Source organism: Brevibacillus ruminantium (genome assembly GCF_023746555.1).
Classification (GTDB): domain Bacteria; phylum Bacillota; class Bacilli; order Brevibacillales; family Brevibacillaceae; genus Brevibacillus; species Brevibacillus ruminantium.
Genome location: NZ_CP098755.1, coordinates 3,348,322 through 3,405,992, shown reverse-complemented (window position 1 = coordinate 3,405,992; position 57,671 = coordinate 3,348,322). Strand labels below are relative to the sequence as shown.

Genomic DNA, 57,671 nt, shown 5'->3' with positions numbered 1-57,671 from the left:
GATTGTCCATGCTAAAAAGGCGGATCGCTTTGGCAATCTCGTCTACGATACCAGCGCTCGCAATTTCAATCCATTGGTGGCGATGGCAGGGGATATTACCATCGTGGAAGCCGATGAGATCGTGGAGATCGGAGCAATTGATCCGGAAGAGGTCGTGACGCCGGGCGTTTTTGTCAATTACATCGTGAAAAGTGAGGGGGTGAATTGGCAATGGGCGTGGGAGAAGTAAAGGAGACTGAGGGCTTTCGTGAAAAAATAGCGCGCAGGGCAGCTCAAGAGGTAGAGGATGGCATGATTATCAATCTGGGGATTGGTATTCCCACCCTGGTAGCCGACTTTATCCCTAAAGAGAAAAACGTATTGTTTCACGCAGAAAACGGCATTCTCGGCACGGGTCCAAGCCCGTTAAAAGGGGAAGAAAACCCGATGCTGTGCAACGCGGGAGGTTTCCCGGTCACACTCGCCGCCGGTGCATCGTTCTTTGACAGCGCTACAGCTTTTGCCATTATCCGCAGAGGGTTGCTCGACATGACGATTCTGGGCGTTTTAGAGGTGAGCCAACGCGGCGATATCGCCAACTGGATCCTACCAGGCAAAAGGGTGCCAGGTATGGGCGGGGCGATGGAACTAGCCCAAAAAGCAAAAAAAGTGATGGTATTGACGACGCATCTGGATAAAAACGGGAGATCGAAAATCGTCAAAGAATGCTCGCTTCCGTTGACTGCTGTCGGTGCTGCCCACTTGATCATCACCGATATGGCTGTGCTGGAGGTATGCTCGGATGGTCTGTATCTGCGTGAAGTAATGTATCCATATAGTGTGGCAGAGGTAATAGGGGCGACGGAAGCGGAATTAAAAATAGACAAAGAGGTCAGAGTTTTCCGATAAAGGAGGATTTCCATGACGAATTGGCATGAGCTGATACGGGAAAAGATGGAGATTGAACGTCCGGCAGCTACCGAATTGCTGAAGGAGTGGGTTCGAGAACCAAGTGTTCAGGGGAAGGAGGCTTCCATCCAGGAGAAGATTGCACAGAGACTGCATGCGATGGGGATGCAGGTTGATCTGTGGGTGATGGAGGGAGAAGAACTGATCCAGCACCCCTACTTCGTTTCCCCGCGAACTGAATTTTCCGGAAGTCCCAACGTTGTCGGCGTCTGGAAGGGAACGGGCGGCGGGCGATCACTGATTTTGAACGGACACGTTGATGTGGTGCCCGCAGGAGACCCGGCCCAGTGGTCGCATGATCCATTCAGCGGAGAAATCGTCGGCGGCAAGCTGTACGGTCGCGGCTCTACAGACATGAAGGGAGGAAACCTCTCCTCGCTGCTGGCGATTCAAATTTTGCAAGCACTTGGCATCCGCTTGAAAGGGGATGTGATCTTCCAGAGTGTCGTAGAAGAGGAAAGCGGAGGTGCGGGAACGCTCGCCACCATTTTGCGAGGGTACAAAGCGGACGCCGCTTTGATCCCGGAGCCGACCAACATGAAGATTTTCCCCAAGCAGCAAGGTTCAATGTGGTTTCGCTTGAGCGTCAAAGGCCGCTCTGCGCATGGCGGTACCCGTTATGAGGGGGTAAGCGCGATCGAGAAAAGCATGCAGGTCGTCTATGCGATCGCCAAGCTGGAAAAAGAGCGGAACGAACGCATTACCGATCCGCTGTATGCCAAACTGCCCATTCCGATCCCGATCAACATCGGCGTGATCGAAGGCGGCAAATGGCCCTCTTCGGTTGCCGATCTCGTCAAGCTGGAGGGGCGAATGGGTGTAGCGCCTGGCGAACAGATGGAAGACGCCAAACAGGAAATGGCGGAAGCCCTCTCTGAGTTGGCCAATCACGATCCCTGGTTTGCCGAGCATCCGGTCGAGCTGGAATGGTTCGGAGCCCGCTGGGTCCCGGGTGAAGTCGCTGAAAATCATCCCTTGATGGAAATTTTGCAGCAGCAGTTCGTTCGGGTCACAGGAGAACGCGCTGTTGTTGAGGCTTCCCCCTGGGGGACAGATGGCGGTCTGCTGACTGTGCTGGCTGATACGCCTGCCATCGTCGTGGGTCCGGGTACGACAGCCGTCGCCCATTATCCGAACGAGTCGGTCGAACTGGATGCCGTTTTCCGATGCGCCGAGATTTTTGCCTTGACGATGATGGAGTGGTGTGGGTACGAAGAATTTGAGTCATTCGAAAAATAACCGATGGAAGGGAGCAGATTCAGATGGATTCTACGCAAACCAAATTTATTCAACTGAAAACGGCTATTCCTGGCCCCAAAGCGCAGGAACTGCTGGCTCGAAAGGAAGATCACGTACCACGTGGCCCTTTTAACACGGTACCGACCTTCGTGGAGAAAGCAGAAGGTGCGCTGTTGACGGATGTGGACGGCAATACATTTATCGATTTTGGCGGTGCGATTGGAACGATCAACGCGGGTCACTGTCCGCCATCCGTCGTGGAAGCTTTGAAGGAACAACTGGATCAGTATATCCATACCTGCTTCCACGTGATGATGTACGAGCCGTATGTAAAATTGGCAGAGACGTTGAACAGAATTACCCCTGGCGCACATGCGAAAAAGACTTTCTTTCTGAACAGCGGAGCGGAAGCTGTCGAGAACGCCGTCAAGATTGCCCGGAAATACACCGGACGCAAGGCGATTATTTCCTTTGAGCGAGGCTTTCACGGCCGGACGCTTCTGGCCATGTCCCTGACCAGCAAGGTGCGACCGTACAAATACCAGTTTGGCCCCTTTGCTCCCGATGTTTACAAGATGAGCTATCCGTATTATTACCGCGCAACTCCGGGAACGACTCCCGAGGAGTGCGATGAACAGGTGCTGCGCCGTTTTGAGGACTTTTTCCTCGGAGAAGTGCCTGCTGACGAAGTGGCAGCCATCATCATGGAGCCGGTGCAGGGTGAAGGCGGATTTGTTATTCCGTCCAAACGGTTCGTACAGGGCGTAAAAGCGATCTGCGAAAAATATGGCATTCTGTTTATTGCGGATGAAGTGCAGACCGGATTTGGCCGGACCGGAAAAATGTTTGCGATGGAGCATTTTGGAGTAGAACCTGATCTGATCGTCATGTCCAAATCCCTCGGGGCAGGACTGCCGATTAGTGCCGTTACCGGACGGGCAGAAATCATGGATGCGCCCAACCCGGGAGAGATTGGGGGGACGTATGGGGGCAGTCCGCTTGGCTGTGTCGCTGCGCTGAAGGTAATCGAAATGATGGAGCAGGACGGATTCATGGATCGGGCCAATCAGATCGGAGACCAGATTCTACAGCGGTTTGAAGGATTCAGTGAGCGCTTTGAACAGGTAGGGGATGCCCGCGGAATCGGGGCGATGTGCGCGATTGAGATCGTCAAAGATAAGGCCGGCAAGGAGCCGGACAAAGAATTGACTGCCAAAATCGCACAGGCGTGTTGCCAGAGCGGTTTAGTGGTTCTCTCGGCCGGACTCTACAGCAACGTCATTCGGATTCTCTCACCGCTGGTCATCACCGATGAGCAACTGGAGGAAGGCTTGCGTGTGATGGAAAATGTATTGGAAACATTGTGTACACCTGTGAATTGACAGAGGCTTGAAGCAGGAGGAACGAAGCGGATTTTCATAAAAAGGCGATGAGAGAGGGAGGCTGGATTATGAAGAAGGCATGCTACATTGGAGGGCAATGGGTAGAGGCAGAGCGTTATTCACCGTTATACGCTCCTTACAGCGGCGAGCAAATTGCCGAAATTGCCCAGGCAGACAGTGATTTGGTAGAAAAAGCGATTACTGCTGCGCAGGAAGCAGCCCAGGTCATGCGCCGGATGCCAGCCTATCAACGGGCTGCTATACTGGAGAAAATCGCGCACATCATGGATCAGCGGCTGGAAGAAGCGGCCAAGATCATAGCCCTCGAAGCAGGGAAGCCGATCAAGACTGCACGGGGCGAGGTGATCCGGACGATTCAGACGTACAAGTTTGCGGCGGAAGAAGCCAAACGGATTCACGGTGAAACGCTCCCGCTGGATGCAGCAATCGGCGGGGAGGGACGCCTCGCATATACGGTGAGGGAGCCGCTCGGCGTAATTGGCGCGATTACACCTTTTAACTTTCCCATGAATCTCGTCGCCCATAAAGTGGGGCCCTCACTTGCAGCCGGGAATACGGTCGTTCTGAAGCCCGCTTCCCAAACACCGCTCTCTGCTTTCTTTTTGGCAGAGGTTGCCGAGCAGGCAGGCGTACCGGCAGGGGCACTCAATGTGGTGACCGGAAGCGGGGCCAGCGTGGGAGATTTGCTGGTGAAAGACCCGCGGGTAAAAGCGCTGACCTTTACCGGAAGTCCTGCAGTTGGGATTGACATTCGCAATCGGGCTGGCTTGAAGCGGGTCACGCTGGAGCTTGGTTCCAATTCTGCCGTGATTATTGACCGCGGTGTCAATCTGGATGAGGTGATCCCTCGCTGCATTTTTGGTGCATTCGCTTACTCTGGTCAGGTGTGTATTTCCGTACAGCGAATCTACGTGGTAAAGGAAGTATACGAGACGTTCCTGGAGCGGTTGATAGCCGAGACAAACAAGCTCCGCGGAGGCGACTCTCTGTCCGAAGAAGCCGATTATTCCGCGATGATTTCGCCAAAAGAGACAGATCGTGCCCTGGCCTGGATCGAAGAGGCCAAAGAGAGAGGGGCTCGGGTTGAGTGCGGCGGCAGCGTAGAAGGGCGCATACTGCAGCCGACTATTTTGACCGGGGTACCTGCCGACGCCAAACTGTCCTGCCAAGAGGTATTTGGTCCGATTGTCATCGTCAACGCCGTGGAATCCGTGGAAGAAGCGGTGGAATTGGTCAACGATTCCCGCTTTGGCTTGCAAGCCGGCGTTTATACGCAGAATCTTTCACTGGCGCTAAAATGTGCAGATGAGCTTCACGTCGGCGGTGTGATGATCAATGACATTCCGACCTTCCGCGTGGACCACATGCCGTATGGCGGGGTAAAAGAGAGCGGCATGGGGCGTGAGGGTATCAAATACGCAATCGAAGAGCTTACGGAACTGAAACTCGTCGTCGTAAAACGTTAGAAAAACAGGAAAGAGGGCTCCTCGTTTCGGAGGGGCTCTTTTGATATACCCTCTTGCAAACGGAAACAAAAATATGCTATAGTTAACGATGTAATTAATACGGAGGGATACCGAAGTGGTCATAACGGGGCGGTCTTGAAAACCGTTAGGGTGCAAGCCCACGGGGGTTCGAATCCCTCTCCCTCCGCCATACAAGTGCGATCAAAACGGATGTGAGCATCCGTTTTTTTATTTTTTCGTGTTAGTCAGCAGGGAAGGATGAAGAGCGATTGCGGACAAAAAAAAGAATAGCCCCCTGTTCGGGGGCACATCCATCCGTGTAAATCGGTGTTAAGAGCGCTTCATTGCATTTTCTTCTTTTTTCAACTGTACATCGAGAACAAAATTGCCAAAAGGGATGAGCGATGCGATAAACGCACCGACGGCGCGCAGGAAGGACCAGCGATTGGCGAAAAATACATGGGCGAGCGCAGCCATGAACAGCACAAAGAACACACCATGCAGGGAACCGGCGATGGTTACGGCTTTTGGCATGTCAGCCATATATTTGAGCGGCATGGCGATGCCAAGCAATACCAGATAGGAGATACCTTCGATGAGGCCGATAAAACGGAGTCGGCCGAGCGGCGTTTGTAGCAAATGGAACACCTCCAATGAATCGTACCACTAGTCAATATTCTATCGACTTATGAGAAGAGTCGCAATGGAACAGCAACAATTTAACACTGTTTGCAAGTGAAATATGTCGAAAACCAAAACTTTCTTCTGTAGCCATCCACTTCATATTCCCTAGTATGTAGAACATGATATATTCTTTAAGTAAGCACTCATACGAGCTTCTTGGGGGCTGCGGCGACTTAGTAACGCAGAGCGAGTCGCCGCTTATTTTTTTCGCACTGCTAAACAGACGGCAAGGCTTTCTTTCGCATACTAAATATACCGATTGAGTATATCTAAAGATATATACTATAATATAGATACAACCTCATAACCTTGAGTTCTTCTCCCTGACGCTTTTCTTGTCAGGGATTTTTTATGGCAAGAAAGCTGATTTTATCTGAATATTCATAGTATAATGGAAAAAAGGAAAAGTCTGGGGGGAAGTACATGAGAGAGATTCAAAGAGCCAGAAGAAATACATTGGGGGATATTTTGCGCAGAAGTCGAGGACGATTCCCCCATAAGATCGCGTTGCGCTTCGGTGACGAGGCCCTTACATACGAGCAGCTTGACAAGCTTGTGAACCAGGCTGCGCACGTCATCCTCCAAAGCGGATTGCAAAAAGGAGAGAAAGCAGCTGTATTGTCGCGCAACTCGATGGACTTTGTCATCCTCAACTTTGCTCTGGCCAAAGCAGGAATCGTAATGGTTCCGATCAACTATATGCTCAATGCTGACGACGTGGCCTTTATCCTGGGACATGCCGAGGTACGTGCTGTCTTTTCTTCCCCAGAGTTCCAGACAGTGAGCGAAGAAGCAATAAGCAAAGCGAATTGCCGCCCAGTGATGCGGGCCTCGATCTCTGATTTTCAGCAGCCGGGAGGGGAATGGGCTCATTTTCGCACACTGCTTGGTCACGCCAGTACAGAAGAACCGGAGGTAGAGCTGGACGATGATGATGTCGTACATATCTTGTACACGAGCGGTACGGAATCCAAACCAAAGGGTGTTATGCTGACACATAAAAATGTACTGTCCGAATATGTCAGTACCATTGTCGACGGAGGGATGTCAGAGGATGATGTGGCGATCCATGCCCTGCCGCTTTTCCACAGTGCCCAGTTGCATTGTTTTTTAGGACCCTATGTCTACCTCGGAGCGAGTGGGATCATTCTGGAGCAGGCTCAGCCCGACCTGATCTTGAAAAACGTGGAAACCTATCAAGCGACCCAGCTTTTTTGTCCGCCTACGGTCTGGATTGCCCTGCTCCGCTCTTCCGAATTCTCGACTCGCGATCTTTCTTCCCTGCGCAAATGCTACTACGGAGCAGCCATCATGCCTGTCGAAATCTTGAAAGAACTGGGAACGCGCTTGCCCAATGCCCAATTCTACAATTTTTACGGTCAAACTGAAGTGGCACCGCTGGCAACCGTACTAAAACCTTCCGAACAGATTCGCAAGGCAGGATCAGCAGGCAGACCGGCTTTAAATGTCGAGACGATGATCGTCGACGATCAAGGGATGGAGGTCCCCCGTGGTATTGTCGGTGAAATCGTGCATCGTACGAGTCATGCAATGCTTGGTTATTACCGGGATGAAGAGAAAACAACAGCAGCTTTTCAGCGGGGGTGGTTTCACAGCGGCGATCTCGGCATTATGGATGAGGAAGGGTATATCACGGTGGTCGATCGGAAAAAGGATATGATCAAATCGGGTGGAGAGAATGTTGCCAGCAGGGAAGTTGAGGAAGTGATCTATCAGCATCCCCTGGTATCTGAGGTAGCCGTCATCGGAATTCCTGATCCGTATTGGATCGAAGCTGTCACAGCAGTGGTCGTTCCCAAGGCGGGAGAAGTGCTGCAAGCGGCGGATATACTGGACTTTTGCAAGGCGCGATTGTCATCCTTCAAAGCACCCAAGTACGTGGTCATCTCCGAAAATCTGCCGCGTAATCCAAGCGGCAAAATCTTAAAACGGGAACTGCGCCTTCGCTACGAAGGATTGACTACTTCCGAAAAGTAAAAAATGACCGATGGTTAAAAGGACCGTTATGAATAAGAGGGAAAGCCGCCTGAGAATGGAAGCATCAGGCGGTTTATTTTTTGTTGTTGGCAAACGATGGCTACGTATCAACTTTCAGACCTTCAAGCCAATCGCGATAGCAATGGTCACAAAGCAACTCGTCGCGCTCGTCAGTGCCCTGAAAAAACGTAATCAGGTGAGCGTTCTCTGACTCGTGCTCACAATGGTAACAGGTGTAACTCACTTCATTTCCTCCCCGAATAATAGTGCGTCAGTGATATTGTTGCCAAAATAAAAAAACCAACTCGCGTAAAGAGTTGGTTCAAAACGGGGATTATTTGACAGTAGCGACTGTAGATTTTTCCGGATGAATCGTATCAAATCGATAACCGTGATCTTTCAGGAACTGAATGACTGCCGGAAGTGATTTGGCGGTGGAAGCTTTTGTTGAAGAATCATGCATGAGGACCACGATCTCCTTCTGATTCTTAACCTGCTGCTTGATATTGGCCAAAGCATTATCCGGCGTGTACTTGTTGCTGCGCGCATCCCCGTTGGTGATGTTCCAATCGATAAACGTATAGCCCCGTTTGGTTGCCTCTGTCTTGATCGCACTCATCACGGTCTGCTTACTGTTGTACCTGGCAGGATCTTGATAGGTTTTGCTGATTGTGTTGGTGCTGCCTCCGGGATAGCGGAACACCAAAGGCTTGATTCCAGTCACACTTTCAATGAGTTCATTTCCTTTTTCCAAATCTGCAAAAAAGGCAGTAATGTCTTTGTAAATAGACCGATAGTTATGGGAGTACGTGTGGCCGCCAACCACATGCCCTTCGGCAATGGTACGCTTGAGCAAGTCTTCGTGCCCGTGTATACTCGTTCCCACCACGAAGAAAGTCGCTTTGATGTCATATTGCTTGAGAATGTCCAGAACCTCCTTGGTGATTGGAGAAGGTCCATCATCGAAGGTCAGGTAGGCCACTTTATCTTCTGTCTGTTTGCTCGCATCCGGTTGGTGCGGGTTCTGCCCTTCAGAAGGAAGGGAGGAGCCGGGAGCCGGTTGTTCTGGCAAAGCGGGTGGAGTACTCTGGGCCTGACCAGGAGCATTTGGCTGTTGTGCATTTGACTGAACAGGCGGACTTGTCTGAGCAGGCTGAGTCGTCTGAACTGGCTGTGCGGACGAAGCCGTCTGTGATTGAGATGGCTGCGCCTTTTGATGGATCGGCTCGACCGGCATAAAAGGAATATCGGTGTAGATCAAATACGATTCTCTCAGCTTGCGAAATGCTTCCAAATCATGGGCAAGCTTTTGCTCGATTTGTTGCGGGCTTAACCCTTCTTCCAAATACTGACCGATTTTGTTTGAGCCCATCACCAGATCGAACATGGTTTTGGCTTTGCCGCTCTTTGGCACTTGGAAAGGATGGAGTTGATAAGCGTAGGTGAGAGCGTACAAGCCTGTCTTCGCCGGGTTAAACTGATGCGGATCGGTAATCTGGAGCCGGACACCGCCCATTTTGTCTTTATCTTCCGGTAAAAAGACGACACCGGGAAGCAATGCGCCATTGAGAGAATCAGCGTATTTTCCAGAATCAATGCCGTCGCCTCCGATCCAGCGGAAGTTGTCAGCCTGGGTTATGCCGGTTCCCTCACCAAGACCGGTTGCCATGTAGCCGAAAACCGCTGACAGATCGGGAATTCGCGGGGAGCTGGGAATCCAGTTCAATCCCGTATCCTGAAAGATCATCTGGCGGGTGTAGCCCTTCATGGGGATCACGGTAAGATCAGCACCGATGGAACGGTTGAAGTACTGAGCCAGTTCGCCGATTGTCATGCCATGGGCCATCGGGAGTTCATCGACTCCGACAAAAGAGCGGAATTCTGGTTCCAGGACGGGGCCGTCAACGATGGTTCCTCCAACGGGATTGGGGCGGTCAAGCACCACAATCGGCTTGCCTTGTTCTTTGGCTGCTGTCATGCAGTATTGGAGGGTGGATATGTACGTGTACGTACGGGCCCCGATATCTTGCAGATCAACCAGAAGGACATCAATACCGGCCAGCATCTCCGGGGTGGGTTTTCTCGTGGCGCCATACAAGCTGTTTACGGGGATACCATAGACAGGATGTTTGTATGACTTTACATACTGACCCGCCGGCGTTTTTCCGTCAAGACCGTGCTCCGGTGTGTACAGAGCAGCTAATTGAACATTTTTTTCACGGCGAAGAGCATCGATCGTGCTGGTGCCTTTGCTGTTGATTCCAGTTTGGTTCGTCACCAGGCCCAATTTTTTGCCTTTGATGACTTGGGGAAACTGGCTGAACAGCACGTCACTTCCCAGCAGTACGGCCGATGTGTTGGCGGAGCTACCGCCAGGGGGGAAGAGCGTTAAAATAAGGACAAGAATGAGGAAAGGAATAAATCGTTTCATAGCTTCGGCCTCTTTCGAGAAAAATGTCGTCGTTGTATGTCTATTGTAGCCTGTTTTTGTAGCGAATTGGTTTCATTTTTGTAACAATTGCAAAATAGGTAATAAGTTGGAGGTACGAAGTTGTATTCCTCCGTCGGAGCGGAACGTTCATCTACTTGAATTAGCAAAATGAAACAGGCTCGGGGCTGAGTAAGAACCACCCTGCCTCCTCACACTAGTACTGAGGGGGTGTTTTCTTTGAATCGATGGAAACAGGCCGTTTCTGTACTTGCCCTTTTGGGGATTTGCACCGCGGGGTGTACGCCGAACAAGCAGCAAGGCTCTGAGGACTATCATGGCCCGCCCGCCAAATTCGACGCGTTTGGAATCAATCTGACCAGCGACAATTTCGGCAGGGATAAAGGGCCAGCGGCGATGATTACGCAGAAAAATCGTCATGCGCGAGAACCGCACCTCATTCGGGCGCTGGAAAATCGAGCAGAGAGGATTCCTGGTGTCGTCGACATCAAGGTACTTGCTTATAAGGATAACCTATTGATCGGGGTACTGCCAGATGGGGCTCCGAAGCAGGATACGATCAATCCCAGGCCCTCTGTTGCCTATACACCGGGAAAGCCGGTTCGCATTGATAATGGACACACGGATCGATTGCAGCAACGAGTCGCTGGAGTCATGGGGACACGCTTAGCGACTGAAACCCGCTACAATATCATGTTTGTCTCGACCAACCCGGCCGTTTATCATCGCATTGCCGATATTCACCAGCGAATCGTCCGAGGGGAAAAGGTTCAGGAAGAGGAGTTTCAAACACTGTTAAATGATATTGGCTACACAACAAAGGGCTTCAATCTGATCGACTAAATGCACCTTGTTTCTCCCTGTTGCACTGTGTTGAAAGACCACCTGATCATCGGGTGGCTTTTGTCATGCAGAAAAGCTTTTGTCATTTCGAAATGGAGGAATTTGCGGCCACTCATGGAACTATTATGAGGAATGATGTGATCGTTGAGGAGTGTACGCGAGATGAATGCATCCCGGATTAGCCCCACAAGAATAACCTCTCCACGCCTGAAGCCCTTCGTATTTCACCGAGTATCTCTGGCCAAAAAACTGAGATTAATGCGGCATAAAGCACTGACTATCGTTCATGCGGGTGCCGGGTATGGCAAAACAACGGCGATTGCCGCCTTCCTGGAACATTCAAGCAAAGAAGCATGCTGGTATCGGGTCGGGGAAAAGGATGACACGCTTCCCGTATTTTTGCAGCACCTGCTGGAGAGCATTCGCAGCTTGTATCCCGCACATGGGGGAGCCGTTCAACAGGCTCTTGCATCATGGGAGGAGCAGAGCTTGGAAGCGGAAGGGATCGATTCCTTCGTGGATATGTTTATTCAGGCATGTTTGGAACTGCCAAGTGAGCTGACCATTGTTCTGGATGATTTTCATCACGTACACCCGGATGGACAAATAGACAGGTGGGTGCAGGAATTTCTCACAAACATGCCACAGCATATTCGGGTAGTCATCCTGACCCGCGTCAGACCAGCCTGGCCATTTTTAGAAGTGATGAGTGCGCGCGGAGATTTTATGGAAATCACAGTGGCTGATCTGGTTTTTTCACGAGAAGAGATGGAAACCTTTTTTCTGGATGAGTACGATGTGACGTTGTCAGGAGAAGACTGGGAGCGGATCGAAAATGTGACCCAGGGCTGGGCGACAGCTGTACGGACCATTGGCGAGACATTAGCCCTCGGTGTGCAATCGGTCGGCAGTGCTTCCGAATCATCTCGTTTTCTTCCGTTTCTGGAGACGGAGGTCTGGGATAAGCAGACGCCCGAACTGCAGGCGTTTCTGATGAGATCGGCTGTGTTTGAAAGCTTCGACGCAGAGGATATACGTCAGGTTTTCGGAGAGCAGGAAGGGAAGCGGATGGATGAGGTCCTTCGCAGGCATCTGTTCTTGCTTTCGAAAGAGAATCGCTATGCCTATCATCCGCTTTTTCGTCGTTTGCTGGTGAGCAAGCTGGCAGGACTGCCGGAGGAATACGTCAGCATGCATCGTCTTGCTGCCGAGTGGTACAAGCGAAAAGGGGAGGCTCAACAGGGATTTGAACACTTGCGATTGATCGAAGCGTGGGATGAGCTCGGAGAGTGGCTCACTCAAGCGGCAGGTACCCTCTTGCAAGCGGGAAAGCTCGATTTCCTGTCACACTGGCTGCAACTGCTTCCCGACGAGATCAAAGACCAGATGCATGTCTTGTGGTTTTATCAGGCAGAAGTTGAGCGATACCGCTGTCTGTATCCAAAAGCCCTGCTTTCCTATCGCCGCTACCTTTCGCTCTGCGAAATGAAACAAGACGTAATCGGCCAGTGCCGTGGTTTGGAAGGGCTTGCACGAGTGCATCTGGACAGTGTCCAAGGTGTAAAGGCAGAGGAACTGTTGAAACAGGCGATCCAGTTGCTGCAGCCCGATGATCACGAAATGGCACCGAGGCTGTTTCGTTTGTTGGCCGAAATCTACACGAACCGAGGAGATGCACAGCAAGCGGCTCACTGGTATCAGCGCAGTCAGGAATGGGAACAGCGAACCGAGGTAGAGCTGGAATCCAGATTGCTGTTCCGGACGGGGCGCTTGCAGTCGGCCATTGAGCTTTTAGAGAGCAAGTGGAAGAGCGAGCAATTAAAGCAGCCTGCATTGACCCGCTCATACCGTGAAACTTCGTTATTGCTTGCCTTTGTTTACGGCCTGAACGGAGAGTGGGAGAAGGGCCTGGATGCAGCCGAAACGGCAATTCAGCTGGGAAAAGCTGCTCACTCGCCTTTTGTGGAAGCAAACGGGTATGTTCGGAAAGCGACAGCGGCTCTGGTGAGTCAGCAGATCTCCTTTGACCAGGTTCGGGAGCTGTATCAAATGGGGCTGCGGATTATGGAAGAGCTCCAATCGACCAGAGGCAAATCGGAGACGCTGCTAGGGCTTACGCTGCTTTACGGCAGAGAGGCGAATCTGGATATGGCCCTTTCGTATGGACAGCGAGGGCTCCAGGAGACCGAAGCGATGCGTGATGACTGGCTGAACAGCCTGGTCCGTCTGGCGATTGGTATCGCCTATGCGACCTGTGGTCAGGAGCAGCAGGCGGAAGAGTGGATTCGCGATTGTGAAAAGCGGCTGAGCCGATGCGGAGATAGCTTTGGAGTCGCGATCTGTCATTTGTGGCTCAGCTACTTCGCTTACCGCCAGAAGGAGTGGAATACTTTTATCCCGGCAGTAAGCCAGGCTCTTACCGCGATCCAGACCGGCGCGTATCACTTTTTGCTCCAGCGGCCGACTATGTTTACCCCACATGATGTACAGCAGTTGATGCCGGTCCTGATTGAGGCCCAGCGCCGTCAGGTTTCTCCTGATTACGTGTCGTCTCTGCTGACCGATCTCGGCTTGCAAAATGTCTCGTTTCATCCTGGCTATACGCTGAGAATTCAGACGCTCGGACAATTTCGCCTCTGGCTGGGGGAACGGGAGCTGGGGGAGAAGGCGTGGCAGCGGGGAAAGGCAAAGCAGCTGTTCCAGCTTCTCCTGACCAAGCGCAAGCATTTGCTGGCAAGAGAAGACATCGTTACGATCCTCTGGGAAGAGAGTGATGAGGAAACGGCTACACGCGATTTCAAGGTGGCACTCAATGCCCTGAACAAAGCGCTGGAGCCAAACAGGGAGGCACGGGCTCATGCTTTCTTCATACAGCGGCACGGCAGCTCATACGGCTTTAACCTTGCCTCTGGTTTTCATATCGATGTGGAAGAGTTTGAGCGCTTTGTCACGCTCGGCCTCGAAGCGAATGAATCTGCCCAATCCATCGTTCTTTTGGAAAAAGGACTTTCGTTTTACAAAGGCGACTACCTGCCAGATTGCCGGTATGAAGACTGGTGTGGTTCGGAAAGGGAGCGGCTGCGGGTGCTCTTTTTGCGCGGGGCAGAGCGCTTGGCCCGGATGCTGCTCGATGCTGATAGAGTGGATGAGGCGATCCGTTGGTGTGAATCCATTCTGACGGTAGATGATTGCTGGGAAGAAGCCTATCGGTTGCTGATGCTGGCATACTTCCGGCAGAATAATCGGGCGCAGGCCATTCGCTGGTATGAAAAATGCGTCGCCAATTTGCAAAAGCAGCTCGGGGTTCAGCCGATGCCGCCGACAGTGGACACCTTTCGCAAGATCATGGAAGGCTAAGACCGCAAAGCTCTCTCTGCTTTGCGGTCATTTCTTTCCCTCTTGGCTGAGTGCAGGTGTCGCTACAGCCACTCGTTAAATTTGCGGATATACCATTTTTTGATCAAATGAGTAAGCAGGGCATAGCCAAGCAAAATGGCGACGAGCCATGGAAAGTAAGCGAGCGGCAATGGCTGCAAACCGATACTTGCACCAAATCCAGAAAATGGAATATAAATCCCGGCTACCATAATCAGTCCGGTCAAAAGCAACACGGGAAGACTTGCCCGGCTTTGCACAAACGGAATTTTTTCGGTACGGATCATATGCACGATCAGCGTTTGCGATAACAGTCCCTCAATAAACCAGCCCGATTGAAAGAGGGATTGGTCTGCGACTGTATGGGCCGCAAACACGAAATACATCAAAAGGTAGGTGGCATAATCAAAAATGGAGCTGATGGGCCCAATATAGAGCATGAAGCGCCCGACTGATTGCGCATCCCATTTGCGCGGGGATTTGAGAAATTCCCGATCCATGTTGTCCCATGGGATGGAAAGCTGGGAAATATCATAGAACAGATTTTGAATCAACAGATGAATCGGCAGCATCGGCAGAAAGGGGAGGAATGCACTGGCCCCGAGAACGCTGAACATATTGCCGAAATTGGAGCTGGCTGTCATCTTGATGTATTTGATGATATTGCCAAAGGTTCTCCGCCCTTCCATGACACCCTCTTCTAATACCAGCAAGCTTTTCTCCAACAGGATGATGTCTGCTGATTCTTTGGCAATATCCACAGCCGTATCGACGGAAATTCCCACATCGGCGTCCCGAAGAGAGGCTGTATCATTGATCCCGTCGCCCATAAATCCAACCGTATGTCCGTTTTTTTGCAATGCCCGGACGATTCGTGATTTTTGCAGCGGATTTAATTTGGCAAAGACTGTTGTTTTTTCTGCCATACGGGCTAATTCCTCATCATCCAAGTCCTCAATTTCACTGCCCAACACGATGTGATTCACAGGCAAGCCGACATCTGTGCATACTTTTCGAGTTACGGCGGCATTGTCCCCCGTCAGTACCTTTACTTCTACACCGTGTTCGCGCAAAGCGCTGATCGCAGCCGCAGCACTTTCCTTTGGCGGGTCAAGAAAGCAGATGTAACCGACGAGGAGCAGATCGCGCTCGTCACTGAGATGATAGTCTTTCTTGCTGGCCATAACGCGCTTGATGGCAACAGCGACAACCCGCAGACCCTCCGTGTTGAGATCCTGCACAATCGACTGAACCTTGCCTTTGATCGAGGGAGTGAGGGGAACGATGTCGCCACGGTCAGATACATGGGTAGAAATCGAGAGAATCTCCTCCAAAGCTCCTTTGCAGATGATCAGGTGGCCATTTCCGCCTTCCTCCAGGACGACAGACATTCGGCGCCGGTTGAAGTCAAAAGGAATTTCATCCACCTTTTTGTAGTTTTTTTCGGCGCCGAGCAGATCAGTCAGTTCAGCACGCTCCAGGACAGCCACATCCAACAGATTTTTTAACCCTGTTTGATGGAAGCTGTTCAGGTACGCATATTTTAGTACGGCTTCATCCTCGTCACCGTGGATATCCAGATGCTTCTCCAGGATGATTTTGTCCTGGGTTAAGGTACCAGTTTTGTCGGTACACAGGATGTCCATCGCACCAAGGTTTTGAATCGCATTCAGTTTTTTCACAACCACTTTGTTTCGAGCCATTGTGGCAGCGCCCTTGGCCAGGTTCGCGGTGACAATCATGGGCAGCATCTCTGGCGTCAAGCCAACCGCAACAGAGAGACCAAAAAACAGTGCTTCCATCCAATCTCCCTTGGTGAAGCCGTTGATAAAGAAAATAATCGGGACCATGATGAGCATGAAACGAATCAGGACAAACGTAACGCTGTTGACGCCTTTGTCAAAGCTGGTCAGCGGACGTGCTCCCGAGATGGCCTTGGCCATGGAACCAAAATAGGTGGAGCCTCCCGTGGCGACGATGACTGCTGTAGCCGTTCCACTGATCACGTTCGTCCCCATGTAACAAATGTTCGCCAGTTCCAAGGCATTCTTGGGTGTGTGATCAAGCGTATCCTTTTTCTCCACAGGCAATGCTTCCCCCGTGAGGGCAGATTCACTGATAAACAGATCTTTGGAGGAGAGGATGCGTACATCGGCCGGTACCAAATCACCTGCTGACAGATGAATCACGTCTCCTGGCACCAAATCCTTCAGCTCTACTTCCCTGGGCGCGGACTCGCGAATTACGGTAGCAGTGGTGGTGACCAGTGCTTTCAGCTTCTCTGCCGTCTTTATCGAGCGGAATTCCTGGGTGAAGGTAATCAGTACACTCACTGATACCATCGTAGTGATGATGATGGCGGCCTCTACATCATCTGTCAGGTAGGAAAACAGATCCAGTCCCAGCAAAATCAGAATAAAGGGATTTTTGAAGCAGGAAAGCAGCTGGATGTACCATGCTGGCGGCTTTTCATGTCCGACTTGATTGGTCCCGAACGTCTCTTGTCTTTGCGCTGCTTCCTGTTCTGACAGACCAGTCGGTGTGCTTGACACCTCGTTCATCACAGCGTCCAGATCAGCTGTGGCGAACTCGATGAGCCGTTTCATATTTGTGGTGTTTTGTGTATCGATCCGTTGTTTTTTCATAGTCGATCCCTCCGAGTGAGAAAAATAGAAAAACTCCCCCTGTTGTCGGGAGAGTTCTTTGTCAGAACCTATCTTTCTCTATTCGCTCGGATGTCAATTACGCATGGGGAAAGAAACCCACTTCTTTGGAAGGGGCGGGCTGAGAACGTTGCGTAAGAAACATAAGAACGCATAGAGAACCTGGTTCTCCCGCATCACAGAATGTTGGTGATAAAAAGACGATTGGCTGCGTATCCTAGGACTGCCTTCCATGTGGGTATCCCCCCTTTGCAAATAAGAAAAACCCTCTAGAGCGTCTAGAGGGTTTGGGTGCATGCAACACAAAACGGTCATGTCCGATTTCCCGCTCATAGGGAAAAAGTGTTGACCGCAAGCGTTCACATCCAATTTTATGAAAAACGTCAAGGCGTATTTCACAAAACGAATCCCGCTCCCCCTAGTCGAGTTTTGGCACTATACAACGTAAAGAGAGCAAGCCTCTTAGCCACGTTATGAAAAGCCTTAATCCGGCAATCCCTGTTCTACCCATAGGCATCTTTCGATATTTCTGGGCAGTGGCCTGTGTTTGTATAGGAGCCTCACCTAACGAGGACGTTTGATTTACTCAGGTATCGTACTGCTACGCTTTCAGGATGTCAATAGTATTTTTTCATTATATCGGAAAAACTGTTGACGAAAATGGGAAAAAGCACTAAACTACATTTTGTACTGACCAGTCAGTTCAAACAGCAGAAGGAGGTTGAGGGAGGGATGGCACGATCCAAGAAAGATCAAATCGTAGAAGCAGCTGTCACGGCCTTTGCCCAATACGGCTACAGTGAGACGACGATGGATACCATCGCCGAAGTGGCAACGGTCGCAAAAGGGACCTTGTACTATCACTTTTCCACGAAGGAAGAATTGTTTCTGTACGTGATTGAAAAAGGCGTGAAGATGCTGATCGATTCCGTAGACCGCGTGATGCAGCGAGAGGATTTGTCGATGGATCAACGCATGCTTTGTGTACTGGATGAGCATCTTCGCTTCTTTTCCGAGAATCGGGAGCTTTGCCTGCTGCTGCTCAGCTTTTTCACCGGCGACGAGCAGCGGGATGAAATGATCGGAAGGCTGTTGTCCGGGTATTTTTTGACGATGGAAGGGCATGTCGCCGAACTGCAGCAAGAGGGATATGTACGACCGGATATTGAGGTGCGCACGATGATTTCCTCTCTTTTTGGAATGGCTGGATTTACCATGCTGCGCAAACAATTTCGCAAAGAAAAAGGAGTCTCCGACGCCGATCGGCGGACTCTGCATCTGATGCTTTCGGGCGTACTGATCAAAGAGCAGTGAATGAAAAGTGACAACGAACGAGATATAGGAGAAAGAGGAGAATGGAGAAATGAATAAACGCGCGTGGTTGGGAGTTACCGGATTTGTCGCCAGTATTGCTGTGCTGGGAGTATATCTCATGGGCCCGGGGGCAGGCAGTGTGGCAGGACAACGAGCGGTGCAGGTAGCAGGTGTTATTGAAGGAACAGAGGCCGACCTTTCCTTCAAGATGGGAGGCTCCATCGCAGAGATTGCCGTCAAGGAAGGCGAAGACGTAAAGGCCGGACAACTGGTGGCAACCCTGAACAGTGAGGAACTGCTGGCGAAACGGGAGCAGGCGCAAGCAGCTTATCATCTCGCCCAGGTAAAACTGGAGCAGGCAAAAAAAGGGGTCGGCATAACGGATAGTTCCAGCAACGCCCAGATCAATCAGGCCAAAGCCGTCGTCGAATCGGCAAAAGCCCAATACGAAGCCAATAAAAACGGCGCTCGCACGGAAGAAATCGCACAGCTCCAGGCTAAGCAGCAAGCCGCCCAAACGGCAAAACAGATCGCACAAACCCAGCTCGACCGGATGACGAAGCTGTTGGCCGAAGGAGCCGTTCCACAGGTAAAAGTGGATGAAGCCCGCATGGATTACGATAAAGCGGAGGCCGAACTGAAAGCCGTCGAGGAACAGCTCAAAATGGCGCAAACAGGCGCTCGCAAAGAACAGCTGGATGCTTCCAAAGCTCAGTGGGAACAGGCACAGGCAGCCTATGACCAGGCTGTTGCCGGACGCGGTCAGGTCGGACTTAAGGAGCTGGACGTAAAGTCTGCAGAAGCAGGTGTTCAGCAGGCAAAGGGTGCGCTGGATGAAATCGAGGCGTATCTCAACAACACTAAGCTCATGGCCCCTATGGATGGTGTGGTCAAATCGATTGCCGTACAAAAAGGGGAGCTGGTGGCCCAAGGGTTTACCGTGCTTACGATTCAAAGCAGAGAAAACAATTACGTCAAATTTTATGTAGATGAATACCAGATTGCCGGCATCAAAGCAGGGGATGAGGTGTCGTTGCATGTCCCTTCCCTGAATCGGGACACACGGGCCCGTGTACTGACCGTAGCCCCTGCCGCTGATTTCGCTGTGAAAAAAGCGACCCAAGAGCTTGGGGATCGCGACATTCGCTCCTTCCAGGTAAAAATGGAGATCCAGGATGCAGAACTGCGACCGGGCCTCAGTGTCGAATGGAAGCTCGAAGGGGCTGGTAATCGTGAGTAACGTATCCCAACTCTTTTGGGAGGAGTGGCGCCGTCTTTTTGCAAACAAGACGATTCGCCTGGTCGTGTTCGTCGTGCCGCTGATCTACATGACATTGTTCGGGTTCTTATACAGTGAGAAAAAAGTAACCGAGATTCCCACCGTCGTGGTGGATGCGGATCAGAGTGAACTGAGCAGAGAATTGTCCAGAGCCTTTGACGCCGATCAGACGTTCCGGGTGACCCATATGGTACCGACGGAAACGGAAGCGATGGCGCTCATCGACAAAGGGGAAGCATTGGTTGCCGTCATCATTCCGAACCAATTGGAAATGGATGTCAAGGCCGGTCGTGAAGCGAATGTGCTGACCGTGATTGATGGCAGCAATATGATGATTTCCAATACAGCCGTGCGGGCAGCCAACACAGTAACGAAAACGGTTTCTGCCGGTGTAACTCTGAAAAAAATGGAAGCACACGGAGGATGGGGAGAAGAAGGGAAGAAGCTGTACACTGGGATTGATTACCGCTATCGCGTTCTCTATAACCCGACGTTCAGCTACATGTCCTTTATGGTGTTTGGCTTGGCCGGAACGGTCATGCAGCAGGTGTTGTTTTTAGGGATCGCCCTCTCGGTGACGCAGCAGAAAGAAGAAGGAACCTGGAGAAGCACGGTGGCGCAGCATTCGTTTTGGGCGATTGCCTTTAGCAAGCTGCTGCCCTATCTGTTGGTTGCAACATTTAACCTCGTGCTCACATTTACTTTATTGCTAAAGGGTTTTGGCATTCCGTATTACGGAAGTCCCGGCCACTTGCTGTTGATCGGCACGGCCTTCAATCTTGCTGTACTGGCCATCGGCTTTGCCATCTCCTTTTACTCCAAAGACCAGCTGCAGGCGACACAGGCAGCGATGATGATCGCGGTTCCATCCTTTATGCTCTCCGGGTATACATGGCCGCTCATGTCCATGCCGACAGCGATTGCAGCCATCGGTAAATCACTGCCGCTGACCTATTTTCTCGATGGCGTCCGAGAGATTTTGACAAAAGGCCACGGCCTGTCCGCAGTCACCTATCACTTGGCTGTGCTTCTGTTCATGACGCTCTTGGGGCTGTTTGCCGCATATGTTACCTACCTGGTACAAAGCAAGAAAGCTTCCTCTGCAGCGGGTGAAACGACAAGTGCGTAGGCAAGATTTGCAGAAAAGAAATCCTTGAATTGCAAAGAAGCAATCCAGTATACTAATCAAAAATAGCTGGATTCTTTCAACGCAAGGGGGACAATATGTCAGTGACTCATCTGAAGCAGTTGTGTGAAGAGACGTATGCGAAGTTGAAAAGAGTTAGCATGGACCTGGAACGCTATTTGAATCAAGTAACCTTGTCGGGGTTAATTGAACAGTCTGGTGATCCTGAGGAATACGAGGCGTATTACCGGAACTATTTGTCCGACCTGCGCCATTTGCTGGTGTATTGTGAAAATGCCAACGAACGGCTGGGCGTAGCCCTGCGCCGGGTAAAGTTCCATGAAGAGTATGCTGAAGAGGTCCTGTATCAGGTGTATCATTCCTGTATTAACAATTTCTACTATCCCAAAGGTGAAGTGTACGACGAGGATGGCCGCTATTCCTACACGGATCACGATGCCATTATCTTCCGCAAAGAGGTAACCCCTGAGCTAAAACAGTTGACGCTATCTTTGTCCAAGGTATTCGAACAATTGCGTGATGAGCTTCATTACTATGAGACTGACTACATTACAAAAAGACGCATGCAACAAGCGTAACGCATAAAAATAAATGAAAATCCCTGCCGCATGACAATAATGTCTGTGACAGGGATTTTTCTTATACGCCGGCAGGCTGAAGGATTTTCTGCAAATCGTTTTCGATATCATTCAGCATCCCTTTGCGAGCTCGCTCGCTTACGTAGGGAACGGCTGCGAAATTATGGTAAACGACCTGATAGCCCATCATGCTCAGCGTGCCATCAGCCATCTGTTTTTCCACGACATGATCCAAGCCGCTTGCCCGCATATCATGCTCGGACTCCCGCGTAGTCGTCATGACGAGTGCCCGCTTCCCGTGAAGCAGACCCTCCGGCCCTTTTTCACCGTAGCGAAAGGCAAAGCCATTGGTAAAGACACGGTCCAGGTACCCCTTCATAATTGCGGGAGGGGACCACCACCAGATAGGGAAGATCATCACAAGCAGGTCGGCATCGGTAATTTGCTGCTGCTCTTCCGCAATATCGGCGCTCACGTCGCCTACTTCGACCCGATGCATGTCCTCACCGCGAAAGACCGGCTGGAAATGGTGTTGGTAGAGGTCGCGGACGTTGTAGGAGATTCCTTCGCGCTCAAGGAGCTGCTTGGTACGATTCAGGATTTCATGGCAAAAGCTCGTATGTCCTTCATGTGCAAAAACAATATACGCTTTCAAAGGATTTCCCTCCCTTATTCCGTTCCAAATCGAAGGCGCAAGAAGAATTTGTGCAAGAGTCCGCCGAGTGTTTCCGGCTCTTTGCTTTTCTTCAGTTCTTGCTTGACTGGTTTTGCCCCGTTCAGGGCGTTCTTGACATTAATCAGCCCGTAACCGTACAGCTTGTCCTTGCCGGGAGGTCCCAAGTCGTCTGCCGATGTGCGGATCAGTTCCATGACTTCCGTGTTTTTCATGCCCGGCCGCACAGAACGGATCAGAGAGGCCAGAGCAGTGACGTGCGGGCAGGCCATGGAGGTGCCTGACAGTACAGCATAGTCGCTGTAAATGTACGTGCTGGGAATATCAACACCGGGTGCAGCTACATCGACACTATCTCCGTAGTTGGAAAAATCGGCCCGCTCCTTGTTGTGGTCGACGGCGGCAACCGAGAGTACTTCTTTGTAATTGGCAGGGTAGCTCGGCTGTTCACTGGCGTCATTTCCTGAAGCGGCCACCAGGACTACGTTTCGCTCAAAAGCGTAGCGACAGGCTTCCTGTAAGGCTGCCGAGGGGGTGTAGTTGCCTACGCTGAGATTGATCACATCGGCTCCATGGTCAGTCGCCCAATAGATGCCTTGCGCGATGTCATAGGCGGAGCCGGCGCCATCCGAGCCGATGGCTTTGATGGGCATCAGCTTGCTGTTCCAGGACATGCCGGCAACTCCGTTCGCATTGTTGGTTCGCGCTGCAATCACTCCAGCTACGTGTGTGCCATGACCATTGTCGTCTTCCGGGTGGTTGTTATCCTCCAGCACGTTGTAGCCATCCACCACTTTGTCCTTAAATTCGGGATGCTTCAGGTCAAGCCCGGTATCCACGATGGCTACCACAACCTTGCTGCTGCCTTGCGTGATATCCCAACTCTTTTCCATGCCAATCATCGGCAGGTTCCACTGATATTCCCTGTAGTAGGTATCATTGGGGACGCGATTGGGAAGCAAGAGATAGTTGGGCTCAGCGTAAAGGGAGTCGGGATGCTCTGCCAGCTTTTTCATCAGGTCGTGGGTTGTGAGCGATTGCGATTTGATGATCATCGCTTGACCGTAATCTTTCTTTACCTTTGCGTCCAGCGAAGCGAGCAGTTTTTCGACCGTTTTGGCATCGGGGCGCGGGTGAAAACGGACGACGACCTCATGCTCGACATAATGGCTCTTATCCCGCTCATTATGGTGCAGGACCTTGATATGGGATCGGCTTTCCAGATCCCGGCGGATATCCCGCACTTGCTCGATATAGTTAATCCTCGGAATGCTGCTGTTCACTGAGGTCAGGCGGGGATGAGGCTCGCGCATCTCCTGGTTTTGTTTCCAGGTCAAAGGAATAACCGCCAAGCCGACCAATGCGAGGGCTACGAATATCGGGGGCAAGACTCGCAAAAAAACTCACTCCCTCCATGCTCTATGGCTATAGCCTGTGCATGGAGGGAGTGATTATGAGATAAAAAAACTGTCAATTTTTAGAAGGCAACTCTCAGATTAACGCCAGCTCGCGCAAACCGTGATAGATGCCGTTGTCATCTACATGGCGTGTGATTCGTTTGGCCAGCGGCTTTACCTCGTCATGTGCATTGCCCATGGCAACTCCCATGCCCACATAGGAGAGCATCTCGCGGTCATTGAGGCCGTCACCGAAGGCAACCGCCTGTTCAGGCCGCAAACCATAATAGCGAAGGACCGCTTCAATCCCCCGTGCCTTGGAACCGTTTTGGGGCAGCACGTCCATCACATTTGGATGCCAGCGCACATAGGAAACCCGGTGTGCTCCGGCAGTGTACCTTTGTTCCTCGTGAGCTTTGCAGTAGAGAAACGCTTGGTAAATCGGAGTGGTTTCCCAGTACCGTGGATGGGCATCCGGCGGTGATAACCGCAAGAAGCGAAAGGAATCAATTACTTCGGGATGCTGCTCGGCATTCGCATAGCAGGTTTCTGGACCGAGAAAGACCATGGGGTGATTGTTCGCACTCGCCGCCTGCTCCAGGGCTGCAAGCGTTTCAAGCGGCAGCGGAGTATGGGAGATTTGCTTTCCGTCGGCGATGACGTAGGAGCCGTTAAAGCTGACAAAGGTATCGATGTCCAGCTCCTGTGCGATCGGACGCAGGTGATAAGGGGCTCTGCCGGTGGCGATTGCTACCTGCACACCGTTTGCTTTTAGTTGGCGGACGGCCTCTTTTGTATAGGGGGGAATGCTGTGAGCCGTGTTCAACAACGTGCCGTCAATGTCAAAAAAGACGATCTTGTATGCCATTCTCTCCTCTTCCTCTCCAATTCTCACCAGACGTGATCTTTTTGTCTCTATACAATAAAGAAAAGGAATGTCGGCAGGGACATTCCTTTTGCCTTTCTTGCCTTTAGAATACCGCCAATTCTGTTTCACTGTCAAATACATGGCATTTGGACAAATCCATGGCCAGCTTGACAGACATGCGCGGTTTAAAGCCTTCGCGGGCATCGACACGTGCGACCATTTGGGTATCGCCCACATTGGAAAAGTAGAAGAACAGCTCAGAACCCATATTTTCTACAACATCAATGACCGCCTCGATCGAGCTGTCAAACGGGTTCGCTTCCATAAATTGGTTATCGCTGTAAATATCCTCCGGACGGATACCAAAGGTGACGGCTTTGTTTACATACCCGCGATCCCGCAGGATCTTTTCCTTGTCCGCCGGGAAGCTCACATGAATATTGGCTGCGTCAAAGACCAGTCGGCCGTCTTTTTCCGAAATGTTCCCTTTGATAAAGTTCATAGCCGGCGAGCCGATGAAGCTGGCGACAAACTGGTTGACAGGATAGTTGTAAATGTCCGTTGGCGTTGCTACCTGCTGGATGACCCCGTCTTTCATGACGACAATACGGTCACCCATGGTCATCGCTTCGGTCTGGTCATGCGTAACGTAAATAATCGTTGTATTCAGGCGTTGGTGAAGCTTCAAGATTTCAGTTCTCATCTGTACACGCAGCTTGGCATCCAGGTTGGAGAGCGGTTCGTCCATCAAAAATACCTGCGGCTCTCGAACAATCGCGCGGCCGAGTGCGACACGCTGGCGTTGACCTCCAGAAAGCGCTTTCGGCTTTCGATCGAGCAAATGGGTAATGTCCAGGATACGAGCAGCTTCCTGAATCCGTTTGTCAATCTCAGCCTTGGAAAACTTTCGCAGCTTCAAACCGAAAGCCATGTTGTCATATACATTCATGTGCGGGTAGAGGGCGTAGCTCTGGAATACCATCGCGATATCCCGATCCTTGGGGGCAACGTCGTTGACACGGCGATCACCGATAAACAGATCGCCTTCCGATATTTCTTCCAATCCTGCGATCATCCGCAGTGTGGTCGATTTTCCGCAGCCAGAGGGTCCGACCAGCACCAGGAATTCCCTGTCCTCAATCTCCAGATGGAAGTCATTGACGGCGATGACGTTGTTTCCGTATTTTTTGTAGATGTGATCCAGTACTACTTTTGCCATGAAAAAGTCCCCCCGTTTTCCTGTCGATTTTCTCGCTTTTTCGATAAATGAGCTTCTATCAGTATCGTATCAACAATGCGCGGGGAGCCTCTATGGTCAATCTGCTACAAAACGTTTGGTTACTTTTGACGAAAGAGCAGAAGAAGCTGGAGCAGTACGGCTTCCGTAAACTGCCGGGGGTCCAGTCCTGTCTGCTCAGTCAGCTTGTCCAGGCGATAAATGAGTGTATTGCGATGGAGGAACAACTGCCGGGCCGTTTCGCTGATGTTTAACTGAAGGGCAAAAAACGCTTCCAGCGTCTCGATCTGCTCGCTGCTCAGTTGGGGAAGCGGCATCATCTCTTCCACGGTGCGCAGCAGGGAGGCCTGAGTTTCGGAGGGAAGCAGCAAAGCCCACCGCTCCAATGGAAAATGCGATGTGCAGGCAACCATCGTTTTGGACCGAAATTTTCGCAGCGTCCTTGAGAGGGTCAAGGCTTTGCTGAGGGCATCATCCAACAGGCTCGGCTGATCAATCGGTTCCCCTGCGATCACCCGGACATTTTCCATGCACTCTGTTGTAATCAGATCATGCAGGCTGGAGGCCCATTCCATCCTCGTCTCCAGATCAAGGCTTTTCCCCAGTGACGAAACGGGTACAGCGAGCAAAAAATAGGAAGAGGACAAGAGAAAAGCAGAGGGGGGCGCCCCTTTGAAAAAATCATCCAGCATCGGGGTGAGCGCCGTCCAGAGGTGACTCCCTTCATCCCGGGCATGCTCCAGTAAAAAAGGGAGTCGCGGCTCTTGCCAATGCCACTGCTGCACCAACCCCTCCGGGGGGAGGGCAGGACCGCCGGCAACAATTGCGGTTAACCAACTGGTCAGCTGAGCGTGAAGAGATCCACCGGTATCTTTTTCTCTCTCAGGCGGTTCTGAAAACAGCAAGGAAAGAAGGGTACGAGAAACGCCTTCCCAGGCATCGCTGGGGATGGCAACCAGACTGCTTTCTTCCGGGGAAAAGGAGTAGGCGACGATTTCCCAGCCATCCTTTTTCCATTGCCTCATTTTTTGTGCGACTTCATGTTCTTTTCCATAGAAATAGGAAATAGGCAGGCCGGTAGCCTGCCGTACTTTTTCTGCTGCTTTTTTCCACTCGTACATGCCAGCACCTCGTCTCCACATCCGATGTGCCTATTATACCTTAATCGACCGCCAGGGTGGAGGCGGCTTCTGCAGCAGGGATGGTGTGAACGCCCACGTGGCTTGTCCGCTCTGGGAACGTCATATTCCGTGCCTCTACAGAAGAAAAATAGGAAGCCGGCGCAAGCGTATGCAGCGTAATTTCAGGACGAGAGCGCAAGCGGATATTCAGTCCGGTTTGACCCAAGCCTTCACTGATATAAAAAGGACGGCCATCGTAATGATGCAATCCTTTCACCATATTGAGCTTGGGCAGTTTCCCCATTTTCGCCAGATGAAAGGGCTTCGGCCAGTGAATCTGTCCCCCGTGAAAATGACCGGACAGCAGATAGTCATAGGCGTAATCCTTCATTTCGAGGACCAGGTTTGGATCGTGGGTCAATACGAGACGCAAGCCTTCCTCGGGAATATCCTGAAAAGCCTTTTTCAGATTGCTGTGTCCCGTGCCGTAATCGTCAACCCCGATGATATGCAGGGGGCGTCCATCCAACTCCATCGTGACATGCTCGTTGATCAAGACCTGGCAGCCGAGGCGTTTTAGTTCCGCAGTGAGCTGGGCCAGCTTGGGCAACGGGAGTACGTAGTCATGGTTGCCCAAGACGACAAATGTCCCGAGACGGGGACGAAGTGACATGATCGTTTCCACATAATGAACGGCTTTGGGAATATTTTTATGGCGATCCAACAGATCACCCGTGATGGCAATCAAATCAATCGACTCTTCCGAATAGTCGCGAACAATCTGCTCCGCTTTCACAGAGATATTTTCCATGTGCAGATCAGAAAGATGCAAGATGGAGAGCGGAGCATGACGCTCAGCATCGGCCAAGCGATCAGAAGGTTTCAGCGCAATGCCGACAGAGGTTGTATTCACGTCAAACGTATTGCGGTAGGCGCGGGCAAAAAGAACAATGATGAATAAAGAAAAGAAAATCCAGGTCATCCCGGATCTCACCTCCGCATATGATTTTCTAGACTCTATTATAAATGATTTGGAGCTTGGGAGAATATGTAGGTTATTGGTAGGAGGAATTTGTCAGAAAGTGAAGAATAATTATAAAAGTTGAGAGAAAGGCCTTTAGTTGCACAAGGAGAGTGAGAGGTATGAAAGTAGAAATGATTAAGCCTGTGGAAGGGCATAGCAATCTGACGAACTACGACGAAGCCTATGCCAACTTCGATTGGGCCGAAGTGGAAAAGCAGTTTACCTGGTACGAAACAGGCAAGGTAAACATGGCGTACGAAGCGCTTGATCGACATCTATTGACAGACCGTAGGGACCAAACTGCACTCATCTATAGCAATGCAACTCGAGAAGAAAGCTACACGTTTGCTCAATTGAGCGAGTTGTCCAACAAATTTGGGAATGTACTGCGCAACCTGGGAATCAGCAAGGGAGATCGCGTATTTGTCTTCATGCCGCGCTCCCCCGAATTATACGTGAGCTTTTTCGGCATTCTCAAAGTTGGGGCTATTATTGGACCGCTTTTTGAAGCATTCATGGAAGCGGCCGTCCGTGACCGCCTGGAAGACAGCGAAGCGGTTGCGATCGTAACCACCCCTGAGCTTTTGCCCCGTATCCCGGTCAAAGAATTGCCGCATTTGAAGCATGTGATTGTCGTCGGAGCAAATGAAACACAGGAAGAAGGCCTGATTCGTTACGAACAGGCGATGAGCGAGGCTTCTGCTGATCTGGAGATCGAATGGGTGGACCGAGAGGATGGCATGATTCTTCACTATACCTCCGGTTCGACAGGCAAACCCAAAGGGGTACTGCATGTGCACAATGCGATGATCCAGCATTTGCAGACGGGAAAATGGATTCTCGATTTTCAGGAAGGCGATATCTACTGGTGTGCGGCAGACCCTGGATGGGTGACTGGCACCGCCTATGGCATATTCTCACCCTGGCTGAATGGAGTGACCAATGTCGTCCGCGGCGGACGCTTCACCCCGGAAGCATGGTACAAAACCATTGAGCAATACAAAGTGACGATCTGGTACAGCGCCCCTACGGCGTTCCGCATGATGATGGGGGCGGGCGACGAGCTTGTGAAGCAATTCGACCTGTCTTCCCTGCGTCATGTGCTCAGCGTCGGAGAGCCGCTCAACCCGGAAGTGGTGTATTGGGGATTGCGCGTCTTTAACCAGCGAATCCACGACAACTGGTGGATGACAGAAACAGGCGGACAAATCATTTCCAATTTCCGTTGCATGCCGATCAAGCCCGGTTCCATGGGCAAGCCTTTTCCCGGCATCTATGCCACGATCCTCGATGATCAGGGAAATGAACTGCCTCCAAACCGGATGGGCAACCTGGCTGTCCGCGCGCCTTGGCCTGCAATGATGAGACAGATATGGAAAAACAAGGCGAAGTACGAAGAATATTTCCGCTTCCCAGGCTGGTATGTATCTGGAGATTCGGCTTACAAGGACGAGGATGGGTATCTCTGGTTCCAGGGCCGCGTAGACGATGTGATCAACACCTCGGGTGAGCGTGTGGGTCCCTTTGAAGTGGAGAGCAAGCTGGTAGAGCATCCGGCTGTTGCTGAAGCAGGTGTGATCGGCAAGCCTGATCCGGTGCGCGGGGAAGTCATCAAAGCGTTCATCTCCCTGCGTGCAGGCTATGAACCAAGCGAAGCGTTGATGGAAGAGATTCGCAAATTTGTGAAGGAAGGTCTGGCGGCGCACGCGGCTCCCAGAGAGATCGAGTTCCGCGACAAGCTGCCAAAGACACGCTCCGGAAAAATCATGCGCCGTGTTCTGAAGGCATGGGAGCTGGGTCTGCCTACTGGAGATCTGTCTACCATGGAAGATTAATAAATGGATATCCATTGCAAAAGCTCCTGACTGTTTCGTCGGGAGCTTTTTTCCTTTATGTCTCCTCATGAATGCTTACGGATGGTTTCGAGCAAAAAAGCTGCATCTTTGCCGACGCCTCCGAGCAAGGCTGAAGATCGGCGGTATTGCCAGGGCAGTCCGAGAAAATACAATCCCCGGACGGGAGAAATTCCACGCTGATGGGTGGGCAAGCCACGATCATCCAGCACGCCCGGGATTTGCAGCCATTCGTAGGAAGGCCGGAAACCAGTCGCCCAGACAATATTGGCAATCTTTGCATGATCTCCGTCCGAAAAGAGCGCAGTATTGCCAGAGAAACCAACGGTCCTGCCTTTTATCTGTAAATGTCCAGCTTTTTCCCAAGAGCGAATTTCTCGCCGGTATCCAAAAATGGGATCAGGGCGGGACTTGAGCCATTTTCCTACGGTTGTGGTATTGGGAGCAGATAACAAGCCCAGTGCCTGGAAGTAAGAGAAAATGGATTTGCCCATAAAGGTGTTCGGTAAAAAGACCCGTTTTTGGCCCATCGAAAGGAAAACGTTTCTCCCGGCGGCCAGTTCAGCAGCCAGTTGCACACCGGAATTGCCGGAACCGACAACAAGGACAGGGCCATCCTGGAGCTGGGTCTCGTTCTTGTATGCGGCCGTATGAATCTGGAATACGTCTGCACCTGCCTGTTGCCAAATGGCAGGGATCAGCGGAGCTTGAAACGGGCCAGTTGCAATGACGACTTGCCCAGCGTGAAAATCACCCTTTGAGGTGGCAAGCCGGAATCCTTTTTCGGCGGGGAGCAAAGCATGTACCTCGGTCTCCAACTGGATCGGGAGTTGAAAATGAGAAGCGTACTGCTCCAGGTAGTTTGCTGCTTCGTCTTTATCAGGAAGTCCCTCTGGAGCGCCTGGAAAGGCGAGACCAGGGAGCGCGTTCTGATTTCGTGGAGTAAACAAGACCAGGGAGTCGTACCGATTGCGCCAGACCTCGCCAACCCGCCCATGGTTGTCCAGCAGCAAGCAGGGAATCCCCTGTTGTTTTAAATAATACCCCATGGCTAGTCCAGCCTGGCCAGCCCCAATGACGATAACCTCGGTTTTTTGCATATCATGTCCCTCATTTCCACTCGTCCATGTTTTGACAGATGCATGCGATGCTGTTTTTTCTGGTTGTAGGAAAAGTATACCAAAAGAAAATCAAACATTCAAACATACATTTGAATATTAGTTTAAAAAAAGAGCCGCTGTTTTCGCGGCATCTATGTTTATCACACGTTTTTAACCTGCAACCTGTTCCCGTGAAGAGATGCTGTAAGCGCGGTGCTGTGCCAAATCCCCCGGATGATTGATGTAGAGCGGGCCCCATGACGGATTGGCGTCATGCATCGTTTTCAAAAGCTCCAGCATGCCGTTGAAAATAAGTGAGAGATCCGCCCCTTTCTCCAGAGAACTGGTTACGCATGCTGCAACCACATGGGCGGCGTACATGCCGGAGACGTGGCAATCATGGAGGGGAGTACCGGAGTGGATGTGCGCGCGAATTTGGCTGGCAATCCATTCATCCTTGTTGTGCCAGTTTTGAATTTCTCCCAAGGCATGCTGCTCCAGCGTTTGCAGCGGGGTTTCGGCGATGGCGCGTGCTACGATGGCCGCCGACTGGCGGGCTGTATCCGGCTCGACGGTCTGTCTTCCCAGTTGTATTTTAGTCAGATCCTTGTCCGTTTCTGCAGACAACAGATCGGCCCAGGCTTCTGCCTTGTCAAAATGCAGGAGTCGTACCGTTCCGGCAGCCAGGTAACCGCGAAGAATATCAGCCGGATGAGAATCGTGCTCCGGACCTGAGTTTCGCAGAGTAGGTTTGCCTCCCCAGGCGCCGTTCAGACCGCGGAAGTAACCGATCAGGCCGATACCCGCGGCAGGGCCCATATTAAGAATGCCCATGACGTCCGAGGCAGTTTCATCCACGCGCTGTGACCAGTAGTTTGCCAAACTTGCGCTAAAGTTGTGTTCCAGCAGCTGTTCCCGGATTTTTTGGGCCAGTTCTTTCAGCAAACCGGTATCTGCATGGAGAATATCATGACCGGCTGTTTCGTGGCTCAGTGCAGACCAGCCAAGGAGTCCGCGCTTGGCATGAGAAGGCGGCAGATTCACAATCCCTGTTTGCAGGCCAAAATGTGAAGCCGCATCAATCGTCCAGGTATAGGGACCATACTCAGGACGTCCCCATTTGACCAAAGGTGCCGTCACGCTCAAATCAGGCGGTTTGATCCCTTTGCGGTCGGCTGCGCTGAGGAAACCGTCGTAAAGGTCGCTTACCACCTCCTGGAATGCATCGGTGGCCACTTCTTCATAGCCTTCACCGTTTTGCAGGATGGCTTGTGCGATATCCAGCAGCAAGCCCGCTGCCTGTTCCCGATTGGGGTCGCGGCGAAGAAGCTCTTTAAAACCTTTTTCGGAAAGTTCGTCCAAGGCTTTGATAAAAGGCTGAAATACTCTTTCCCGATAGAGGGGAGGAAGCTTTTCCTGCGCAGCGATCAAACGCGTGTACAAATCTGAAAAATCGGTAGGGTCCTTGGGGCCGCGATCATTGTCTAACGCTGCTGTCATTACATCCTGAATGCATACGTCCATATTGCCGATGTCTGGTTGATTCATACATGACGCCTCCTTTTGTCGAGAGTTTGCTCTGACCAGTCGTTACGTCAAACCGCGAATCAATGACAGGGTGCAGTATACCACCTCCTTTCCCTTTATGGTTTCGTCATGAAAGTGGCAGGAGTGATTCCACGGACTAGGATGCTTTTTTGTTGAAGAGAGCAGGTAAGTTAGTTAATTGAGAGGGTAAATGGTCGTCAATTAAGAAGTTGGAAAGTTGGTATGGTAGAAAGATGGTATGTTGAGGTACTGGTAAATGGAAAGGCTGGAAAGTAGCGGGGCAAACCCCGGAGCAGAAGAGCGAAGAAGATTGAAAGAGTGCCCCGGGATCACGGTTTTTTTCGATTTTGTTCAGCTGCATGCTCGACACCTGTGAGAATCAGATGACGAATATGGTCATCATCGAGGGAGTAGTACACGAGCTTCCCTTCTTTTCGATGGCGGGCAAGTCCCATGCTCCGCAGCAGGCGCAGATGGTGTGAAGTAGTGGCCATGGTACTGTCAATCGCATGGGCCACGTCACAGACGCATAATTCCTCTTCGAGTGCGAGCGCGTAAATGATTTTTGCCCGCGTATCATCAGCAAGTGCCTTAAAAATAGGGGCGACACCAACAGTTTCCTTCATGCGCGGTTTCAGTCGCTTTACTTTCGTTTCATCGACCATGTGCAGCGCCGACAGGCTCTCTTGGTTTGTCCAAAGTGTATCGTCAGATGGCATAAGATTCCCTCCCCTGTGTCTGTATTATAAAACGGAATGATCTGGAAAAAAAGCGATACTCGTCCTATTTCATAAGTCTGTTTTTCCTTTTTTATCAGCAGAATGGTAGAATAGTGGTAATTGAGACATAAAATAAAAGGGGACAAGTACGATAGATAGCTGATAGGAGGAACAGGATTTGTTTGCAAAAATGCGAGGGCTGGCAGTAGAAATCCTCGGTGCCCTCTTATTGGGTGCAGCAATATGGCTGTTACTGGGGCGGAACAATCAAGGCGAAGCAGGTTTGAGCAAGCTGTTTGGCTTCCTGAATACCCCGGCCCTGCTGGATGTAAAGACATTGTTCCTCAGTATTATGCTGGAAGCCATTCCATTTGTCATGCTGGGTGTATTTTTTTCCGCGTTTATCCAGACGTTTATTTCCGAAGAGCAGGTGCGGCGGTGGACGCCGAAGAACCCGCTGTTAGCGATTCCTTTTGCCGGACTGTTGGGAATACTCTTTCCCATCTGTGAATGTGCGGTCATCCCGGTCGTGCGCCGGTTGATGCAAAAGGGGATGCCAGCGCATGTCGGGATCGTCTTTCTCCTGGCTGGGCCGATTGTCAACCCGGTCGTTTTCACATCTACCATGGTGGCCTTTCAAAGACAGCCTGATCTGGCTTACTATCGGTTAGGGCTTGCTTTTGTGATCGCGATGATTGTCGGAGTCCTGATGCTGGTGCTGGTGAAAAAGAACCCGTTGCGACTGGGGATGGAGCGCGAGATGCGTCATGAGCGAGAGCATTTGGAAGCTTCGCGGGGCAAGCTGGGCGCCACTTTGAACCACGCAGTGGATGAATTTTTTGATATGGGCAAATATCTGCTCTTTGGAGCTATGATCAGTTCGGTCCTGCAAGTGCTGATCAGTCGGGAAACGCTGCTCTCCATCGGACAGACACCGCTGACGTCGCATCTGGTCATGATGGGCATGGCCTATGTTTTCTCGCTATGTTCGGAAGCGGATGCGTTTATTGCTGCTTCGTTTTCCAATACGTTCCACGCAAGTGCACTGCTGGCATTTCTCGTGTATGGTCCGATGCTTGACATGAAGAGTACGATGATGCTGTTCGGCTCATTTCGTTTCACGTTTGTCATGAAAATCCTGGTGATCGTCACCGCATTGGTGCTGACAGTTACCATGCTGGTGCCGGTTTAGGAGAAGAACAGGAGGGGCAAAAGATGAACCTGGCTCGTGCCAAGAGGCATTATTGGATCAGAAGTCTGGTATTGATCGGGTTTACTTTGCTGCTCGCGGACCTGATCCTGACAGAGCGTTTGAATCAGTATTTGGCTCCCCGGCTCCACATGCTGAGCTATGTGACATTGGGAGTATTCGTCTTGCTGACAGTTGTCAGCCTCCGTCAGGCGCTCTACGGACCGACTGCATACGAATGCGATTGTGAGGATGCCCATAAGCTGCCGCGAAACCGCTGGACCTCGATTGTGATCTATTCTTTGTTCGCTTTGCCGTTGTTGATGGGGTTTGTGCTGCCGGACAAGATTCTGGGCAGCGCTGTGGCAGAAAAGCGGGGTGTCACGCTGTTGACCGGCGAGAGCAACTGGGTAAAAGGTGTAACGGCAACCAATGCTCTTGATCAACCAGAAGAAGGTAAACCGGCCGATGCTGCAGGGGAGTCGACGCAGAATCAGACGGGCGATGCTATTGCCGGCTCTGGTGTAACAGAAGGCCTGTCAGGGGAACCGAAGGGGGAGCTCCCTGCAAGCCAAGCACCTGCTGCCCGCAACAACCAACAGCAGTCTGACGAGGAGCTGCGCCAAAAGTTCAATCCGGAGCAATTTGGCGGTTTTTATACGGATTTGGCCGTTTCGATGTATAAAAAGCCTCTGATTCAATTGGACGACAAGCTTTTCCTGGACGGTTTGACAACCATGGAGCTGTTTGCTCAGGAGTTTGCCGGAAAAGAATTGGAGACAATGGGCTTTGTCTACCGGGAAACAGGGTTTACAGAAGATCAATTTGTCGTCGCGCGCTTTTCCGTCTCTTGCTGCACAGCGGATGCCACCGTATTTGGTATTCTTGTCGAATTGCCGGAAGCAAGCAAATGGGAGAAAGATAGCTGGGTACAGGTACGAGGCAAGCTTGCCTTGAAGGATATGGATGGATACGACATGCTCATTTTGCAGGCGGAGGACGTTAAACCTGTAGCGGCACCGAAAGACCCTTACGTTTACTACAATTTTGAAGGCGTCCCTTCTTCCTGAATACAGAAAAACGAACAAAAAGGGGTCATCCCAACGTCTGATTTCAGACGCAGGGATGACCCTATTATGCTTGTTCACTCAATCTCATTTTGCGGCGGGTCATCATTCGAGTGACCAGACCGTGGCTTGGCGAGAAGAGAAACGCCAGCAAGAACAGGAAACCTGATACGGCCGTCATGGCCCCGGCGATGGAACTGTCCAGCCAGGAGGCGAGCAGATAGCCAAAGATCGAGCAGAGAACCCCGACCCCCATACTGATCCACAGCATATGATGCAGCTTTTCCGTCAGCAGGTAGGCGGTTGCGCTGGGCACAACCAGCATGGCGACAACGAGGATGGCTCCGACGCTCTCGAAGGCGGCTACCGTGGTTAAGGATACCAGGGTCATCAGCAGGTAGTGGAAAAAGACAACCGGGATGCCGATGGCCGCTGCCAGAGCAGGGTCAAAACTGCAAAGCTTGAACTGTTTGAAAAACAGACCGATGATCAGCAGGCTGAGGAGAAAGACGCCACCGACTCCCCAGGCAGCTCGTGGTCCCATGTCGATACCGCCCCATTGCCAGGTATCCCAGGGAACATAGGCGATCTCTCCGTAAAGCACACAGTCAAGATCCAGGTCGACCTGGGCGGTATACATCGAGACTAGCACAACCCCGACGGAGAAGAGGGCGGTAAAGGTTACCCCGATCGCGGCATCCGTTTTGACGCCGTTTTGACTGAGGAGCTGAACGATCAGGACGGTTACCAAGCCGACGACTGCCGCGCCGATCAGCATGGGGACAATATCGCGGCTGCCGCTCAGCAGAAAAGCGATCACAATACCCGGAAGGATGGCGTGGCTAATGGCATCTCCCAGCATGGCCATCCGGCGAAGGATCAGAAAGCAGCCGAGAAAACCGCAGGAAGCAGCGACCAGGGCGCCTGTCAGGATGATGAGAAAAGTGTTCACAGGGAAACGCCTCCTTGTTCTTGCTTACCCAGATAGAGGCCAGATTCTGTTGTCCCCTCCGTCAGCTTCGGCGTCAGGTCGTAGGCTTCCAGCTGAGCCATCATCTGCGCCAATACCTCATCGGAGAGCTGCGGGGCCAATTCTTCCTGACTCTGGTCGATTTGCACATGGTGGTACTGATTCTGCGTCATGTGGTACAAATCCCATAAACGCTGATTAAGAATATACGCATAGGCAGCTTGAAGGCCGGCACGGGTGAAGGTCCAGGCTGAGCTTTTCCCAGGTTTCGCACGCTCCGCTACCCATTTTTTGCGCGTCAGCTCGCTCAGCGCTTTTCTTACCTGCGACATGCTCTTGCCGCTTTTGTGGGCGATATCGGCTTCGTTGATTCCCAGGTAAACGCCGCCCACGCGTGAACGTCCGGCCTGCTCTTCCAAGCATTCGTACAGCGATTGCATCACATCCTCCACCAGTACCTTGTTGCGCAGCTTCATGAAGCGGTAGAAGCGAGCCAGAATACCGCGGCGAGGGGAGAACAAAATGGAAAAGAGGAAGAAGCAGGTAGCGGACAAGACAATAGTAGGTCCGGTAGGCAGGTTTTCCTGCTGGGTACTGATGAGGGTGCCCAAGACACCACTCAGCGCTCCGAAAGTGCCTGACAACACAACCATCCGGCCAAGTTTATCTGTCCAGTAACGCGCTGTTACAGCCGGAGCGATTAACATGGCGGCTACCAGAACAACTCCGACAGCCTGCAGGCCGATCACCACTGACATCAGGAGCATCAACATCAACAACCCATCGAGAAGACCCATCGGGAAGCCAAGCCCTCGGCCAAATCCGGGGTCGAAGGAGAGAAGTGTAAACTCCTTGAATAAAAGTGTGGTCATCAATATCAACACGCCAGCGACAAGCATAATTGTGATGACGTCACTTTTTACGAGGGAGGCCGCTTGCCCGAAAAGGAATTTATCCAGACCGCTCTGATTCCCGCTGGCACTGTGCTGGATGAACGTCAAGAGGACGATCCCGATGCCAAAGAATACCGAAAGAACAATGGCGAGAGAAGTGTCTTCCTTAATTCGGGTGTAGCGGGAGATGGCCGTAATGCTGTAAGTGGCGAGCAAACCGGCAATACCGGCACCAATCAGGAAAAGCCCGATTGATTTGGAACCGGTAAATAGGTAGATTAGGCAGACACCAGGCAGGGCAGCGTGGGCCAAGGCATCCCCGACCAGGGAACGCCCCCGCAAAAAGGCAAAGCAACCCAATACGCCGCTGCTAATCCCAAGCAGGATGCAGCCCATCAGTACCCATTGTGTATTCGGGTCTTGCAGGACGAGCAGCAGGTTCATTTTATCTCATCCTCCTGAACGGGCTTTTCGCTGGTTAGCAGAACCTGATTGCCCAATACCTGCAGTCTGCCGCCGTAGGTTTTTTGCAGGTTTTCGGCCGTGAAAGTCTCTTTTACCGGACCTGCCGCGATAATCCTGCGGTTCAGCAAAATCACCCAGTCAAAATACTCTTCCACCGTTTGCAGGTCATGATGGACGACCAGAACGGTTTTTTGCTGCTTTTTCAGGTCGTTCAGCAGTTGGATGATCGCACGCTCCGTAGCGGCGTCCACCCCTGCGAACGGTTCATCCATAAAGTAAAGCTGGGCTTCCTGGGCGAGAGCGCGTGCGAGAAAGACACGCTGTTGTTGTCCGCCCGAGAGTTGGCTGATTTGACGATCCGCATAATCGGCCATTCCCACTTTTTTCAGGCATTCCATCGCGAATTGCCGATCAGCCTTGCCCGGGCGGCGAAACCAGCCAAGGCGTCCGTAACGCCCCATCAAAACCACGTCGAGGGCGTCGGTAGGGAAGTCCCAGTCTACCGACTCGCGCTGCGGAACATATCCCACAGCCTTTCTCTGTTCGGCAAACGGTTTTCCATAGATTTCGGCTGATCCGGAGGCGGTCGGGATCAGGCCTTGAACCGCCTTGATAAAGGTGGACTTTCCTGCGCCGTTCGGACCGACGATGGCAATCAATTTACCTTCGGGGACCGTGATGTTTACATTGCGCAGGACAGGCTTTTTTTGATAGGCAACGGTGAGGTCACGCACTTGTAAAGGTATTGCTCCAAGTTGAGTCGTCATCTGCAATTTCCCCTTTCCTCTAAAATTGGATTATTTCAAGGCATTCACAATCGTATCAACATTGTGACGAACCATGCCGATATAGTTCCCTTCTGGTGTGCCGGGTTCTCCCATGGCGTCTGAGAACAGCTCGCCGCCGATCGAAACCGTATGATTCTTGGCCGCTGCGCCCTGAACGACGGCTTCGATAGAGCGGGCTGGAACGGATGATTCCACGAAGACGGCCTTGATTTTGCGTTCAACGAGGGTATCTACCAGATTTTGCACATCCTTCAGGCCGTATTCAGACGCTGTGCTGATTCCCTGAAGTCCCAGCACTTCTACGTCATAGCCGCGACCAAAGTATTGGAAGGCATCATGTGCTGTGACCAAAACCCGTTGCTCTTTCGGGATTGAGCTTAGCTGCTCTTTTGCGTAATCATCGAGCTTTTTCAGCTCACCCAGATATTTTTCTGCATTGGCTTGGTAGTCGGCTGCATGAGCGGCATCGATTTGGCTGAGATCGTCACGGACCTGCTCGACTGCCTTCATCCACAGGGAGACGTCAAACCAGACGTGCGGGTCGGGGTTGTCAGGTGCGGCCGGATCGGCCAAAAGCTGTTCCTTTGGAATCCCGTCGGTAACGGACTTCACTGGTTTTTTGGCACCCATTTTTTCAAAGATCTCAACCATCTTTCCTTCCAGATGAAGTCCCGAGTAGAAGATGATATCAGCGTCGTCTATTCGCTTGATGTCTCCTTGTGAGGCCTTGTACAAATGGGGGTCTACGCCAGCGCCCATGAGCTGTGTCACTGCCACGTGCTCGCCGCCCACTTCTTTGACAATATCGGCAACCATCCCCGTCGTCGTGGTTATCTTCCAGGCTGTTTCCTTGGCTGCTGCCCCGTCTACGGGTTCACTTTTTGTCGCGCATCCGGTAAAAATCAAGGCTGCGCTCAAAATGGTAAGTATCATTCCTTTAGCTTTATAGTGGTATGTACGTTTCAAAGATTGTCCCTCCTCAAATATTTTACCCAAGAACACAATTGTTTCCCTAGGGAAACATTAACACATAAAAATGTCCTTATGCAACACTATTTTCCTTGGTGAAAAAAAGTTTTCCTTATGCAAATTATGGCTCAGTCAAACGCCCTGAGCCTTTTTTTGTCCTTAACATATGCAGGGACAGGTGTTCATGTCACCTGTCCCGGATAAAGAATCATCCTATTCGAATAAAGAGCGGAGCTGAATTGTAAAAAGGGGATCATGAGGGGATTAGTACTGTTCTTCGTTCTGCTTGAGGATGAGATGGTGGCGTACGGCATAAGCGGCGAGTTGGACGCGATTGACAAGCTGCAGCTTTTCCAAAATGTTTTTAATATGATTTTTCACAGTGTTTTCGGCGATGATCAGAGCATCGCTGATTTCCCTGTTTGTCTTGCCTGCTCCCACATAGGTTACAATTTCACGCTCGCGGGGAGTCAAGACATCAGGAACCGGCTCGTCCATGCTTTCTTCTTTCCGAAAACGGGTAAACAGTCGGGCGGCCATTTCTCTGGTCAGCTCGCTATCCTCTCCCAAAAGAGCATGCAGATAGGTAATCCAATCATCGGGCTCCAGATTTTTCAACAAATACCCCTGGGCACCAAACTGAATGGCAGTGATCAAGTCGCCTACATCGTCAGATACGCTTAGGATCACCACTTTAATCTGTGGATATGCCTTTTTTACCTCTCTCGTCGCTTCCAGACCACTCCATTTCGGCATATTGATATCCATCAATATCAGGTCTGGCTGCAATGAACCGCACATGTGATACGCTTCCTCGCCATTTGTCGCTTCCCCGATCACCTCAAAGGATGGGTCCTGCTCCAGCAGACTGCGAATGGCGAGCCTCGCCATATGGTGATCATCTGCGATAAGAACGCGATACGCATTCATGTATGATTTCCTCCTCTATCAAAAGCCAGGCGTATCGAGGTGCCGCCGTTTCTTCTGAGGGCGATCTCTATGCTGCTGCCCAACTGTTTGGCTCGTTCTTTTACCATTTTCAAACCGTATTTATTCGCTTGGGAACACTCCGGATTTATCCCTACGCCATCATCCTCGATCGCCAGAAACCATGTTCCTGTCGGCTCTGCTTTCAGGGTCAGCCAGGCGTGCTTCGCTTCTGCATGCTTCTGAATATTGGCGAAGGTTTCCTGAATCACGCCAAATAACTGTACCTCCTCAGCAGGGGAGAAGAATCCGTCGGGAACATCAATCTCATGGGTCAGATCGACGCCGGAGAGGGAATACCACTGTACCAGCCATTTTTCCAGCCGCTGGGCAAGCGTACTGCCTTCCTCCGGGAGGGACCGCAGATTGAAGATTGCTTGGCGAACGTGGTTATCAATGGCAGAAACAGCCCCCCGTGCATCCTCCAGCTGTCCCTGCTTCAGCTTTACATTGAGAAAGAAGAGCGACTGGGCTATGCCGTCATGCAGCTCCCGGGCCAGTCTTTCCCGTTCTTCATAGACAGCTCTGCGCGCCTGTTCCTCCACGATTTTGGCATTCATCCGATCAATTTTGCGAAACATCCACGTGGCGAAAAGAAAAGATAGCAGCAAAGTCAGGATGGTCATGTATACATTTCCCGCTTCCATGGATAGGTAAGGAAGCAGAAAATCATGGCGGATAAATTCAAAGCCTCCGATGACAATAGGAGGAAGCAGGACAGTTAACCAGTAAAAAACGCGGTATGACATACGAAAAACCCCTTTTATTTGCCAGATCCTATATCCCCAGTATACCGAAGGAGCGGAGCGGATGATATACTCATAGCGTAAAGAGATGGACAGGAGGAGAAGAAATGGCTGGTTTGGCAAAAGCGATGACGATTGCGGGCTCGGACAGCGGGGGAGGTGCGGGGATTCAGGCGGACCTGAAGACCTTTCACCAGTTGGGGGTTTACGGGACGAGCGCCATCACCGCGATTACCGCTCAAAATACAAAAGGAGTAGCTGGCGTATATCCGCTGCCAACGGAAGCGGTGAGTCAGCAAATGAACGAAGTCCTGAGCGATATCGGGACTGATGCAGCGAAAACAGGCATGCTGTTTCATGCAGAGATTATTGAAGAAGTCGCGAAGCAAATTCGCCACTTCGAAGTGACCAAGCTGGTCATCGACCCTGTAATGATCGCAAAGGGAGGGGCCAAACTGCTTCAGGACGAGGCAATCACCGCGCTCAGGAATCATTTGTTGCCTTTGGCTGAGGTGATTACGCCCAATTTGCCGGAAGCGGCGTACATGACCGGCCTGTTGATTGAGACGCCTGAACAAATGAGAGAAGCAGCCAAAGTCATTCATCAGATGGGACCACGCCATGTGATGATGAAGGGGGGCCATCTGCAAGATGATGCAATCGTCGATATTCTGTTCGATGGCCGGGATTTTTACGAGTTTGCTCACAAGCGGATCCACACGCGGCACACCCATGGGACAGGCTGCACATTTTCTGCTGCACTGACTGCAGAGCTGGCAAAAGGAACATCGCTGGTACATGCAGTAGAGAGAGCCAATCGCTTTATCATTGAGGCGATCAAAACGGCGCCCCAAATCGGCGGAGGACATGGACCGACGAATCACTGGGCTGTCATTGATTACATGTAAAAAAGAAACGCCCAGTGCGGGTTGCTGACCGAAAAAGGCGCAGGCAACCTTGGCGCTAGGCGTTTTTTATATGGCAATTTACTTTTGAATGGTGATCGGCAAGGAAACCGTACCGTCCAGATAAGTAGGGTAGTGACTAAGCACAAATTGGTATTGCGAAGGGGAACCGCTTTTTTTCGAGGATGTCCGCCTGAATGTGACCCCGTACTTTTGCAGATGATCGTCACTCGTAGAAGTGGACGTTCCATGCACGAATTCATAGTGGTTTCCAAGGTCATCCGTCAATTCCGTCATCAGCGAGCCATAGCGGTGACGATCCAGGTCATCCACACGGAGGAGAAAGTCCATTCCAACCACGTCGTCGTTTTGTCTCAGAGCTTCCAGCTGCAGTCTGCTATCGGGAACCTGGAGAAATGTCTTGCTGCGAGCATCAATGACAACCGTACGTCTATCCTTATCGACCGCGCGTATCCCGCTTGCCTTTAATACAAGCTTTTCCGGCTCCTGAAAAAAGCTGCTTTCCACAAAATACGTCATCTCGTTTTCATTGAGGGTTTGATGAGGAACCCCGTTTCCCCAAAAAGTATAGGTTTCCCCTTTTTCATCTACAAGCCGCAACTCTTCAAACCCAAAAATATATTTGGTATTGTGAGGATCAAAGCGAAAGGTGATATCCGTCTGCGTCGGGTACACGACGATTTGTACCACCGTTATCGATTGACCGTCGATGGTTACGGTCTGGTTGACCGGATAGACTTTTTCTTTCAAGTCCGCGAAGCGGGATTTGTCGATTGGAACCGTGACGCTAAAGGGTTCAGACAGCGTCTGGCCGTCGACGGAAACCGCGGCTTTTACAACAAGGACATCCGGCAGCGGGACGTTCTCTTCATACTGATAGATTTCGACCTTGTTCTGTTCCAAGCTGGTCTGGTTGGGGCCCGCATGCGAAAGGGTGTATCCCAAAGACAAGGGATTGCCTTGCTGATCTAAAAACGTCAGGTTTTCCAGCTTCACATCATGTCCCGTCTCCTGATGCTTGACGGAATAAAACAGCAACATCCGCCGCTGATCCATGATGACCTGATCAACTGTAAAGCTGACATCCTCAGCTTCGCTGGTTGTACTGATGGTCTGTGCCAGGCCGTGCTTTGCTGCCATCTGCAAGCCTTTGTCTGCCTGGATCAGACGAACCAGCGGCTCCATTCCAGGAATGTGACTGACATAGGCGGCAACGGCCGGCGAAAAACGAATGGAGAAAAACAGTCCCAGAATCAAAGAACAGACCGTTATAAGTGACCAGCGCACTCGGGTTCGCTTTTTTCGCTGCTCACGATACTGCTTCGCCTTGGCAATACCAGCCAAAATGTACGTTTCAGCCCCAGCCGGTGCATCAACACAGTGGTACTTTTCTTTTCCATCTTTGAGATGGTGAGCCATAGCCGCTTGCCAGAAGTCTTCCGTCTTACTGCCATTTTCTTTTTCACCCAATATATCTTTTGTCTTGTTCTCCTCATTCATCATACGCTCACCACCCTTTTCCCAAATCTTCACGCAGGATAAGCAAAGCCTTGTGCAGCCATGTTTTGATCGTTCCCTCGGGATGACCAAGCGTGGCGGCGATTTCGCGAATGGTAAGATCCTCGAAGTACTTCAAAATAATAATCTGCCGGTGAACATGGCTCAGCCTTTCAATAGCGTCTTCCACTTGCAGACGGATATCGGACATATCGGCATGATCCTGGCTCGCTGGCTCACCCACAGCTTCTGACCCACTCCAACGCTTTTTCCGGTTTTGCTCATCGATGCACAGGTGTATCATGATACGCGTCAGCCAGGAAGAAACATAGGAAGGCTGTTTCAGCTTGGGCAGCTTTACATACGCCCGATAAGTAACCTCCTGCAAGGCTTCCAGCGCATCCTGCTCACTGCGCAGAAAGGCGTATGCCACCCTGTACAGCTTGTCTTTGTGCATGAGCATCAGTTGATAAAAGGCATCATCGTCTCCATGCTGAGCAGCTGAGACGAGTTGTTCCAAATTCACGTTCACCCCTCCTATTTATTAGACGGCGATGAGCGTGAAACGGTTTTCAAAAAATCGCTTTTTCATCTCGTCCTTCGGGAACCGGACGTTCCGGCTTCGCTTATGGTATCGTAAAGCGAGCGAAGAGAGGACGGGAAAAAGGGGATGTGGATCAAATGGGTGACGATACACGAATCATTCGGGCTGCCCAGAGTGGCGCAGGAATACGGGAGATTTTTGGAATCCAAGGGAATTCGGTCCAGGCTTCTTGTCCGGAAAACACAAAGGACAGGCCACGTGTACTTGTTGCAGGTAAGGTCTGAGGAGAAACCACAAGCCCTGGAATGGCTTCGTGAATTCAAAGAGCGGCTGTAGCAGGGCGCAGCCATGTTCCTCCACGGGAAATCCCAGTATCTATAGGAGATACTATCGCCAGGGGGGATCAACATGTCATCGACGCTGCTGGAGTCTCCGCAAGCGGCTGCATCAAAAGGGGCGAAGCTTTTCCAGCCTGATCTCGTGTTTTTTGAGCCAGATGCCTTGAACTATCCGCTGGGCAAAGAGCTATACCAGAGGTATCAAGAGCAGGGAACACCCATCCGGATGACGACCAGTCATAATCAGGTGCGAGGAATTCCCGGTGAGACTGATGTGGAACAATATCGCAATGCCAAACGAACACTCGTAGTCGGAGTTCGCAAAACACTGAAATTCGAGCAGTCCAAGCCTTCAGCGGAGTATGCCATCCCGCTTGCAACCGGCTGTGCGGCTCACTGTCACTACTGTTACCTGAATACCAATATCGGCACCAAGCCGTACATCCGCGTCTATGTCAATACTGACGATATATTCAAGCAGGCGGAAGCCTATATCCGCGAGCGGGAGCCGGAAATCACCCGTTTTGAAGCGGCATGTACATCCGACCCCATCGGCATTGAGCATATTACCGGAAATTTGCGCAGAGCGATTGAATTTATGGGGATACAGCCCTTGGGGCGACTCCGTTTTGTCACGAAGTTTCATCACGTGGATTCACTGCTCGATGCCAAGCACAATCAGCATACCCGTTTCCGTTTCAGCATGAACGCTGATTATGTGATCAAAAACTTTGAGCCGGGCACCTCTTCATTTGAACAGCGCATTGAAGCGGCTGGAAAAGTGGCGAGGGCGGGATATCCGCTTGGATTTATCATTATTTGACCAGAAGACTCCTACCTTCTATAAGTGGGAGATGAATGGTCGACTTCTTTGGAATTACATGGTAAACTGGACTAAGAACAAGTGTTCTTAAAGGGGGTGAAACTCCATGGAACAATACAAAGCGTTTCAATTCCGTCTATATCCAACACCAGAACAGGCCACGCTCATCAACAAAACGATTGGATGCTGCCGGTTTGTGTTCAATCATTTCCTCGACAAGTGGAATCAATCGTATCAGGAAACAGGGAAAGGACTAACGTATCGTCGTTGCTCCTCACAACTTCCGGCTCTCAAAACCATGTATGGATGGCTAAAAGAAGCAGATTCCATTGCCATTCAAACGACTGTAAAGAATTTGGGAGACAGCTTCGCGCGGTTTTTCAAGGGACAAAATGATCGGCCCAGATTCAAAAGTAAGAAGAATCTTGTGCAATCCTACACAACGAAGTACACCAATGGAAATATAGAATTGGTCGGTAAACATGTGAAACTTCCGAAACTGGGACTTGTGAAATATGCCAAGTCAAAAGAAATAGAAGGACGCATCATGTCTGCTACCATCAGGCGCAAACCATCCGGAAAGTATTTTGTTTCCATTCTCAGTAAAGTGGAAATCAAACCACTCAAACAAGTCGAACAAACGGTAGGGGTTGATCTTGGGATCAAGGTCTTTGCTACGCTTTCCACTGGCGAAAAAATAGCGAATCCCAAGAATTACCGAAAATATGAGAAGCAACTAGCCAGATGGCAACGAATCCTTTCTCGCAGACAGAAGGGAGGGAAAAATCGGGAAAAGGCACGGGTCAAAGTGGCTGGCTTACACGAAAAATTGTTTAACACCCGCCACGATTTTCTCCACAAGCTCTCTGCCAGACTGATTCGCGAAAACCAAGTGATCTGTATGGAGGACTTGCAAGTAGAAAACATGGTCAAAAATCACATGATGGCCAAATCAATCGCGGATGCCTCATGGGCTGCCTTTCGTACCATGGTTGAATACAAGGCAAAATGGTACGGTAGAATCATCAGTATCGTAGACAAACAGTTTCCATCCAGTCAGCTATGTTCAAATCTCTCTTGTGGATATCGCCATAAAGAGGTAAAGAACCTTAATCTACGTGAATGGGAATGTCCATCGTGTGGAACCATACATGATCGCGATATCAATGCAAGCAGGAATATTGAGCAAGAAGGACTTCGATTGTTAGGGGTCACCCTGACTTAACTGTGGGTCGCACAGGGATCGCTTGGTACATTTGGCTTCGGTAGAAGTCATTACCCAAGAATCCCCCACTTCAAGCAAACGCAAGTAGGCTAAGTGGCGGGAGCGTTCAATTTGGCTCCTCTTTACTGGTTTGCGGGGTGGGAAAAGGGTTATACCGATCTGTTGGAGCGGCTCCGCGATCAACTCGTACCTGAAGCGATGGAGGATCTTACGTTTGAATTGATTCAGCATCGCTTTACCAAGGTGGCCAAGAAGTTGATCCTTCAGCGATACCCCAAAACCAAGCTGGAAATGAACGAAGAAGAGCGCAAGTACAAATGGGGGAAATACGGGAGGGGAAAATACGTGTACCCGGACCTGCAGGCGAAAGCGTTGAAGGAGCATCTGGAAAAGGAGATTGCCCGCCTGTTTCCCAAGTCCAAAATTGAATACTTCACCTGACCGCAAAACCGCTTCCTCTCATCCGGGAGTGGCGGTTTGCTCTGCCTTAGACATTATCCGAATCTTTTCGACAAAACTTGTTATTCCGTGCTACAATATGGAGGCTCTCATATCTGGGAAAGGATTTGTAGGACGATTATGAAGCCTATTTTTGTGACCATTGAGGGACCGATTGGCATTGGCAAGACATCGCTGTCCCATGAACTAAGCAAGGCATTTGATTTAAAACTGCTGGAAGAAATCGTGTATGAAAATCCCTTTCTGGGAAAATTTTATGAAAATATTGCCGAGTGGAGCTTCCAGTTGGAGATGTTTTTCCTCTGTAATCGGTACAAGCAGTTGCAAGATATTGATCGAAACTACCTGCAACAAGGGACATCTGTGGTTGCCGATTATAATATTTTCAAGAATACGATCTTTGCCAAGCGTACCCTGGATGGAGACAATCTGCCCAAGTATCTGAAGATTTATGATATCCTCACTGAGGGGCTTCCGCAGGCTCATCTGGTTATTTATCTGACGGCCTCCATCGAGACGGTTATGAATCGAATTGAAATGCGTGACCGGGATGTAGAGCGGAAAATGGATGTCGCTTATATGGAGAGACTGATCGCCGATTACAACGAATTTATGAAAGCGTTTGAAAAACGCCATCCTGAAGTTCCTGTCATTAAATTCCAGTGTGATGATCTTGATTTTGTACATAGACCAAAGGATCTTCAATATGTACTGGAGCAGGTCAAACCGTATATGCATGCATGGCAGGAATCCTAGTTTCTGCCTGTTTTCTCTTGATTACTGTGGATAGAAGGAGTTACGTTCATGTCAGGTTTTAAGAATAGTGATCTTCGCGAAAAATACGGGATACCGAGTAATGCAGTCATTACCATTGGCGGCACGGTCGGTGTGGGGAAGTCTACCTTTACCCATGCTTTGGCCGATCTGCTCGGCTTTCGGGTATCCGTGGAGAAAGTGGATAACAACCCGTACCTGGGGAAATTTTATGAGGATCTCTCGCGTTGGGGTTTCCATTTGCAGGTCTTTTTTTTAGCGGAGCGGTTTAAAGAGCAAAAACGGATGTTTGAATACGGGGGCGGTTTTGTACAAGACCGCTCCATTTACGAAGACACCGGAATCTTCGCGCGGATGCTCTATGAGCAAGGACATATGACAGAAGAGGATTTTCATACCTATACCCAGTTGTTCGAAGCGATGGTCATGACGCCGTACTTCCCCCACCCGGACATCCTGATCTATCTGGAGGGCAGCTTTGACGATATCATCGATCGCGTCCAGGAAAGAGGACGACCCATGGAACAGCAGACACCGATCGAATACTGGCGTGATTTGTTTAATCGCTATGAGGATTGGATCAGCAACTTCTCGACGTGTCCGGTACTACGAATCAACATTAACGAATACGATGTGGTGGAAGATATGTCATCCGTGGAAGTTGTTCTTTCCCGCGTTGCGGAAAAAATAAATCTGGGACGATCGTATCACCGGTAAGCTGCGTCCCCCTCGTCTGGCAGGAAATAACGCCGCGAGGGGGCTTTTCTTCCATCCCAAAAACTATACATTGTGATACTATGTTGGTAAGAGAGAACTCAGGAGGAGTTTTTGTGAAGAGGTGGCTTCTGCTCTGTATTCTCGGCACGATTTGCATTGCTTCCATCTGGACGATTTTGAAAACCTATCAGGCAAATCTGGCGGAAGAAACAACGCGAAAAGTCCTGGCGGGAAATAAACAGTTATTTGAGCAGGCATTTCAGCGGCTTACCATCGGGCAGCGTGACGAACAGTTAAGTTGGCCGGTAGCCGAGTTTGAAAAGGGACGTATGCCCAAGGAGCCGATCCAACTTGGCCTGCACAAAAATGAAGCATTTATTCATATTGATGTTGCGACTGGAAAATCACTGGAAGCAGCTGAGAATTTCTTGTCCCAAGTAGAAGTATATGGCGATGTCAAATTCAGCACATCTGTACGTGAGGTCTCATCTGGAAATTATCAACTATCCATGTATTTTTCTGAAATAACTGACCAATTTGCCTTTCGTTTTGGGAATATTCCGACGGTTGTGCTGAAGCGAATGGACCCCTTGAAGGTGACGATTGAGCCTTTTCGATCGGAGGGGGCCGTCATGCTGCTGCCAGAGGGTAAAGACTCCAGTTCCCTATTCCTGACAGAGGGGATCGGGCAATTGGCCTTGCATTTTTCTGAACCGATGGTCGGAAAACTGGAAAAAGGGCGGCCGGTCAACGGTTATCCAGCTGTCTGGCTGGATGAACAGACCATTTCGTTGGACATTCGACAAATGAAAGGGTATGCACTTGATCTCACTCAATTTCATTCTCAAACAGGCAATTACCTTCCAGAGGAATACCGGTATGTCGCCCTTCATAAAAAAGAAAAGCGCACCTGGTTAACCTATCCGGCCAGCAAGGTTGTGGGCATGAGCCCGTACGACTCCTTTTACCAGCAGATGTTCCTCTCGCCCGATCAAAAAAGCTATGTAGGCATGATCCGACGGGGGAGCAATCTTTATAAGAAGGGGGGAATTACTGCGGCACTTGTGCTTGAGAGAGCAGGCATGCCGCCTGTATTCATCGAGCACGACTATACAACCCCAGGCACGTCACCGCATGTCACCCTCCAATGGCTGGATCAGGAACGATTCCTCTACATCGGGGAAAAAACAGGGACGGTCTATCACGTATCCAGCGGTGAAAAGAAGCTTATGTTTGATGAGAGGAATACCGGGATGATCGCACTGGAGAGTGCTGTGGACAAAGAAGCAGGGAGCGTTTATGTAGTCGACCTTTTGCCTACCGGTGTTAAAAACCGGTACGTCATTGAAAGAAGAACCTATCGGCTGGACTCGCTGGCATGGGAGAAGACGGAGTCTTTTGGAGAAGTTTCTCTTCAGCCACGTGAGAATTATCCTGCTCTGCCCATCCGGGTTCGCAGCAATGGCGTGTATACCACTACGTCAGTTAATGGGAAACTGACGGTCCAGTTTACATCGCGACAGGGACAGTCCTGGACCACTGCGGGCGAACTGATCTGGGCTGATGACAACGGGCGGGCTGTCGTGAAAAGAACGGGAAAAGAAAAAAGCACCAAATATTATTGGTGGCAGATCGGCAAACCTTTGCGGGAGATCCCCTTGGCCCGCGGGGAAATGCGTTCCTTTGGTCCGTACCTGATCGTGGATGACGGATTGCGCTACCAGCTCTGGGACGGCCTGAAAAAAAGTTGGGAGTTGCTTGACCTGGCAGAGGGAATGATCAAAATTCCAGTTTCAGATGATGCTGCCCTGTATTCCCGCGTGAGGTAAATTCAAAGCAATTCAGCACATTTACGCGATGGAAAGCAGCTTCTGGGCGAAAAAGGCTGTGGTATAATAGGTGCATCTTGGAAGCAAAAAGGAGCACACACATGGCAGAAGAATGGTTTGAACGAAGCTTTCGTGAAGATTACGTGCTGGTTTATCAGCACCGGGATGATACATCGGCTGACAGGGAAATCGCCAATCTTTTGGATCGCTTGCCTATAAAGCGGACAGGAAGAGTTCTCGATCTGTGCTGTGGAAGCGGACGGCATTCCCGCGCTCTTGCCCGGAGAGGGTATGAGGTTGTCGGTGTAGATTTATCCCACGTCCTGCTGCAATTGGCTCAGGAGAAAAATGAGTTTCCCCACTTGCATTTTTACCAACACGATATGCGGCATATACCGTTTCAGGATGAATTTGATATCGTAGTAAACCTGTTCACCAGCTTTGGCTATTTTTCAACGGATCAGGAAAATGCCCAGGTCGTACACAATATGGCAAAAGCGCTTAAAGCAGGCGGAGAGCTCGTCATTGATTACTTGAATCCCGCCCATGTAAAAGCCAATCTCGTCGCCAAGTCCAAGAAAGAAACAGCGGGACTGCTGATCGAGGAGGAGCGTTGGCTGGCAGGCGGATTTGTCAGAAAAAGGATTGAAGTCAGAGAAGGGGAGCAAAGCGAACCGCGCGTGTATCAGGAGCAGGTGCGCCTATTTACCGAAATCGAGATGATCGCCATGCTGGAAAATGCCGGGTTCGTTAACATCCAGACCTTCGGGGATTATCAATTTCAGGCGTATCAGGATGAGCAATCGCCCCGAATGATTTTTTATGCCCAAAAAGCGTAAAACCAGGCGTGGAAAATAGCAAATTGCACGGATATGCGTGACTAACCTGTAATCCATGTGAATATGATGGTGAAAACAGAGTGAACATGGATGATGGGGGTGCGCTGATGAGCAAGCTTTCGGTGGAGCAAGCGAAATTATATCTGAGCAAAGTACCCGGCTGGCGATTAATCGAAGAACGGATGGCGCTGACCCGTACGTATCAGTGCCGCGATTTTTCTACCGCCGTCAGCTTGGTCAACCGGGTAGCGGAATTGCTGGAACAGGATAGCCGTCACGTCGAAATCCTGATCCAGCAGGAGGCGGTAACCTTTACCGTGATGACCAAAGAAGCCCGGGGATTGACTGGAAAAGATTTTGCTCTGGCACAAACGATTAGCAAGGTAAGCTGATGGAAACACTCCCGCCTTGTTCTGCGAGGCGGTTTTTTTTGTACTTTCAGAAAATTTAATTTCGCTAACTCATTAAATGGTGAAAGGATAAGAGAAACTAAGGCTATCGCTATTCGACTTGGCGATAAGCTAAGTTTTTCCAAATGCTCGTGTGTTCGGGCTCATGGAAACGAGAACAGTTCTGGTATGATAAGGACAAGACAAGGAATGTGGAGGAGATCAGATGGATATTCACAAACATGATGAGTTGCTCACCACGCTGCAGAAGCAGTTTGCTGAAGGGCAAATCGCGGTACAGTTTACCCAATGGGATGGAGAAGGGGACGACGAAGAAGTTACTGAGTTTCGTGGAACGCTGGTAGAATGGAAGCTGTCCGATAACGATTTTGGAGAAAAGGATTTGTTCATTCTTTTCCGCTTAAAGAGCGAAGATGACATTGAGCTGTTGATGGAGATCCCGGCAGAGGAAGAGAACCTGGCAGAATGGAACGAGGGGCGCCTAACGATTTTTGGTACGGAAGCGGAGCTTATTTTGACAAAATGAAAGAAAGCAGTCATTTTCGATACATCGGCACACCGGATCAAATGAACGAAAAAGAGGCATACTCCTGTAAAAAATACATCAAAAGCCACCGGGAGTCGATGAAAAGGGTGGGGAATCTCCTCATCGATTTACCCGCTTTGCTTACTCCTTTTCACCTGGATTGTGGAAATTGCCGTCACGTTCATCATGAGACTTGTTGTGAAGGCGGTCAGCCCTATGCCCTGGAAAACAAGCAGGCTGATCTGTTGGAAAAGATGTCCGGAGCAATCGCGAACCAGTTTTGGAGTGAAAGCGCACAGCGCAAACTGGCAGCAGAAGGTATCTGGGACAAACATTTTGGAGTTGGCACCATTCGAATGGATCACAGCAATTGTCTCTTTTACAAAGAGATCAACGGAAGCTACGGGTGTTCCATCCACGCCTATGCGCAAAAAGCTGGAATGGATGTCGTACCATTGAAGCCTTTCAGTTGTCAGCTCTATCCGCTGGAGTTGATCGATACCGGAGACATGGTGTTAGTAACTGCCTTGACCGGGGAAACAGCGGCATTCTCCCGCTGGGGTACTGATTATTTGCAGCATTTTTACTGTGCCAGCATGGATCGGAGAAAGGCCGCACAGCATCTCGATGCGGAGCTTTTCGCCCTGGATGGTTACAAGCCTGCTTATCAGTGGAATCTTCTCTTGTTGCAGGCATATCTGGGAGAAAATGCTGCGGAGCTCTTGGACCTCTTGGGGAGCCAGGAGAAGAAGTTGGATGCTTTGCAGAGCTTGGATCAGTAGTGTCGATATGATATGATGGCTTGGTTATGCAAGAAGTTGGCAAAGGAGCAACAGAGATGAAAGCGAAGACAACAACAGAATCCCGTACCATTCAAGCTTCCCTGGTGCAGCCCTCAGACACCAATTATCACGGCACTATGTTTGGTGGAAAAATGATGGCCTACATCGACGAGGTAGCGGCGATTGCAGCGATGAGGCATGCCCGCCGTCCGGTCGTTACAGCTTCGATGGATTCGATTGACTTTCTCTCCCCAGTCAAAATGGGTCATTCGGTCTGCCTGGAAGCAATTGTTTCCTACGCAGGGAGATCCTCGATGGAGGTTTTTGTAAAGATTATTTCGGAGGATTTACGCACCGGAGAACGCACCTTGACTGCGACCTCTTTCCTTACTTTCGTCGCTCTCGGGGATGACGGCAAACCGACTCCTGTCCCACCGGTCCTTCCAGAGACAGAGGAAGAGCGCTATCTGTTTGAAACCGCAGAGGAGCGCAAAAACATGCGCAAGGAAAGAAAACGGAGCACAGAAGCATTCACGAGTCAGTTGAATGTGGCGAAAAATATATAAAACCGCGTAAAAAAGAGGCAATGCCGAGTGGGCACTGCCTCTTTTTCTGTGAAAAACGTCAATCTCTCATCGGGGGATTGAAGCATCTTGGCGTTTTGTCACTCCAGAAATCTCGCATGCAGCTCAGCCGTAGGCAACAGGCAAGCTGATGCCTCGCCAAACCAGCGGTAGCGATTACGGGCGATGTATCGGTAAAGAGCATCTCTGATCGGCCGTGGAAGCAGATAGCCGATTGAAGAGAGAAGAGGCCACCCGCCATGCAACAGTCTCCCAGTCCGCAAAACAGCATCCGAGTGAAGATAAGCTTTCCCTCCGTCAATTAGGATGACGGAACCAATGCTGTCGGGTGCTATACTGTATGCCTCTAATAATCGCTTTCCAACGTCGGATTGCAGCGAGGTGAAATGTATGCGGCCCGCAGGATCGCGGGGAATGATGAAACGAACCGCGCCATGGCAAAAATTGCACGCTCCGTCAAAGAGCAGAATCGTACCGGGATCATTCGTGTCAGACATGGCTTATGCCTCCTTTGCGCAAGCCAAAAAGCCTTCTCTTTCATCCTTGCTATCTTTATCATACCAGTGCCTGATCAGGGGTCAATAGCATTTCGCTCTGGAGCGTGACAGGTTCCTGATCAAGGGACGAGATTTCCGGAAGCCAGCAATTTTTCGGCCTGGTGCATATCGAGATGCATTTCCCGGTCTTCTGTCAAAGGCGGAATGACTTGGCGGATCGTGGCGTAGGCCTTCTGGGTGCCTGCTCCCAGTTTTCCTTTTCCAAAATCAATGGCCTGTGCCGCAGCCAGGTATTCGATAGCCAGTACTTTGACTGCATTGGAAATCACGGTGCGAAGCTTGCGAGCCGCTGTTGTTCCCATGCTGACATGGTCCTCCTGATTGGCGGAGGAAGGAATCGAATCGACGGAAGCGGGATGGCATAACACCTTGTTCTCGGAAACGATCGAAGCAGCCACATACTGCGTGATCATAAAACCGGAATGAAGCCCACCTTTTTCTGTCAGGAAGCCGGGCAAACCGCTTAACTGCGGGTTCACCAGTCGCTCAATCCGTCTTTCGGAGATATTGGCAAGCTCTGCGATGGCGATGGCCAAAAAGTCTGCAGCAAGTGCCATCGGCTGCCCATGAAAGTTCCCTCCGGAAATCACGTCCCCCGTCTCTGAAAACAAAATAGGGTTGTCCGTGACGCTGTTGCACTCCCGGGTAACGGCGGCATGGACATAGGCCCAGGTATCGCGTGTCGCACCATGCACTTGAGGGATGCAGCGCAGGCTGTACGCGTCCTGAACACGGATTTCTCCCTGAGCTGTGGTGCGCTCGCTACCCTGCAAGTGGGCGAGCAGTTTGCGAGCAGATTCCTGCTGACCGGGATGAGGTCGGACGACATGGAGCTGTGGGTCAAAGGCTTTGGGAATGCCGTGCAGAGCCTCGATCGTCATGGAGGCGATGACATCAGCATTTTCAATCAAAGCATGCCCATCAGCTACTGCGAGGCAAAGAAGCGCGGTCATCGCTTGTGTGCCATTGATCAGTGCCAGGCCTTCCTTCGCTTCCAAACGGATCGGAGCCAGGCCGGCTGCTTGCAAAGCCTCCTTGCCGGACATGCGCGTGCCCTTCCATTCTGCTTCTCCTCTGCCCAGCATGACGAGTACCATATGTGCCAGGGGGGCGAGATCGCCGCTGGCACCGAGTGAACCCTGCTGCGGTATGATCGGATGGACTCCCCGGTTGCACATCTCTTTGAGCAGCAAAAGCGTTTCTTCACGAATTCCGGAAAAGCCTTTGGCAAGTGCATTGATCCGCAGGGCCATCATCGCTCGTACGACCTCGGTCGGGTACGGTTCACCCATTCCGCACGCATGGCTGATGATCAGATTTTCCTGCAATTGACTGACGTCTTCACGAGGGATGACGACATCGGAGAACTTCCCAAAGCCTGTCGTGATCCCGTAGACGACCTGTTGATTGGTGACCATATCTTCAACCATGGCGCGGGATTGGCGAACCTTTTGGATCGCTTCAGGCGCCAATTCGATTTGGTGAAACTCTCGGGCGATGGCTGCTACCTCGTCGATTGTCAGGTGATACCCATCCAGCTGAACCATACTTGATGTACATTTTTTCATATGTTTTTCCTCCTTTAGCATAGCAGAGAACAAAAAGGAAGAGGGGCTAGGACTGTTGGTCCTAACCCCTCTTCCCTTGCGGGTATTCGATTAACAAAACGTCTAAGCGTCCAGTTCTGCATCTTCGTCCCCGCTTTCCGTTCGTCTTCCTATTCAGATGAATCGATTCTACGTTCTATTGTAACTTACGCTAAAACGGTGTCAAGTGAAAACGCTCTCACAAGGTGAAAAAGAAAAACGGGCGCTGTTTTTTAAAAAAGATGGGCAAGTGTCGTTTCTCTGGACGGGTGAATGTCATACCATGTACTGTGCTATTTCATCAGAGAGGACGTGTGAGATTGGAAAGACGCCGAAATATGCCACCTATGCCGCCAGCCAGACCGATGCCCCGCAGGCCAAAAGAAATGCCAAAGCCACATCCCAATCTGCCTTCACCCAATGTATCGCCGATGCTGCCATCACCCAATCTGTCTCCAAATCTGCCCTCACCGAATAGACCGTCGCCAAATCGGCCAAACCGCATGATGCCATCGCCCAATATACCAATGCCAAATCGGCCTTACCGTATGATGCCGTCGCCGAATATGCCATCGCCAAACATGCCGTCACCGAATATGTCGCCCAATATGCCGTCACCCAACCTGCCATTCCGGATGATGCCATCGCCAAACATGTCGCCGAATATGCCGCCCCACCATGCAGAGTCTAGGACCTTAGAAATGTACCTGTTCAAGTATCGGATGCACATGGAACGAATGCATCACTATAAACAGAAGTGCGAACAATACAGGCATCATCGGAAGAAATACCACATGTACTATCGCCAATACCTGCACCATAAAGAGAGAATGCGCCACTATCACGATAGCTGTCATCATCGGCATCATGGAAGCAGCAGTTCTTCCTGCCACTGTGGCTCCAGTTGGGGTTCGTCAGAGCATCGCGCCAAAAAATGGTCACATGGACATAAACATCATCGTCACGGATCATCCTCTTCGGGAAGCCATCACGGTTGCCACTGCTAATACCAACATACGCAAAAACGCAGCTCACTGTGAGCCGCGTTTTTTTATTCCACGTATCCCCAAAGAAGGCCTCACCAGGGGTAGGCCCTTCTTAAGAAGGGGAGTCTCATTTGAAAAGCCCTTCGGGCGAGAACCCCGCTTTTTGCATCTCCCTTCTTAACGTAAGCAAGGCATCATCTTTGTTTTTGCATTCCAGCATCACGTCGATCGTATAGTCACTGAGCCGGGAAGCCCACTCCATGAAGTGTACCGGGTCGATTTTGTCTGCGTGGGCACGAAAATCGGTATCGCATTTGGGAGAGGAGAAATGCATCTTGGGCGTTCGCGAGCCCCAGGTCTTCAGGATCCGTGGCATATAGTCGAATATATCCTCTCCGTTATTGAGGCAGTTGTGGTGATGAACGTCCAGCACCATGGGAATGCCAATGCTTTCGCATAACGTCAAAACATCGATCATCGAAAAAGAGGTATCGTCATTTTCTACCACCAGTCTTCTTTTCACCGCATCCGGAAGCAAGGCAAACTGTTCTGCAAAGCGGTGTAACGAGGATTCTTTATCGTTGTATAGTCCGCCCACATGGGTGACGAGAACAGAGTTATCGTCCAGACCCATCAGATCGAAAACGCGGGCATGATACGAAAAATCAGCGATAGTAGACTGTAGAACACTGGGATTGTCGGTGTTTAAAATACTGTAGTGACCGGGATGAGAGGTGACGCGAATTCCGTACTTGCGAATGTAGGCGCCAGCTTTGTCAAAATCCCAGGCAAATTCTTTTGCCCAATCCCAATCAGCTGTGACGCGATGGGTCGCAAGCGGGATAAACTCGGAAGGGAGCCGATACAGAAAAATATGCTGTTCAACATTATACGCGAGCAGATCCATCAGGTTGAAAAAGTTCGTTTGCAAGACTTGCCGCAGCTTTTTCAGTCTTGCATCGGGGGCCAGCTTCTGTAGCTGTGCAACCGTCGTTTTCTTGTTGGGATTGTTGGGGCTGTCCAGTCGTATGCATGCATAACCCAGCCGTATCATCCAGGATCCCTCCGTTTCCATGATGGGTATCTTGTCCCTACGATTATTGTCCCGAAAGGATCTGGAAGGTATGTATGGTGATTTCCGTTTGGTGGGAAGCTAAAACCAATATTTCCACAGGAGGAGACCAGAGATGGAGCACTACTTAGCGGAACAATATCGGGAAGGACTGAGTGCCTTTGGCCAAATGATGCCAGACGCGCTTGAGGCCTATA

51 protein-coding genes, 1 tRNA gene, 2 pseudogenes and 1 riboswitch (2 of these 55 only partly in view) are annotated in these 57,671 nt (G+C 50.8%); of the genes and pseudogenes, 29 read left to right on the top strand and 25 right to left on the bottom strand.

The features are described 5' to 3' along the window. The 6 genes from NDK47_RS16845 to NDK47_RS16820 all read left to right on the top strand — a co-directional run. On the top strand, positions 1-229 hold the 3' portion of the coding sequence (locus tag NDK47_RS16845) for a 3-oxoacid CoA-transferase subunit A (protein ID WP_251870910.1). 464 nt of this gene lie to the left of the window's left edge; only the last 229 of its 693 coding nucleotides appear in the window; its start codon lies beyond the left edge, outside the window; the stop codon is at positions 227-229. Then, a complete protein-coding gene (locus NDK47_RS16840) occupies positions 211-888 on the top strand; it encodes a 3-oxoacid CoA-transferase subunit B (RefSeq protein WP_251870909.1) in 678 nt (225 codons plus the stop codon). The genes NDK47_RS16845 and NDK47_RS16840 overlap by 19 nt, the downstream gene beginning before the upstream one ends. 12 nt (positions 889-900) lie before the next feature. Continuing rightward, positions 901-2,187, top strand: a complete 1,287-nt coding sequence (locus NDK47_RS16835; protein WP_251870908.1) for a peptidase — start codon at positions 901-903, stop codon at positions 2,185-2,187. A gap of 23 nt (positions 2,188-2,210) precedes the next feature. After that, the gene (gabT, locus tag NDK47_RS16830) at positions 2,211-3,569 is read left to right on the top strand and encodes a 4-aminobutyrate--2-oxoglutarate transaminase (protein ID WP_251870907.1); all 1,359 of its coding nucleotides are present in this window, start codon (positions 2,211-2,213) and stop codon (positions 3,567-3,569) included. Positions 3,570-3,637: 68 nt separating this feature from the next. Further along, on the top strand, positions 3,638-5,056 hold the full coding sequence (locus NDK47_RS16825) for an aldehyde dehydrogenase family protein (protein WP_251870906.1): 1,419 nt from the start codon (positions 3,638-3,640) through the stop codon (positions 5,054-5,056). A gap of 101 nt (positions 5,057-5,157) precedes the next feature. Beyond that, positions 5,158-5,246 (top strand) — tRNA-Ser (locus NDK47_RS16820). A gap of 140 nt (positions 5,247-5,386) precedes the next feature. On the opposite strand, the gene NDK47_RS16815 is transcribed toward NDK47_RS16820, so the two are convergent. After that, on the bottom strand, positions 5,387-5,695 hold the full coding sequence (locus NDK47_RS16815; protein WP_251870905.1) for a DUF3817 domain-containing protein: 309 nt from the start codon (positions 5,693-5,695) through the stop codon (positions 5,387-5,389). A gap of 468 nt (positions 5,696-6,163) precedes the next feature. Between NDK47_RS16815 and NDK47_RS16810 the strand changes: the two genes are divergently transcribed. Further along, a complete protein-coding gene (locus NDK47_RS16810; protein WP_251870904.1) occupies positions 6,164-7,738 on the top strand; it encodes an acyl-CoA synthetase in 1,575 nt (524 codons plus the stop codon). A 334-nt stretch (positions 7,739-8,072) separates the two neighbouring features. Here NDK47_RS16810 and NDK47_RS16805 read toward each other — a convergent pair whose 3' ends face one another. Beyond that, the gene (locus NDK47_RS16805) at positions 8,073-10,169 is read right to left on the bottom strand and encodes an exo-beta-N-acetylmuramidase NamZ domain-containing protein (protein WP_251870903.1); all 2,097 of its coding nucleotides are present in this window, start codon (positions 10,167-10,169) and stop codon (positions 8,073-8,075) included. A 237-nt stretch (positions 10,170-10,406) separates the two neighbouring features. Here NDK47_RS16805 and NDK47_RS16800 point away from each other — a divergent pair, with 237 nt between their 5' ends. Together NDK47_RS16800 and NDK47_RS16795 are read left to right on the top strand one after the other, a co-directional pair. Next, positions 10,407-11,030, top strand: a complete 624-nt coding sequence (locus tag NDK47_RS16800; RefSeq protein ID WP_251870902.1) for a YhcN/YlaJ family sporulation lipoprotein — start codon at positions 10,407-10,409, stop codon at positions 11,028-11,030. A gap of 162 nt (positions 11,031-11,192) precedes the next feature. Then, on the top strand, positions 11,193-14,387 hold the full coding sequence (locus NDK47_RS16795; protein WP_251870901.1) for an AfsR/SARP family transcriptional regulator: 3,195 nt from the start codon (positions 11,193-11,195) through the stop codon (positions 14,385-14,387). Positions 14,388-14,449: 62 nt separating this feature from the next. On the opposite strand, the gene mgtA is transcribed toward NDK47_RS16795, so the two are convergent. Continuing rightward, positions 14,450-17,050: a magnesium-translocating P-type ATPase gene (mgtA, locus tag NDK47_RS16790; protein WP_251870900.1), complete on the bottom strand. Its 2,601-nt coding sequence runs from the start codon at positions 17,048-17,050 to the stop codon at positions 14,450-14,452. Positions 17,051-17,475: 425 nt separating this feature from the next. Further along, a riboswitch (M-box (ykoK) riboswitch) is annotated at positions 17,476-17,647 on the bottom strand. 153 nt (positions 17,648-17,800) lie between these two features. Here mgtA and NDK47_RS16785 point away from each other — a divergent pair. From NDK47_RS16785 to NDK47_RS16770, 4 genes are all read left to right on the top strand, one after another. Then, complete coding sequence (locus NDK47_RS16785; protein ID WP_251870899.1) at positions 17,801-18,382, top strand: TetR/AcrR family transcriptional regulator; 582 nt, start codon at positions 17,801-17,803, stop codon at positions 18,380-18,382. A 49-nt stretch (positions 18,383-18,431) separates the two neighbouring features. Beyond that, a complete protein-coding gene (locus NDK47_RS16780) occupies positions 18,432-19,622 on the top strand; it encodes an HlyD family secretion protein (RefSeq protein WP_251870898.1) in 1,191 nt (396 codons plus the stop codon). Continuing rightward, entirely contained in the window at positions 19,615-20,790 is a 1,176-nt protein-coding gene (locus NDK47_RS16775) for an ABC transporter permease (RefSeq protein ID WP_407653312.1), read from the top strand. The genes NDK47_RS16780 and NDK47_RS16775 overlap by 8 nt, the downstream gene beginning before the upstream one ends. 95 nt (positions 20,791-20,885) lie before the next feature. Beyond that, on the top strand, positions 20,886-21,386 hold the full coding sequence (locus NDK47_RS16770) for a DUF3907 family protein (RefSeq protein ID WP_251870897.1): 501 nt from the start codon (positions 20,886-20,888) through the stop codon (positions 21,384-21,386). Between the two features lie 61 nt (positions 21,387-21,447). On the opposite strand, the gene NDK47_RS16765 is transcribed toward NDK47_RS16770, so the two are convergent. The 6 genes from NDK47_RS16765 to NDK47_RS16740 all read right to left on the bottom strand — a co-directional run bounded on the left by NDK47_RS16765 (position 21,448) and on the right by NDK47_RS16740 (position 27,664). Further along, entirely contained in the window at positions 21,448-22,041 is a 594-nt protein-coding gene (locus NDK47_RS16765; RefSeq protein WP_251870896.1) for an NAD(P)H-dependent oxidoreductase, read from the bottom strand. A 14-nt stretch (positions 22,042-22,055) separates the two neighbouring features. Then, positions 22,056-23,456, bottom strand: a complete 1,401-nt coding sequence (locus NDK47_RS16760; RefSeq protein ID WP_251870895.1) for a S8 family peptidase — start codon at positions 23,454-23,456, stop codon at positions 22,056-22,058. A gap of 94 nt (positions 23,457-23,550) precedes the next feature. Next, the gene (locus tag NDK47_RS16755) at positions 23,551-24,324 is read right to left on the bottom strand and encodes a Cof-type HAD-IIB family hydrolase (protein WP_251870894.1); all 774 of its coding nucleotides are present in this window, start codon (positions 24,322-24,324) and stop codon (positions 23,551-23,553) included. Positions 24,325-24,427: 103 nt separating this feature from the next. After that, positions 24,428-25,543, bottom strand: a complete 1,116-nt coding sequence (locus NDK47_RS16750; protein WP_251870893.1) for an ABC transporter ATP-binding protein — start codon at positions 25,541-25,543, stop codon at positions 24,428-24,430. Between the two features lie 119 nt (positions 25,544-25,662). Then, positions 25,663-26,682, bottom strand: coding sequence for a PucR family transcriptional regulator (locus tag NDK47_RS16745; protein ID WP_251870892.1), 1,020 nt, complete (start codon positions 26,680-26,682; stop codon positions 25,663-25,665). Positions 26,683-26,722: 40 nt separating this feature from the next. Then, positions 26,723-27,664 carry a metallophosphoesterase gene (locus NDK47_RS16740; protein WP_251870891.1) on the bottom strand — a complete coding sequence of 314 codons (942 nt, stop codon included), beginning with the start codon at positions 27,662-27,664 and terminating at the stop codon, positions 26,723-26,725. Between the two features lie 161 nt (positions 27,665-27,825). Here NDK47_RS16740 and acsA point away from each other — a divergent pair, with 161 nt between their 5' ends. Beyond that, entirely contained in the window at positions 27,826-29,541 is a 1,716-nt protein-coding gene (acsA, locus tag NDK47_RS16735; RefSeq protein WP_251870890.1) for an acetate--CoA ligase, read from the top strand. A 65-nt stretch (positions 29,542-29,606) separates the two neighbouring features. On the opposite strand, the gene NDK47_RS16730 is transcribed toward acsA, so the two are convergent. The 3 genes from NDK47_RS16730 to NDK47_RS16720 all read right to left on the bottom strand — a co-directional run bounded on the left by NDK47_RS16730 (position 29,607) and on the right by NDK47_RS16720 (position 32,926). Further along, positions 29,607-30,659, bottom strand: a complete 1,053-nt coding sequence (locus NDK47_RS16730; RefSeq protein ID WP_251870889.1) for a flavin-containing monooxygenase — start codon at positions 30,657-30,659, stop codon at positions 29,607-29,609. A 171-nt stretch (positions 30,660-30,830) separates the two neighbouring features. Then, on the bottom strand, positions 30,831-32,207 hold the full coding sequence (locus NDK47_RS16725) for a hypothetical protein (protein WP_251870888.1): 1,377 nt from the start codon (positions 32,205-32,207) through the stop codon (positions 30,831-30,833). Positions 32,208-32,536: 329 nt separating this feature from the next. Continuing rightward, positions 32,537-32,926: an ArsR/SmtB family transcription factor gene (locus NDK47_RS16720; RefSeq protein WP_251870887.1), complete on the bottom strand. Its 390-nt coding sequence runs from the start codon at positions 32,924-32,926 to the stop codon at positions 32,537-32,539. Positions 32,927-33,104: 178 nt separating this feature from the next. On the opposite strand from NDK47_RS16720, the gene NDK47_RS16715 reads away from it, so the two are divergent. Both NDK47_RS16715 and NDK47_RS16710 read left to right on the top strand, forming a co-directional pair. Then, complete coding sequence (locus NDK47_RS16715; protein WP_251870886.1) at positions 33,105-34,118, top strand: permease; 1,014 nt, start codon at positions 33,105-33,107, stop codon at positions 34,116-34,118. A 23-nt stretch (positions 34,119-34,141) separates the two neighbouring features. Next, complete coding sequence (locus NDK47_RS16710) at positions 34,142-35,185, top strand: TIGR03943 family putative permease subunit (RefSeq protein ID WP_251870885.1); 1,044 nt, start codon at positions 34,142-34,144, stop codon at positions 35,183-35,185. Positions 35,186-35,249: 64 nt separating this feature from the next. Here NDK47_RS16710 and NDK47_RS16705 read toward each other — a convergent pair whose 3' ends face one another. The 6 genes from NDK47_RS16705 to NDK47_RS16680 form a co-directional block, all read right to left on the bottom strand. Continuing rightward, positions 35,250-36,134, bottom strand: a complete 885-nt coding sequence (locus NDK47_RS16705) for a metal ABC transporter permease (protein ID WP_251870884.1) — start codon at positions 36,132-36,134, stop codon at positions 35,250-35,252. Beyond that, positions 36,131-37,489, bottom strand: coding sequence for a metal ABC transporter permease (locus NDK47_RS16700; protein ID WP_251870883.1), 1,359 nt, complete (start codon positions 37,487-37,489; stop codon positions 36,131-36,133). The genes NDK47_RS16705 and NDK47_RS16700 overlap by 4 nt, the downstream gene beginning before the upstream one ends. Then, entirely contained in the window at positions 37,486-38,277 is a 792-nt protein-coding gene (locus tag NDK47_RS16695) for a metal ABC transporter ATP-binding protein (RefSeq protein ID WP_251870882.1), read from the bottom strand. Before NDK47_RS16695 ends, NDK47_RS16700 begins: the two co-directional genes overlap by 4 nt. 30 nt (positions 38,278-38,307) lie before the next feature. After that, positions 38,308-39,231: a metal ABC transporter solute-binding protein, Zn/Mn family gene (locus NDK47_RS16690; RefSeq protein ID WP_251876215.1), complete on the bottom strand. Its 924-nt coding sequence runs from the start codon at positions 39,229-39,231 to the stop codon at positions 38,308-38,310. 300 nt (positions 39,232-39,531) lie between these two features. Beyond that, positions 39,532-40,197 (bottom strand): response regulator, encoded by a 666-nt coding sequence (locus NDK47_RS16685; protein ID WP_251870881.1) that lies wholly within the window; start codon positions 40,195-40,197, stop codon positions 39,532-39,534. Beyond that, positions 40,194-41,003: a sensor histidine kinase gene (locus NDK47_RS16680; protein WP_251870880.1), complete on the bottom strand. Its 810-nt coding sequence runs from the start codon at positions 41,001-41,003 to the stop codon at positions 40,194-40,196. Before NDK47_RS16680 ends, NDK47_RS16685 begins: the two co-directional genes overlap by 4 nt. 104 nt (positions 41,004-41,107) lie before the next feature. Between NDK47_RS16680 and thiD the strand changes: the two genes are divergently transcribed. Next, the gene (gene thiD, locus NDK47_RS16675; RefSeq protein WP_251870879.1) at positions 41,108-41,908 is read left to right on the top strand and encodes a bifunctional hydroxymethylpyrimidine kinase/phosphomethylpyrimidine kinase; all 801 of its coding nucleotides are present in this window, start codon (positions 41,108-41,110) and stop codon (positions 41,906-41,908) included. A 78-nt stretch (positions 41,909-41,986) separates the two neighbouring features. Here the strand turns inward: thiD and NDK47_RS16670 are convergent, their stop codons facing one another. Both NDK47_RS16670 and NDK47_RS16665 read right to left on the bottom strand, forming a co-directional pair. Beyond that, positions 41,987-43,429, bottom strand: coding sequence for a DUF4179 domain-containing protein (locus NDK47_RS16670; RefSeq protein WP_251870878.1), 1,443 nt, complete (start codon positions 43,427-43,429; stop codon positions 41,987-41,989). Positions 43,430-43,433: 4 nt separating this feature from the next. Beyond that, complete coding sequence (locus NDK47_RS16665) at positions 43,434-43,949, bottom strand: sigma-70 family RNA polymerase sigma factor (protein WP_251870877.1); 516 nt, start codon at positions 43,947-43,949, stop codon at positions 43,434-43,436. A 426-nt stretch (positions 43,950-44,375) separates the two neighbouring features. On the opposite strand from NDK47_RS16665, the pseudogene NDK47_RS16660 reads away from it, so the two are divergent. From NDK47_RS16660 to NDK47_RS16610, 11 genes and pseudogenes are all read left to right on the top strand, one after another. Continuing rightward, positions 44,376-45,122, top strand: a pseudogene (locus NDK47_RS16660) (spore photoproduct lyase family protein); the annotation flags it as partial. Positions 45,123-45,234: 112 nt separating this feature from the next. After that, positions 45,235-46,353 (top strand): IS200/IS605 family element RNA-guided endonuclease TnpB, encoded by a 1,119-nt coding sequence (gene tnpB, locus NDK47_RS16655; protein WP_251870876.1) that lies wholly within the window; start codon positions 45,235-45,237, stop codon positions 46,351-46,353. Positions 46,354-46,458: 105 nt separating this feature from the next. Next, positions 46,459-46,794 (top strand): annotated as a pseudogene (locus NDK47_RS16650) (spore photoproduct lyase family protein); the annotation flags it as partial. 138 nt (positions 46,795-46,932) lie between these two features. Next, positions 46,933-47,568: a deoxynucleoside kinase gene (locus NDK47_RS16645; protein ID WP_251870875.1), complete on the top strand. Its 636-nt coding sequence runs from the start codon at positions 46,933-46,935 to the stop codon at positions 47,566-47,568. Positions 47,569-47,616: 48 nt separating this feature from the next. Beyond that, positions 47,617-48,303, top strand: a complete 687-nt coding sequence (locus NDK47_RS16640; protein WP_251870874.1) for a deoxynucleoside kinase — start codon at positions 47,617-47,619, stop codon at positions 48,301-48,303. A 113-nt stretch (positions 48,304-48,416) separates the two neighbouring features. Beyond that, entirely contained in the window at positions 48,417-50,132 is a 1,716-nt protein-coding gene (locus tag NDK47_RS16635; protein WP_251870873.1) for a hypothetical protein, read from the top strand. 101 nt (positions 50,133-50,233) lie between these two features. Beyond that, a complete protein-coding gene (locus tag NDK47_RS16630) occupies positions 50,234-50,971 on the top strand; it encodes a class I SAM-dependent methyltransferase (protein WP_251870872.1) in 738 nt (245 codons plus the stop codon). A gap of 107 nt (positions 50,972-51,078) precedes the next feature. Next, positions 51,079-51,363 carry a 4a-hydroxytetrahydrobiopterin dehydratase gene (locus tag NDK47_RS16625; RefSeq protein ID WP_251870871.1) on the top strand — a complete coding sequence of 95 codons (285 nt, stop codon included), beginning with the start codon at positions 51,079-51,081 and terminating at the stop codon, positions 51,361-51,363. A gap of 223 nt (positions 51,364-51,586) precedes the next feature. Next, positions 51,587-51,907: a hypothetical protein gene (locus tag NDK47_RS16620; protein ID WP_251870870.1), complete on the top strand. Its 321-nt coding sequence runs from the start codon at positions 51,587-51,589 to the stop codon at positions 51,905-51,907. Continuing rightward, a complete protein-coding gene (locus tag NDK47_RS16615; protein ID WP_251870869.1) occupies positions 51,847-52,689 on the top strand; it encodes a DUF3109 family protein in 843 nt (280 codons plus the stop codon). Before NDK47_RS16620 ends, NDK47_RS16615 begins: the two co-directional genes overlap by 61 nt. A gap of 56 nt (positions 52,690-52,745) precedes the next feature. Further along, positions 52,746-53,255, top strand: a complete 510-nt coding sequence (locus tag NDK47_RS16610) for an acyl-CoA thioesterase (RefSeq protein ID WP_251870868.1) — start codon at positions 52,746-52,748, stop codon at positions 53,253-53,255. 98 nt (positions 53,256-53,353) lie between these two features. Here NDK47_RS16610 and NDK47_RS16605 read toward each other — a convergent pair whose 3' ends face one another. From NDK47_RS16605 to uvsE, 5 genes are all read right to left on the bottom strand, one after another. Next, positions 53,354-53,770 (bottom strand): thiol-disulfide oxidoreductase DCC family protein, encoded by a 417-nt coding sequence (locus tag NDK47_RS16605; protein ID WP_251870867.1) that lies wholly within the window; start codon positions 53,768-53,770, stop codon positions 53,354-53,356. A 119-nt stretch (positions 53,771-53,889) separates the two neighbouring features. Continuing rightward, on the bottom strand, positions 53,890-55,398 hold the full coding sequence (gene hutH / locus NDK47_RS16600) for a histidine ammonia-lyase (protein ID WP_251870866.1): 1,509 nt from the start codon (positions 55,396-55,398) through the stop codon (positions 53,890-53,892). A 363-nt stretch (positions 55,399-55,761) separates the two neighbouring features. Continuing rightward, positions 55,762-56,007 carry a hypothetical protein gene (locus tag NDK47_RS16595; protein WP_251870865.1) on the bottom strand — a complete coding sequence of 82 codons (246 nt, stop codon included), beginning with the start codon at positions 56,005-56,007 and terminating at the stop codon, positions 55,762-55,764. A gap of 120 nt (positions 56,008-56,127) precedes the next feature. Further along, positions 56,128-56,388, bottom strand: coding sequence for a hypothetical protein (locus tag NDK47_RS16590; RefSeq protein ID WP_251870864.1), 261 nt, complete (start codon positions 56,386-56,388; stop codon positions 56,128-56,130). Between the two features lie 141 nt (positions 56,389-56,529). After that, positions 56,530-57,456 carry a UV DNA damage repair endonuclease UvsE gene (gene uvsE, locus NDK47_RS16585; protein WP_251870863.1) on the bottom strand — a complete coding sequence of 309 codons (927 nt, stop codon included), beginning with the start codon at positions 57,454-57,456 and terminating at the stop codon, positions 56,530-56,532. 133 nt (positions 57,457-57,589) lie between these two features. Between uvsE and NDK47_RS16580 the strand changes: the two genes are divergently transcribed. After that, on the top strand, positions 57,590-57,671 hold the start of the coding sequence (locus tag NDK47_RS16580; protein WP_251870862.1) for a carboxymuconolactone decarboxylase family protein. 263 nt of this gene lie beyond the right edge of the window; the window shows 82 of its 345 coding nt (coding positions 1-82); the start codon lies at positions 57,590-57,592; its stop codon lies off the right edge, out of view.

Bases quoted from the DNA above. Each gene is read 5' to 3' on its own strand.
- NDK47_RS16840 (WP_251870909.1), top strand. From the start codon at position 211: ATGGGCGTGGGAGAAGTAAAGGAGACTGAGGGCTTTCGTGAAAAAATA.
- NDK47_RS16835 (WP_251870908.1), top strand. From the start codon at position 901: ATGACGAATTGGCATGAGCTGATACGGGAAAAGATGGAGATTGAACGT.
- gabT (WP_251870907.1), top strand. From the start codon at position 2,211: ATGGATTCTACGCAAACCAAATTTATTCAACTGAAAACGGCTATTCCT.
- NDK47_RS16825 (WP_251870906.1), top strand. From the start codon at position 3,638: ATGAAGAAGGCATGCTACATTGGAGGGCAATGGGTAGAGGCAGAGCGT.
- NDK47_RS16810 (WP_251870904.1), top strand. From the start codon at position 6,164: ATGAGAGAGATTCAAAGAGCCAGAAGAAATACATTGGGGGATATTTTG.
- NDK47_RS16805 (WP_251870903.1), bottom strand. From the start codon at position 10,169: ATGAAACGATTTATTCCTTTCCTCATTCTTGTCCTTATTTTAACGCTC.
- NDK47_RS16795 (WP_251870901.1), top strand. From the start codon at position 11,193: ATGAATGCATCCCGGATTAGCCCCACAAGAATAACCTCTCCACGCCTG.
- mgtA (WP_251870900.1), bottom strand. From the start codon at position 17,050: ATGAAAAAACAACGGATCGATACACAAAACACCACAAATATGAAACGG.
- NDK47_RS16785 (WP_251870899.1), top strand. From the start codon at position 17,801: ATGGCACGATCCAAGAAAGATCAAATCGTAGAAGCAGCTGTCACGGCC.
- NDK47_RS16780 (WP_251870898.1), top strand. From the start codon at position 18,432: ATGAATAAACGCGCGTGGTTGGGAGTTACCGGATTTGTCGCCAGTATT.
- NDK47_RS16770 (WP_251870897.1), top strand. From the start codon at position 20,886: ATGTCAGTGACTCATCTGAAGCAGTTGTGTGAAGAGACGTATGCGAAG.
- NDK47_RS16755 (WP_251870894.1), bottom strand. From the start codon at position 24,324: ATGGCATACAAGATCGTCTTTTTTGACATTGACGGCACGTTGTTGAAC.
- NDK47_RS16750 (WP_251870893.1), bottom strand. From the start codon at position 25,543: ATGGCAAAAGTAGTACTGGATCACATCTACAAAAAATACGGAAACAAC.
- NDK47_RS16745 (WP_251870892.1), bottom strand. From the start codon at position 26,682: ATGTACGAGTGGAAAAAAGCAGCAGAAAAAGTACGGCAGGCTACCGGC.
- NDK47_RS16740 (WP_251870891.1), bottom strand. From the start codon at position 27,664: ATGACCTGGATTTTCTTTTCTTTATTCATCATTGTTCTTTTTGCCCGC.
- acsA (WP_251870890.1), top strand. From the start codon at position 27,826: ATGAAAGTAGAAATGATTAAGCCTGTGGAAGGGCATAGCAATCTGACG.
- NDK47_RS16730 (WP_251870889.1), bottom strand. From the start codon at position 30,659: ATGCAAAAAACCGAGGTTATCGTCATTGGGGCTGGCCAGGCTGGACTA.
- NDK47_RS16725 (WP_251870888.1), bottom strand. From the start codon at position 32,207: ATGAATCAACCAGACATCGGCAATATGGACGTATGCATTCAGGATGTA.
- NDK47_RS16720 (WP_251870887.1), bottom strand. From the start codon at position 32,926: ATGCCATCTGACGATACACTTTGGACAAACCAAGAGAGCCTGTCGGCG.
- NDK47_RS16710 (WP_251870885.1), top strand. From the start codon at position 34,142: ATGAACCTGGCTCGTGCCAAGAGGCATTATTGGATCAGAAGTCTGGTA.
- NDK47_RS16700 (WP_251870883.1), bottom strand. From the start codon at position 37,489: ATGAACCTGCTGCTCGTCCTGCAAGACCCGAATACACAATGGGTACTG.
- NDK47_RS16695 (WP_251870882.1), bottom strand. From the start codon at position 38,277: ATGACGACTCAACTTGGAGCAATACCTTTACAAGTGCGTGACCTCACC.
- NDK47_RS16690 (WP_251876215.1), bottom strand. From the start codon at position 39,231: ATGATACTTACCATTTTGAGCGCAGCCTTGATTTTTACCGGATGCGCG.
- NDK47_RS16685 (WP_251870881.1), bottom strand. From the start codon at position 40,197: ATGAATGCGTATCGCGTTCTTATCGCAGATGATCACCATATGGCGAGG.
- NDK47_RS16680 (WP_251870880.1), bottom strand. From the start codon at position 41,003: ATGTCATACCGCGTTTTTTACTGGTTAACTGTCCTGCTTCCTCCTATT.
- thiD (WP_251870879.1), top strand. From the start codon at position 41,108: ATGGCTGGTTTGGCAAAAGCGATGACGATTGCGGGCTCGGACAGCGGG.
- NDK47_RS16670 (WP_251870878.1), bottom strand. From the start codon at position 43,429: ATGATGAATGAGGAGAACAAGACAAAAGATATATTGGGTGAAAAAGAA.
- tnpB (WP_251870876.1), top strand. From the start codon at position 45,235: ATGGAACAATACAAAGCGTTTCAATTCCGTCTATATCCAACACCAGAA.
- NDK47_RS16645 (WP_251870875.1), top strand. From the start codon at position 46,933: ATGAAGCCTATTTTTGTGACCATTGAGGGACCGATTGGCATTGGCAAG.
- NDK47_RS16640 (WP_251870874.1), top strand. From the start codon at position 47,617: ATGTCAGGTTTTAAGAATAGTGATCTTCGCGAAAAATACGGGATACCG.
- NDK47_RS16630 (WP_251870872.1), top strand. From the start codon at position 50,234: ATGGCAGAAGAATGGTTTGAACGAAGCTTTCGTGAAGATTACGTGCTG.
- NDK47_RS16625 (WP_251870871.1), top strand. From the start codon at position 51,079: ATGAGCAAGCTTTCGGTGGAGCAAGCGAAATTATATCTGAGCAAAGTA.
- NDK47_RS16620 (WP_251870870.1), top strand. From the start codon at position 51,587: ATGGATATTCACAAACATGATGAGTTGCTCACCACGCTGCAGAAGCAG.
- NDK47_RS16615 (WP_251870869.1), top strand. From the start codon at position 51,847: ATGGAACGAGGGGCGCCTAACGATTTTTGGTACGGAAGCGGAGCTTAT.
- NDK47_RS16610 (WP_251870868.1), top strand. From the start codon at position 52,746: ATGAAAGCGAAGACAACAACAGAATCCCGTACCATTCAAGCTTCCCTG.
- NDK47_RS16605 (WP_251870867.1), bottom strand. From the start codon at position 53,770: ATGTCTGACACGAATGATCCCGGTACGATTCTGCTCTTTGACGGAGCG.
- hutH (WP_251870866.1), bottom strand. From the start codon at position 55,398: ATGAAAAAATGTACATCAAGTATGGTTCAGCTGGATGGGTATCACCTG.
- NDK47_RS16590 (WP_251870864.1), bottom strand. From the start codon at position 56,388: ATGATCCGTGACGATGATGTTTATGTCCATGTGACCATTTTTTGGCGC.
- uvsE (WP_251870863.1), bottom strand. From the start codon at position 57,456: ATGATACGGCTGGGTTATGCATGCATACGACTGGACAGCCCCAACAAT.